Source organism: Variovorax sp. Soil_C_33, from assembly GCF_057656935.1.
Genome location: NZ_JBDGJK010000011.1, coordinates 1 through 54,148 on the forward strand (window position 1 = coordinate 1; position 54,148 = coordinate 54,148).

General features: G+C 68.2%; 55 protein-coding genes and 1 pseudogene (1 of these 56 cut by a window edge). 15 read left to right on the forward strand and 41 right to left on the reverse strand.

The genetic code is table 11. The features are described 5' to 3' along the window. The 9 genes and pseudogenes from AC3A6B_RS17575 to AC3A6B_RS17615 form a co-directional block, all read right to left on the reverse strand. A pseudogene (locus AC3A6B_RS17575) lies at positions 1-72 on the reverse strand (GTP-binding protein); the annotation flags it as partial. A 107-nt stretch (positions 73-179) separates the two neighbouring features. Further along, positions 180-2,279, reverse strand: coding sequence for an elongation factor G (gene fusA, locus AC3A6B_RS17580; RefSeq protein WP_487837960.1), 2,100 nt, complete (start codon positions 2,277-2,279; stop codon positions 180-182). 84 nt (positions 2,280-2,363) lie between these two features. Then, positions 2,364-2,837 carry a 30S ribosomal protein S7 gene (rpsG, locus tag AC3A6B_RS17585; protein WP_093104188.1) on the reverse strand — a complete coding sequence of 158 codons (474 nt, stop codon included), beginning with the start codon at positions 2,835-2,837 and terminating at the stop codon, positions 2,364-2,366. Positions 2,838-2,981: 144 nt separating this feature from the next. Then, positions 2,982-3,359: a 30S ribosomal protein S12 gene (gene rpsL / locus AC3A6B_RS17590; RefSeq protein ID WP_028249584.1), complete on the reverse strand. Its 378-nt coding sequence runs from the start codon at positions 3,357-3,359 to the stop codon at positions 2,982-2,984. Between the two features lie 175 nt (positions 3,360-3,534). Beyond that, a complete protein-coding gene (locus tag AC3A6B_RS17595; RefSeq protein WP_487837961.1) occupies positions 3,535-4,704 on the reverse strand; it encodes a D-alanyl-D-alanine carboxypeptidase family protein in 1,170 nt (389 codons plus the stop codon). Between the two features lie 22 nt (positions 4,705-4,726). Next, on the reverse strand, positions 4,727-5,359 hold the full coding sequence (locus AC3A6B_RS17600) for an alpha/beta hydrolase (protein WP_487837962.1): 633 nt from the start codon (positions 5,357-5,359) through the stop codon (positions 4,727-4,729). Next, positions 5,360-5,713 (reverse strand): (2Fe-2S) ferredoxin domain-containing protein, encoded by a 354-nt coding sequence (locus AC3A6B_RS17605; RefSeq protein ID WP_487837963.1) that lies wholly within the window; start codon positions 5,711-5,713, stop codon positions 5,360-5,362. Between the two features lie 51 nt (positions 5,714-5,764). Beyond that, positions 5,765-6,877, reverse strand: coding sequence for a VanZ family protein (locus tag AC3A6B_RS17610; protein ID WP_487837964.1), 1,113 nt, complete (start codon positions 6,875-6,877; stop codon positions 5,765-5,767). Between the two features lie 5 nt (positions 6,878-6,882). Beyond that, a complete protein-coding gene (locus AC3A6B_RS17615) occupies positions 6,883-7,311 on the reverse strand; it encodes a CopD family protein (RefSeq protein ID WP_126839505.1) in 429 nt (142 codons plus the stop codon). A 309-nt stretch (positions 7,312-7,620) separates the two neighbouring features. Between AC3A6B_RS17615 and hemB the strand changes: the two genes are divergently transcribed. Further along, entirely contained in the window at positions 7,621-8,625 is a 1,005-nt protein-coding gene (gene hemB / locus AC3A6B_RS17620) for a porphobilinogen synthase (protein WP_487837965.1), read from the forward strand. A 17-nt stretch (positions 8,626-8,642) separates the two neighbouring features. Then, the gene (locus AC3A6B_RS17625; protein WP_487837966.1) at positions 8,643-9,776 is read left to right on the forward strand and encodes a magnesium transporter CorA family protein; all 1,134 of its coding nucleotides are present in this window, start codon (positions 8,643-8,645) and stop codon (positions 9,774-9,776) included. A gap of 56 nt (positions 9,777-9,832) precedes the next feature. Here the strand turns inward: AC3A6B_RS17625 and AC3A6B_RS17630 are convergent, their stop codons facing one another. Next, positions 9,833-10,201, reverse strand: a complete 369-nt coding sequence (locus tag AC3A6B_RS17630; protein WP_487837967.1) for a DUF4148 domain-containing protein — start codon at positions 10,199-10,201, stop codon at positions 9,833-9,835. Between the two features lie 195 nt (positions 10,202-10,396). After that, positions 10,397-10,750, reverse strand: coding sequence for an alpha/beta hydrolase (locus AC3A6B_RS17635; RefSeq protein ID WP_487837968.1), 354 nt, complete (start codon positions 10,748-10,750; stop codon positions 10,397-10,399). Between the two features lie 106 nt (positions 10,751-10,856). Between AC3A6B_RS17635 and AC3A6B_RS17640 the strand changes: the two genes are divergently transcribed. Further along, a complete protein-coding gene (locus AC3A6B_RS17640; protein WP_487837969.1) occupies positions 10,857-11,816 on the forward strand; it encodes a LysR family transcriptional regulator in 960 nt (319 codons plus the stop codon). Between the two features lie 9 nt (positions 11,817-11,825). Here the strand turns inward: AC3A6B_RS17640 and AC3A6B_RS17645 are convergent, their stop codons facing one another. The 3 genes from AC3A6B_RS17645 to AC3A6B_RS17655 are packed head-to-tail and all read right to left on the reverse strand — an operon-like array spanning position 11,826 to position 14,029. Then, a complete protein-coding gene (locus AC3A6B_RS17645; RefSeq protein ID WP_487838171.1) occupies positions 11,826-12,695 on the reverse strand; it encodes an amidohydrolase family protein in 870 nt (289 codons plus the stop codon). 27 nt (positions 12,696-12,722) lie between these two features. Then, positions 12,723-13,406 carry a dienelactone hydrolase family protein gene (locus AC3A6B_RS17650; RefSeq protein WP_487837970.1) on the reverse strand — a complete coding sequence of 228 codons (684 nt, stop codon included), beginning with the start codon at positions 13,404-13,406 and terminating at the stop codon, positions 12,723-12,725. A 2-nt stretch (positions 13,407-13,408) separates the two neighbouring features. After that, positions 13,409-14,029 carry a DsbA family protein gene (locus AC3A6B_RS17655; protein WP_487837971.1) on the reverse strand — a complete coding sequence of 207 codons (621 nt, stop codon included), beginning with the start codon at positions 14,027-14,029 and terminating at the stop codon, positions 13,409-13,411. A 71-nt stretch (positions 14,030-14,100) separates the two neighbouring features. On the opposite strand from AC3A6B_RS17655, the gene AC3A6B_RS17660 reads away from it, so the two are divergent. Together AC3A6B_RS17660 and AC3A6B_RS17665 are read left to right on the forward strand one after the other, a co-directional pair. Further along, positions 14,101-14,847 carry an SDR family oxidoreductase gene (locus tag AC3A6B_RS17660; RefSeq protein ID WP_487837972.1) on the forward strand — a complete coding sequence of 249 codons (747 nt, stop codon included), beginning with the start codon at positions 14,101-14,103 and terminating at the stop codon, positions 14,845-14,847. After that, positions 14,847-15,503: a MarC family protein gene (locus AC3A6B_RS17665; protein WP_126839514.1), complete on the forward strand. Its 657-nt coding sequence runs from the start codon at positions 14,847-14,849 to the stop codon at positions 15,501-15,503. The genes AC3A6B_RS17660 and AC3A6B_RS17665 overlap by 1 nt, the downstream gene beginning before the upstream one ends. On the opposite strand, the gene AC3A6B_RS17670 is transcribed toward AC3A6B_RS17665, so the two are convergent. The 5 genes from AC3A6B_RS17670 to AC3A6B_RS17690 are packed head-to-tail and all read right to left on the reverse strand — an operon-like array spanning position 15,500 to position 19,733. After that, positions 15,500-15,964, reverse strand: a complete 465-nt coding sequence (locus AC3A6B_RS17670; protein WP_487837973.1) for a metallophosphoesterase family protein — start codon at positions 15,962-15,964, stop codon at positions 15,500-15,502. The two genes, AC3A6B_RS17665 and AC3A6B_RS17670, sit on opposite strands and share 4 nt — an antisense overlap. Before the next feature lie 15 nt (positions 15,965-15,979). Then, entirely contained in the window at positions 15,980-16,660 is a 681-nt protein-coding gene (locus AC3A6B_RS17675) for an ABC-type transport auxiliary lipoprotein family protein (RefSeq protein ID WP_487837974.1), read from the reverse strand. Positions 16,661-16,670: 10 nt separating this feature from the next. Then, on the reverse strand, positions 16,671-17,657 hold the full coding sequence (locus AC3A6B_RS17680; protein WP_487837975.1) for an MlaD family protein: 987 nt from the start codon (positions 17,655-17,657) through the stop codon (positions 16,671-16,673). Between the two features lie 5 nt (positions 17,658-17,662). Next, a complete protein-coding gene (locus AC3A6B_RS17685; protein ID WP_487837976.1) occupies positions 17,663-18,508 on the reverse strand; it encodes an ABC transporter ATP-binding protein in 846 nt (281 codons plus the stop codon). 55 nt (positions 18,509-18,563) lie between these two features. After that, on the reverse strand, positions 18,564-19,733 hold the full coding sequence (locus tag AC3A6B_RS17690) for an MlaE family ABC transporter permease (protein ID WP_487837977.1): 1,170 nt from the start codon (positions 19,731-19,733) through the stop codon (positions 18,564-18,566). A 195-nt stretch (positions 19,734-19,928) separates the two neighbouring features. Between AC3A6B_RS17690 and AC3A6B_RS17695 the strand changes: the two genes are divergently transcribed. Beyond that, a complete protein-coding gene (locus AC3A6B_RS17695; protein WP_487837978.1) occupies positions 19,929-21,557 on the forward strand; it encodes a GMC family oxidoreductase in 1,629 nt (542 codons plus the stop codon). Between the two features lie 2 nt (positions 21,558-21,559). Here the strand turns inward: AC3A6B_RS17695 and AC3A6B_RS17700 are convergent, their stop codons facing one another. The 7 genes from AC3A6B_RS17700 to AC3A6B_RS17730 are packed head-to-tail and all read right to left on the reverse strand — an operon-like array spanning position 21,560 to position 28,220. Beyond that, complete coding sequence (locus tag AC3A6B_RS17700) at positions 21,560-22,627, reverse strand: ABC transporter substrate-binding protein (protein ID WP_487837979.1); 1,068 nt, start codon at positions 22,625-22,627, stop codon at positions 21,560-21,562. Positions 22,628-22,661: 34 nt separating this feature from the next. Further along, entirely contained in the window at positions 22,662-23,804 is a 1,143-nt protein-coding gene (locus tag AC3A6B_RS17705; protein ID WP_487837980.1) for an NAD(P)/FAD-dependent oxidoreductase, read from the reverse strand. Continuing rightward, complete coding sequence (locus AC3A6B_RS17710) at positions 23,801-25,198, reverse strand: FAD/NAD(P)-dependent oxidoreductase (protein WP_487837981.1); 1,398 nt, start codon at positions 25,196-25,198, stop codon at positions 23,801-23,803. Before AC3A6B_RS17710 ends, AC3A6B_RS17705 begins: the two co-directional genes overlap by 4 nt. Continuing rightward, the gene (locus AC3A6B_RS17715; protein WP_487837982.1) at positions 25,195-25,497 is read right to left on the reverse strand and encodes a (2Fe-2S)-binding protein; all 303 of its coding nucleotides are present in this window, start codon (positions 25,495-25,497) and stop codon (positions 25,195-25,197) included. Before AC3A6B_RS17715 ends, AC3A6B_RS17710 begins: the two co-directional genes overlap by 4 nt. Continuing rightward, a complete protein-coding gene (locus AC3A6B_RS17720) occupies positions 25,494-26,288 on the reverse strand; it encodes an ABC transporter permease (RefSeq protein ID WP_487837983.1) in 795 nt (264 codons plus the stop codon). The genes AC3A6B_RS17715 and AC3A6B_RS17720 overlap by 4 nt, the downstream gene beginning before the upstream one ends. Before the next feature lie 4 nt (positions 26,289-26,292). Beyond that, entirely contained in the window at positions 26,293-27,141 is an 849-nt protein-coding gene (locus tag AC3A6B_RS17725; protein ID WP_093104227.1) for an ABC transporter permease, read from the reverse strand. Then, positions 27,138-28,220: an ABC transporter ATP-binding protein gene (locus AC3A6B_RS17730; RefSeq protein WP_487837984.1), complete on the reverse strand. Its 1,083-nt coding sequence runs from the start codon at positions 28,218-28,220 to the stop codon at positions 27,138-27,140. Before AC3A6B_RS17730 ends, AC3A6B_RS17725 begins: the two co-directional genes overlap by 4 nt. Positions 28,221-28,412: 192 nt before the next feature. Between AC3A6B_RS17730 and AC3A6B_RS17735 the strand changes: the two genes are divergently transcribed. Beyond that, the gene (locus AC3A6B_RS17735) at positions 28,413-29,270 is read left to right on the forward strand and encodes an IclR family transcriptional regulator (protein ID WP_487837985.1); all 858 of its coding nucleotides are present in this window, start codon (positions 28,413-28,415) and stop codon (positions 29,268-29,270) included. Here AC3A6B_RS17735 and AC3A6B_RS17740 read toward each other — a convergent pair. Beyond that, a complete protein-coding gene (locus AC3A6B_RS17740; RefSeq protein ID WP_487837986.1) occupies positions 29,170-30,174 on the reverse strand; it encodes a LysR family transcriptional regulator in 1,005 nt (334 codons plus the stop codon). The genes AC3A6B_RS17735 and AC3A6B_RS17740 overlap by 101 nt on opposite strands. Before the next feature lie 150 nt (positions 30,175-30,324). On the opposite strand from AC3A6B_RS17740, the gene amaB reads away from it, so the two are divergent. Together amaB and AC3A6B_RS17750 are read left to right on the forward strand one after the other, a co-directional pair. Further along, on the forward strand, positions 30,325-31,860 hold the full coding sequence (gene amaB, locus AC3A6B_RS17745; protein WP_487837987.1) for an L-piperidine-6-carboxylate dehydrogenase: 1,536 nt from the start codon (positions 30,325-30,327) through the stop codon (positions 31,858-31,860). Positions 31,861-31,864: 4 nt separating this feature from the next. Further along, positions 31,865-33,538: a thiamine pyrophosphate-binding protein gene (locus AC3A6B_RS17750; RefSeq protein ID WP_487837988.1), complete on the forward strand. Its 1,674-nt coding sequence runs from the start codon at positions 31,865-31,867 to the stop codon at positions 33,536-33,538. Between the two features lie 223 nt (positions 33,539-33,761). On the opposite strand, the gene AC3A6B_RS17755 is transcribed toward AC3A6B_RS17750, so the two are convergent. From AC3A6B_RS17755 to AC3A6B_RS17775, 5 genes are all read right to left on the reverse strand, one after another. After that, the gene (locus tag AC3A6B_RS17755) at positions 33,762-34,913 is read right to left on the reverse strand and encodes an ABC transporter substrate-binding protein (protein ID WP_487837989.1); all 1,152 of its coding nucleotides are present in this window, start codon (positions 34,911-34,913) and stop codon (positions 33,762-33,764) included. A 122-nt stretch (positions 34,914-35,035) separates the two neighbouring features. Beyond that, positions 35,036-37,003, reverse strand: coding sequence for a penicillin-binding protein 2 (mrdA, locus tag AC3A6B_RS17760; protein WP_487837990.1), 1,968 nt, complete (start codon positions 37,001-37,003; stop codon positions 35,036-35,038). Positions 37,004-37,055: 52 nt separating this feature from the next. Next, positions 37,056-37,577 (reverse strand): rod shape-determining protein MreD, encoded by a 522-nt coding sequence (gene mreD / locus AC3A6B_RS17765; RefSeq protein ID WP_487837991.1) that lies wholly within the window; start codon positions 37,575-37,577, stop codon positions 37,056-37,058. Further along, positions 37,574-38,542, reverse strand: coding sequence for a rod shape-determining protein MreC (gene mreC, locus AC3A6B_RS17770; protein WP_487837992.1), 969 nt, complete (start codon positions 38,540-38,542; stop codon positions 37,574-37,576). Before mreC ends, mreD begins: the two co-directional genes overlap by 4 nt. 85 nt (positions 38,543-38,627) lie before the next feature. Further along, the gene (locus AC3A6B_RS17775) at positions 38,628-39,671 is read right to left on the reverse strand and encodes a rod shape-determining protein (RefSeq protein ID WP_028249609.1); all 1,044 of its coding nucleotides are present in this window, start codon (positions 39,669-39,671) and stop codon (positions 38,628-38,630) included. A gap of 203 nt (positions 39,672-39,874) precedes the next feature. Here AC3A6B_RS17775 and gatC point away from each other — a divergent pair, with 203 nt between their 5' ends. The 3 genes from gatC to gatB are packed head-to-tail and all read left to right on the forward strand — an operon-like array spanning position 39,875 to position 43,138. Further along, positions 39,875-40,174, forward strand: a complete 300-nt coding sequence (gene gatC, locus AC3A6B_RS17780; protein WP_487837993.1) for an Asp-tRNA(Asn)/Glu-tRNA(Gln) amidotransferase subunit GatC — start codon at positions 39,875-39,877, stop codon at positions 40,172-40,174. After that, on the forward strand, positions 40,171-41,658 hold the full coding sequence (gene gatA, locus AC3A6B_RS17785; protein WP_487837994.1) for an Asp-tRNA(Asn)/Glu-tRNA(Gln) amidotransferase subunit GatA: 1,488 nt from the start codon (positions 40,171-40,173) through the stop codon (positions 41,656-41,658). The genes gatC and gatA overlap by 4 nt, the downstream gene beginning before the upstream one ends. A 1-nt stretch (position 41,659) precedes the next feature. After that, on the forward strand, positions 41,660-43,138 hold the full coding sequence (gene gatB / locus AC3A6B_RS17790) for an Asp-tRNA(Asn)/Glu-tRNA(Gln) amidotransferase subunit GatB (protein ID WP_487837995.1): 1,479 nt from the start codon (positions 41,660-41,662) through the stop codon (positions 43,136-43,138). Positions 43,139-43,153: 15 nt separating this feature from the next. On the opposite strand, the gene AC3A6B_RS17795 is transcribed toward gatB, so the two are convergent. After that, positions 43,154-43,810, reverse strand: coding sequence for a DUF4124 domain-containing protein (locus AC3A6B_RS17795; protein WP_487837996.1), 657 nt, complete (start codon positions 43,808-43,810; stop codon positions 43,154-43,156). 23 nt (positions 43,811-43,833) lie between these two features. Beyond that, the gene (gene pyrE, locus AC3A6B_RS17800) at positions 43,834-44,529 is read right to left on the reverse strand and encodes an orotate phosphoribosyltransferase (protein ID WP_487837997.1); all 696 of its coding nucleotides are present in this window, start codon (positions 44,527-44,529) and stop codon (positions 43,834-43,836) included. Between the two features lie 13 nt (positions 44,530-44,542). On the opposite strand from pyrE, the gene AC3A6B_RS17805 reads away from it, so the two are divergent. Further along, positions 44,543-45,346 carry an exodeoxyribonuclease III gene (locus tag AC3A6B_RS17805; protein ID WP_487837998.1) on the forward strand — a complete coding sequence of 268 codons (804 nt, stop codon included), beginning with the start codon at positions 44,543-44,545 and terminating at the stop codon, positions 45,344-45,346. Here AC3A6B_RS17805 and AC3A6B_RS17810 read toward each other — a convergent pair. Then, on the reverse strand, positions 45,336-46,235 hold the full coding sequence (locus tag AC3A6B_RS17810; protein WP_487837999.1) for a LysR family transcriptional regulator: 900 nt from the start codon (positions 46,233-46,235) through the stop codon (positions 45,336-45,338). The genes AC3A6B_RS17805 and AC3A6B_RS17810 overlap by 11 nt on opposite strands. Positions 46,236-46,304: 69 nt before the next feature. Here AC3A6B_RS17810 and AC3A6B_RS17815 point away from each other — a divergent pair, with 69 nt between their 5' ends. Beyond that, complete coding sequence (locus AC3A6B_RS17815) at positions 46,305-47,570, forward strand: flavin-dependent oxidoreductase (RefSeq protein WP_487838000.1); 1,266 nt, start codon at positions 46,305-46,307, stop codon at positions 47,568-47,570. A 32-nt stretch (positions 47,571-47,602) separates the two neighbouring features. Then, positions 47,603-48,565: a tripartite tricarboxylate transporter substrate binding protein gene (locus tag AC3A6B_RS17820; RefSeq protein ID WP_487838001.1), complete on the forward strand. Its 963-nt coding sequence runs from the start codon at positions 47,603-47,605 to the stop codon at positions 48,563-48,565. A gap of 33 nt (positions 48,566-48,598) precedes the next feature. Here AC3A6B_RS17820 and AC3A6B_RS17825 read toward each other — a convergent pair whose 3' ends face one another. The 6 genes in view from AC3A6B_RS17825 to AC3A6B_RS17850 are tightly spaced (at most 15 nt apart) and all read right to left on the reverse strand, a layout consistent with a single transcriptional unit that may run on beyond the window. After that, positions 48,599-49,330 carry a GntR family transcriptional regulator gene (locus tag AC3A6B_RS17825; RefSeq protein WP_487838002.1) on the reverse strand — a complete coding sequence of 244 codons (732 nt, stop codon included), beginning with the start codon at positions 49,328-49,330 and terminating at the stop codon, positions 48,599-48,601. A 10-nt stretch (positions 49,331-49,340) separates the two neighbouring features. Continuing rightward, a complete protein-coding gene (locus AC3A6B_RS17830; protein WP_487838003.1) occupies positions 49,341-50,009 on the reverse strand; it encodes a cysteine hydrolase family protein in 669 nt (222 codons plus the stop codon). Continuing rightward, the gene (locus AC3A6B_RS17835; protein ID WP_487838004.1) at positions 50,006-51,604 is read right to left on the reverse strand and encodes an ABC transporter ATP-binding protein; all 1,599 of its coding nucleotides are present in this window, start codon (positions 51,602-51,604) and stop codon (positions 50,006-50,008) included. The genes AC3A6B_RS17830 and AC3A6B_RS17835 overlap by 4 nt, the downstream gene beginning before the upstream one ends. Before the next feature lie 7 nt (positions 51,605-51,611). Then, the gene (biuH, locus tag AC3A6B_RS17840; RefSeq protein ID WP_487838005.1) at positions 51,612-52,310 is read right to left on the reverse strand and encodes a biuret amidohydrolase; all 699 of its coding nucleotides are present in this window, start codon (positions 52,308-52,310) and stop codon (positions 51,612-51,614) included. Further along, the gene (locus AC3A6B_RS17845) at positions 52,307-53,311 is read right to left on the reverse strand and encodes a formamidase (RefSeq protein WP_487838006.1); all 1,005 of its coding nucleotides are present in this window, start codon (positions 53,309-53,311) and stop codon (positions 52,307-52,309) included. The genes biuH and AC3A6B_RS17845 overlap by 4 nt, the downstream gene beginning before the upstream one ends. 15 nt (positions 53,312-53,326) lie before the next feature. After that, positions 53,327-54,148: the 3' portion of an ABC transporter permease gene (locus AC3A6B_RS17850; protein ID WP_487838007.1), read on the reverse strand. It continues 99 nt past the right edge of the window; the window shows 822 of its 921 coding nt (coding positions 100-921); its start codon lies beyond the right edge, outside the window; it ends in the stop codon at positions 53,327-53,329.

Genomic DNA, 54,148 nt, shown 5'->3' on the forward strand with positions numbered 1-54,148 from the left:
GCCATGGTCCACGTGACCGATCGTGCCCACGTTCACGTGCGGCTTCGTGCGGGTGAATTTTCCTTTTGCCATTTTCTATCCTTGAAAGAGCAGTGCCCGTGTATGGTTTAACGTCTGCACCATGTTGCTGGTTCTCTCGCCACGGGCAACGAGAGGCACACGGTCGCAGACAGAACTTCTTACTTGGCGCGGGAAGCGACGATGGCTTCGGCCACGTTGCGCGGAGCTTCGGCGTAGTGCTTGAACTCCATCGTGTAGGTGGCGCGGCCTTGAGACATCGAGCGCAGCGTGGTCGAGTAGCCGAACATTTCCGACAGCGGGACCTCGGCCTTGATGGCCTTGCCGCCGCCGACCATGTCGTCCATGCCTTGGACCATGCCGCGGCGTGAGGACAGGTCGCCCATCACGTTGCCGGCGTAGTCCTCGGGCGTTTCGACTTCCACGGCCATCATCGGCTCGAGGATCACGGGGTTGGCCTTGCGGGCACCTTCCTTGAAACCGAAGATCGCGGCCATCTTGAAGGCCATTTCGTTCGAGTCCACGTCGTGGTACGAACCGAAGTGCAGCGTGACCTTGACGTCGACCACCGGGTAGCCGGCCAGAACGCCTTGGCCCAGCGCCTCGACGATGCCCTTTTCGACCGCGGGGATGTACTCGCGCGGCACCACGCCGCCCTTGATCGCGTCGACGAATTCGAAGCCCTTGCCGGCTTCCTGCGGCTCCAGCTTGAGCACGACGTGGCCGTATTGGCCCTTGCCGCCCGACTGGCGCACGAACTTGCCTTCGGCTTCCTCGACGGTCTTGCGGATGGTTTCGCGGTAGGCGACCTGCGGCTTGCCGACATTGGCCTCGACGCCGAACTCGCGCTTCATGCGGTCCACGATGATTTCGAGGTGCAGCTCGCCCATGCCGGCGATGATGGTCTGGCCCGATTCTTCGTCGGTCTTGACGCGGAAAGACGGGTCTTCCTGTGCCAGGCGCTGCAGCGCGATGCCCATCTTTTCCTGGTCGGCCTTGGTCTTCGGCTCCACGGCCTGCGAGATCACGGTTTCCGGGAACACCATGCGCTCGAGCGTGACGATCGCGGCCGGGTCGCACAGCGTTTCGCCGGTGGTGACTTCCTTCAGGCCCACGCAGGCGGCGATGTCGCCGGCGCGGATTTCGCTGACTTCCTCACGGTTGTTGGCGTGCATCTGCACGATACGGCCGATGCGCTCCTTCTTGCCGCGCACCGGGTTGTAAACGCTGTCGCCCTTGGTCAGCACGCCCGAGTAGACGCGCACGAAGGTGAGCTGGCCCACGAACGGGTCGGTCATCAGCTTGAACGCGAGCGCCGAGAACTTCTCGTTGTCGTCGGCCTTGCGCGTGACGGGCTGTTCGTCATCGTCCGTGCCGGCCACCGGCGGGATGTCCAGCGGCGACGGCATGTACTCGACGACGGCGTCGAGCATGGCCTGCACGCCCTTGTTCTTGAACGCCGAGCCGCACAGCATCGGCTGGATCTCGCCGGCGATGGTGCGCTGGCGGATGCCGGCCTTGATTTCCGCCTCGGTCAGCGCGTTGCCTTCGAGGTACTTGTTCATGAGCTCTTCGCTCGATTCGGCGGCAGCCTCGACCAGCTTCTCGTGGTACTCGGCACAGACGTCGGCCAGGTCGGCCGGGATCTCGCCGTACTTGAAGGTGACGCCCTTGTCCTCGTCCCAGATGATCGACTTCATCTTCACGAGGTCGACGACGCCCTGGAAGCGGTCTTCGGCGCCGATCGGGATCTGGATCACGACGGGGTTGGCCTTCAGGCGGTCCACCATCATCTGGCGCACGCGCAGGAAGTCGGCACCCGTGCGGTCCATCTTGTTGACGAACGCGAGGCGCGGCACCTTGTACTTGTTGGCCTGGCGCCAGACGGTTTCGGATTGGGGCTGCACGCCGCCGACGGCGTCGTACACCATCACGGCGCCGTCGAGCACGCGCATCGAGCGCTCGACTTCGATCGTGAAGTCCACGTGGCCGGGCGTGTCGATGATGTTGATGCGGTGCTCGTCGAAGTTGGCGCCCATGCCCTTCCAGAAGCAGGTGGTGGCAGCGGACGTGATCGTGATGCCGCGCTCCTGCTCCTGCTCCATCCAGTCCATCGTGGCGGCGCCGTCGTGCACTTCGCCGATCTTGTGATTCACACCGGTGTAGAACAGGATGCGCTCGGTGGTGGTGGTCTTGCCGGCGTCGATGTGCGCAGAAATACCGATGTTGCGGTAGCGCTCGATGGGGGTCTTGCGGGACATGAAAATTACTCCGTTAACGGATGAAAGCCCGCCCACCGCATTCGGTGGGTCGGGCTTCCAGCCTGTCTGACTAGTGGGCTGTTGTTAGAAGCGGAAGTGGCTGAAGGCCTTGTTGGCTTCGGCCATGCGGTGCACTTCATCGCGCTTCTTCATGGCACCGCCACGGCCTTCCGTGGCTTCCATGAGTTCGTTGGCCAGACGCAGGGCCATCGACTTCTCGCCGCGCTTGCGGGCGGCTTCCTTGATCCAGCGCATCGACAGCGCCAGGCGGCGCACCGGGCGCACCTCGACCGGAACCTGATAGTTCGCACCGCCGACGCGGCGCGACTTCACTTCGACCATCGGCTTGACGTTGTTGATGGCCATGGTGAAGGCTTCGACCGGGTCCTTGCCCGGGTTCTTCTTCTCGATCTGGTCGAGCGCGCCATAGATGATGCGCTCGGCGATCGCCTTCTTGCCGCCTTCCATGATCACGTTCATGAATTTGGACAGCTCGACATTGCCGTACTTGGGATCCGGCAGGATTTCACGTTTGGGGACTTCGCGACGACGTGGCATTTTTCTAACCTCTTTGCTTCAGTTGGCGCCGTTTCCGGCACCGCGAGAGCCAACAAGAACTCTCACTTACTCGACCCAACAGCGGGTCACTTCGTCCGATGCGCCTGCCAGGGCACGCCGAACACCGTTGAACGACAGAAAGCCTTAAGCCTTCTTGGGGCGCTTCGCGCCGTACTTGGAACGCGACTGCTTGCGGTCTTTCACGCCTTGCAGGTCCAGCGAACCGCGCACGATGTGGTAGCGCACACCGGGCAAGTCCTTGACACGACCGCCGCGGACCAGCACGACGCTGTGTTCCTGGAGATTGTGGCCTTCGCCGCCGATGTAGGAAATGACTTCGAAGCCGTTGGTCAGGCGCACCTTGGCGACTTTCCGCAGCGCCGAATTCGGCTTTTTCGGGGTCGTGGTGTAGACCCGGGTGCAGACGCCGCGGCGTTGCGGCGAGTTCTGCATGGCAGGGCTCTTCGACTTGATCTTTTCGACCTCGCGACCCTGACGCACCAGTTGATTGATGGTTGGCATGAATGAATAAGTCCCAAAACACCCCGGCAAGAATCCTTGTCGTGACACAAGGGGCCGGGAGATGACGAAAACGTGAATCCCTTCGGATTTTTCCGAAAAGCCCACGAGTATAGCAGTGCGGTCATGACGCCGCAATTTCAGCTGCGCGGGGGCGCCCGCCGGGCGGGCGCCGGCCTCACTTGATCCAGAGACGGACGGCGTCCCAGGCGCGGCCCAGCACGCCGGCCTGTTCGACCGGCTCCAGCGCGACCAGCGGCACCTCGGCGACCGGCTGGTCGGCCAGCGTGATCTTGAGCGAGCCGATCGGCTGGAAGCGGGAGAACGGCGCGACCAGCGGGTCCGGCCGCGCCACTTGCGTCTTGATCTTGCTGGCCGAGCCGGCCGGTACCGCCACCACGATCGCCTCGGGACGGCCCAGCTTGACGGTGTTTTCCTTGCCCTTCCAGACTGCGGGCGTCGCCACCGGCTGGTTGGCGTCGAACAGGCGCACCGCATCGTAGGCGGTGTAGCCCCAGTTCAGGAGCTTCTGCGACTCGTTGGCGCGCGCGTTCTCGCTGGCTGCGCCCAGCACGATCGACAGCAGGCGCCGCCCGCCGCCGAGGTTCGGGAAATCGCGTTTGGAGGTCACGATCATGCAGTAGCCGGCTGCATCGGTGTGCCCGGTCTTGAGGCCGTCGACGGTCGGATCGCGGAACAGCAGCAGATTGCGGTTGGTGTCGTTGGTCGAAGGCGTGCCCGGATAGCGGTACTTCTTGATGGCGTAGTAGTGCACGTACTCCGGGAAGTCGCGCATCAGGCGTGTCGCCAGGATGCTGAGGTCGCGCGCCGTGGTGGTGTGGCCCGGCGCGGTGAGGCCCTCGGGATTCTTGTAGCCGGTGTTCTTCATGCCGAGCGCCTTGGCCTGCTCGTTCATGAGCTCGACGAAGTGCTCGACCGTGCCGCCCACGCCCTCGGCGAGCGCGACGGTGGCGTCGTTGCCCGAATTGACGATCAGGCCCTTGATCAGGTCTTCGACCGGCACCTGCATCTTGGGGTCGATGAACATGCGCGAGCCGGGCATCTTCCAGGCGCGCGGGCTGACCGGCAGGGTCTGCTGCAGGCCGATCTTCTTGGCCTTGAGCGCGTCGAACACGAGGTAGGCCGACATCAGCTTGGTGAGCGAGGCCGGCTCGACCGGGCTGTCGATGTCCTTTTGCGCGAGCAACTGGTTGGCCGTGACGTCGAGCAGCAGGTAGCTGCGCGCCGCGACTTCGGGCGGCGCCGGCACCTGGGCGTGAACGACCATGCAGAAAGATGCGGCAGCGGCCACCGCGAGCGCGCGCAGCGCGTCGAGAAAACGATTCATGGGGATGCGAAGAGACGAAAAACTAGCCCGCGCGCAGGTGGCGGACGACCAGACTTTTGAGCAGCGGCAATTGTCCGTGAAAGAAATGACCGCCTCCGGGAACGACTGTGACAGGAAGTGACTGCGGCCGCGCCCAGTCCATCACGGCGGCGAGCGGCACGGTGTCGTCGTGCTCGCCATGCACGACCAGCGTGCGTTCGTGCGCTTCGGCCGGCAGCGCCGCGACGGAAAAACGCGAGGCGGCGGTGCCGACCAGCACCAGGTGCCGGATGTCCCGCGTGGCCCAGAGCTTCTCTGCCGTGCAGCTCGCCACGAAGGCGCCGAACGAGAAGCCGGCGATGGCCAGCGGCCCCTCGGGCGCCAGCTGCTCGACGACGGCCAGCATGTCGTCGCGCTCGCCGCGTCCTTCGTCATGCGCGCCTTCGCTGGCGCCGACGCCGCGGAAGTTGAAGCGCACGGCGGTCCACCCGCACGAAACGAAGGCGCGCGCCAGCGTCTGCACGACCTTGTTGTCCATGGTGCCGCCGAAGAGCGGGTGGGGATGGGCGATCACCGCAACGCCGAGCGCCGGCGAGCCTGCAGCCGCCGCGTCGCGCAGCACCTCGATGGCGCCCGCGGTGCCCTTCAGCTGGATTTTTTCGGTTCTGGAATTCATTCAGCGCCCCACCTCGGGCGGCAACAGCAGCCGCTCGACCACCTTGCCATTCTTCAGATGCGATTCGACGATCTCGTCGATGTCGCTCTCGTCGACGAAGGTGTACCAGACGGCTTCCGGATAGACCACCGCCACCGGCCCGCCCGCGCAGCGGTCGAGACAGCCGGCCTTGTTGACGCGCACTTTGCCGGGCCCGGCCAGTCCGGCCTCCCTGATGCGGGCCTTGCAACGATCGAAGCCTGCCTGGGCGTTGTGCTTCGAGCAGGAGTCCTCTTCGTTCTTGCGTTCGTTCAGGCAGAAGAAGATGTGCCGGGCGTAGTAGCCGCGCGGCGGCGAGGTGCTGGAATTGGACATCGAACCATTCTATTGAGCGTGCGACGCGAGCACCCGGGACCGGGGTATGGACTACGCAGGCCGCGTCCGGCGCGACAGCGCGGCCAGCACGTAGGCCAGCGTGGCGAAGGGCCAAAGCCAGCCCAGCCACTGCGCGAGCCCGTGGAAGCGGATGAAACGCCCCTGCTCCCAGGTCGCCAAGGTCTGTGCGAAGTAAGCACTCTCGGGTGCCTGGTTGAGCAGACTCAGATGGACCACGAGCGCGATCAGCAGCAAGCCCGCACAGAACCGGCGTGGCGCGGGCAGCAACAGCACGCCCAGAACCAGCGCCGCCACGATGCCGACCTGCACTGGCAGGCTCAGCCAAGCCCAGGCGTGCTCGGGGCCGTAGCTCAGCGCGGCCGACAAGGCGGTGGCAGCCATCCCGGCCGCAAGCACCGCCGGCAGCAGGACGGCCCGGCGAGAGATCGAGCGCGTGACCAGGAAAGCCAGCAGGCAGGGCACCAGCGCGCCCAGCATGACGCACAGCAGTTCGACGCCTGGCACCAGCGGCTCGAGCTCGAACTGACGCACCGGCATCCAGTCGATGAAAGGGGTGTCGAGGAGCCATTCCGAGATCGCTGCCTCGAGCCGTTCGAACACCTGGCCCAGCCCGAAAGTAACCGCTGCCGGAAACAGCAAGGCCAGTGGCCACAGCGCCAGCAGCACCAGCGCGCCGCGCGACTCCTCGACGAACCAGTTGGAGCGGGCCCGGTGCCAGTGCGCCACGGCACCGAAGCGCTCGAGCGCCGCCGCGAGCACGGCGCCCGCCAGGGCGCCGGCGCTGTTCAGCCCGAGGTCGACATTGGAGGGAATGCGCGAGGGCAAGTAACTCTGCAAGGTCTCCATGGCGAAAGCGATCGTGGCGCCTGCCGCCGTCGCGCGCAGCACCGCGCCCGCTACGCCGACGCCCGGCCGGGTCCGCAGTACCGCGATCCCCGCCAGGAAACCGAAGGGCATATAACCCGCGACGTTGACCCCGAAGTCGAAGCCGGTCCAGTACTTGGGCCACGGCGCCGCCAGATAGGCCCAAGGCGCGATGCCCTGGTCGCGCCAGTCGGTGAACGGATAAAGACTCGCGTAGACGATCAGCGCGGCGTAGGCGAGCGCAAGGGGCAGTGCCGCGGACTTGTGCGGGGTTCCCACCTTGCTCAGAAGGGCTTGACCACGACCAGCACCACGATCCCGAGCAGCAGCAGCACCGGCACTTCGTTGAACCAGCGGTACCAGCGCTCGCCGCGCCGGTCTGCGCCCGAGACGAACTTGCGCAGCAGCACCCCGCAGGCATGGTGATAGCCGATCGCCAGGAGCACCAGGGCCAGCTTGGCGTGCATCCAGCCGTTGCCCGGTCCGCGTCCGATACCGTAGCCGAGCCAGAGCCAGAGCCCGAAGCCCAGCGCCGGCACGGCCAGGAAAGTGGTGAACCGGAACAGCTTGCGCGCCATGAGCACCAGCCGCGCACGTTCGGCCACGGATTCGGGCGCCACCATCGCCAGGTTCACGAAGAGGCGCGGCAGATAGAACAGTCCCGCGAACCAGCTCGCAATGAACACGATGTGCAGTGATTTGACCCAGAGCATGGCGGCAGTTTAGTGGCGCGCCCCATTGGCACGGGGCGATTGAAAGGGGCAAAAAAAAGCCCGGCGTCAAAACGCCGGGCTGGGAAGCCCTTTTGCTGTCACACATCAAGGCACCCGCTCAGGGAGGAAAAGCGGGGAGCGGCAAGCCGCCCACTGCGGAATTTAGCAAAGGCATTACAACCTATCAAGCGAGTTCTAATCTTTCTCCCCGAATTGGCAAAACACATTAGTTCCAACGTATTACTCAGAAAAGCCGCGCGAAGGGCTGCATCAGAGGGCAGTCCCAGCACTTCAGGCACAATTTTCCGCATGACCCTCCACGCCCCCTTTCCTGCGGGTCGGCCGCGCCGGCTGCGCCACGATGCCTTCACGCGCAATCTTGTCCGTGAGCACACGCTCACCGTTCATGACTTGATTTATCCGGTGTTCGTCCAGGAGGGCCAGAAGCGACGTGATGCCGTGCCCTCGATGCCCGGCGTTGACCGACTGAGCCTGGATCTGTTGCTGCCGGTCGCCGAACAATGCGTGGCGGCTGGCATCCCGGTGATGGCGCTGTTCCCGGTGATCGATGCCGGCCTCAAGACGCCGGCCGGGGACGAGGCCTTCAATCCCGAGGGCCTGATCCCGCGCGTGGTGGCCGCCCTCAAGTCGCGCTTTCCGGAACTGGGCGTGATGACCGACGTGGCGCTCGATCCGTACACCAGCCACGGCCAGGACGGCCTGCTCGACGACACCGGCTACATCCTGAACGACCCGACCGTCGAGGTACTGGTCAAGCAGGCGCTCGTGCAGTCGCAAACCGGCGTGGACATCGTGGCGCCGAGCGACATGATGGACGGGCGCATCGGCGCGATCCGCAACGCCCTGGAGTCGGCCGGCCAGATCCACACGCGGATCATGGCCTACAGCGCCAAGTACGCGAGCGCCTTCTACGGCCCCTTCCGCGACGCCGTCGGCTCGGCCGCCAACCTCGGCAAGAGCAACAAGAAGGTCTACCAGATGGACCCTGGCAACAGCGACGAGGCGTTGCGCGAGGTGGCGATCGACATCGCCGAGGGTGCCGACATGGTGATGGTGAAGCCGGGCATGCCCTACCTCGACATCGTGCGCCGGGTGAAGGATGCGTTCCAGGTGCCGACCTTCGCCTACCAGGTCAGCGGCGAGTACGCCATGCTCAAGGCGGCGTCGCAGAACGGCTGGCTCGATCACGATGCCGTGATGCTCGAAAGCCTGCTGGCCTTCAAGCGCGCCGGCGCCGACGGCGTGCTCACCTACTTTGCGCTCGATGCCGCACGGCTGCTGCAGAAACAGTAGCGCACGGATCGGGCCCCATGCGCGTCTTTGAGATCAGCGGCTCGCGGATCACGGAACATGAGGCGCTCGCGCCGATGGCCGTGCCCGGCGCCTGCGCCAACGGCTATCTGTGGATCTCGCTGACGCGAGACGAATTCCGCAGTTCGCTCGCAGAGGTGCAGGGGATCCTGCAGTCGCTCTGCGGCACCCAGCTGGTCGACCTCCATGTGGCCGACTTGGTCAACGACCAATTGCCCTCGCACTACGACTACACCTCCCAGTACGACGTGCTGGTCTTCCGCCGGCTCGCGGCCGCCAACGGCGCGGCGCAGAAGAGCGTCGAGCCTGCGCTGGCGCGCGGCGGCCCGCCGGTGCTGCGGCGCGTCGACACGCGGCCGGTCGGCTTTGCGGTCTTCGACCGCGTGCTGCTGTCCGTGCATCCAGAAGACGGCGCGGTGCGCGATGCCTTTGCCGCCCGGCTACTCGCGGCGGCGGCACCGGACGCGCGCGGCGCCACCGCCCCGGCGCTGGACGTCCGCGCCGTTTCCACGCGCGTGCCGCCGAATCCTCCCGACCTGATGCTGCGCGTGGTGAACCTGATCGTCGATGCCTACCTCGACCTGCGGCGCGACCTGACGCGGCAGCTGGACCACTGGCAGACCGAGCTGATCGACCCCCGCAGCCGCTTCACGAACTGGAGCGCGCTGATGGATGCGCGCCAGTCGCTGCACCACCTGGACGAGATCTGCGAAGACCAGCGCGCAGCCATTCAGGACTGGATCGATGCGCTCGAGACCCTTCCGCCGCCGGAAGGCGCTGCCGCGCTGCGCGAACGCGAACTGATCATGGTGCGCAGCCGCGACGTGCTCGAACACATCCAGCGCGTGGTCCACCACGTGCGGCGCCTCGAACAGAACGCCGAGACGGCTGTGCAGATGCATTTCAGCGTGCAGAGCCACCGGGCCAACGACATCATGCGGGTGCTGACGGCGCTCACCGCGATCTTTCTTCCGCTCAACCTGATTGCCGGCATCTTCGGAATGAACTTCGAGTTCATCCCGCTCGTGCACAAAGCCGACGGCTTCTGGATCGCCATGGCCTCAATGGCCGTGATCGCGTTGCTGCTGGTGGTCGTGTTCTGGCGCAAGCGCTACTTGGCCCGAACCAGATAAACAAAAAACCGGGCAGCGCTGATGCGCTGCCCGGTCCTTCTGTGGAACTCGGCGAATTACTTGGCCGCGGGGGTGCCTTGCTGCTGCGCTTGCTGTAGCGTGGCGGCGCGGTTGGGCATGGTCGAGATCACACGGCTGTTGACGCGCGAGCCGCTGGTCACGTTCTGGTCGGGGGCGTTCGCCGTGGCGACGGCCTGGGCACGCACCGCCGCCGGATCAGCCACCGAGGTGAAGGGATCGGCGCCACGCGAGCCGCGCGTCACGTTCTGGTTGGGCGCAGCGGCCGCACGAACGGCTTCGGCTTCGACGTCGGCGCGGCTCAGGCCGGACACCGACTTTTGCACGCCTTCGTAGCTTTCGGCCTGGGCGCCGGCGGCGGCCAGGAGGGAAAGAGCGGCGGCGGCAATGATTTGCGAGGTCTTCATTTCAGGTCCTTTGGAATTCGTCTGTGGTTGCTGACCAGGCTCGCGGGATGGCTGGCCTGTGCGACGAAGTTTCCGGTGGAAACACCTCGGGAAATTACCTAGAAAAGAGACACCGCGTTTCCGGGATCGAAACAATGTAAAGCCGGGCCCATGCTTTCGCATGGCCCGGCGTTGTCGCTCTCGCGAACTTGAGGATTACAGCCCGGCCTGGCGCGTCGTCACGAAGCGCGGGTTCGAGAACTGCGCCGGAATCACGCTGCCGGCGAAAGACTCGCGGCGCACGTTCTGGTTCGGCCTGTGCGCATGGGCCACGGCTTCGGCGCGCACGTCGGCACGGTCGCGGGCGCTCGCCAGAACCGTCGCGGGCCCGGCGGCGTAGCCTTCCGCATAGGGGTTGGCACCGTGGGCGGCCGCGACCGCTTGGGCATTCACTTCGGCGCGGCTGTTGGCCGACACCAGCGAGTGCACGCCGTCATAGGTTTCGGCCTGTGCGCCGGCAGCGGCGAGAATCGAGAGCGCAGCGGCGGCGATGATCTTCGAGGTCTTCATGTCAAATCTCCTGGTTGGTGTGGGATGAAGTTTGCGCCCGAATCTAGGTAAAAACCCTTGGCTTTAGGAACCACCGCATTCACGAAATTGAAACAATGGAAGCCCGATGGACGGCCTGGACCTGCTGAAAGCCTTTCGTGAAGTTGCCGAACGCGGCAGCTTCTCCCGCGCCGCAAAGGCGCTCGGCACCTCGAAAGCGACCGTCAGCAAGTACGTCGCACAGCTCGAAGAACGCTTCGGCGTGCGCCTGCTCAACCGCTCCACGCGCTCCGTCAGCCTGACCGATGCCGGCCAGCTGCTGCTCGAGCGCAGCAAGCCGCTGATGGAGATGGTCGAGCTCACGCAGAGCGAGTTGCAGGAGCATGCCGGCCATCCGCGCGGGCGGCTTCGCATCACGGCGCCGCACGGGTTCGCGCAGAGCGCCTTTCCCGACATCCTGAGCGAGTTCATCAAGACGTACCCCGATGTCCATGTGAGCCTGCATCTGAGCAATCGCGTGATCGATCTGGTGGAGGAAGGCGTGGACATCGCGCTGCGCCTCGGGCGCATCCGCGACGAGAACCTGATCGTGCGGCGCCTGCGCCAGATGGACCTGGTGCTGTGCGCCGCGCCTTCCTACTGGGCCCGGCGCGGCCTGCCCAAGAAACCCGACGACATGCGCCGCCACGACGTGCTGACCTACTCGCTCGCCGAAGGCGCGCCGCACCTGCCTTTCGAGGTCGACGGCAAGCCCTATATCGTGCCGGTGGCGAGCCGCATGGACGCCAACGATGCCGCCCCGCTGATCGGCGCCGCGCTCGCCGGACTCGGCGCCGTGTGCGTGCCGGCGATGATGGCGCAGTCGCATGTCGAGCGCGGCGCGCTGGTGCCGGTGCTGAAGGAATACATGCCGCGCGACCTGTGGCTCTACGCGGCCTATTCGCAACGCCGCCACAACAGTGCGGCGCTGCGCGCGTTGCTGGATTTCCTCGAGGACCGCGTGCGGAATCCGGCAGCCGCGCTGGCCCCTCCCGAGGCGGTCGCCGTCAAGCCCGCCCGGCGGGTACGGCAGCCTGCGACTGCCTGACCACGCGGTTCAGCGCAGGCCGAACAGCGCCGCCGCATTGCCCCACGCGATGCGCTGCGCCACCTCGGGCGGCACGTCGCCGAGCCATCGGCGGTAGCCGCCCATGATCTCGTCGTAGGCGCTCCAGCGCTGGTTGACCCAGGTGTCCGAGCCGACCAGAAAACGCTCCGGGTACTTGAGGATCAGCGCGCGCCACTCGGGGCACAGCATGCCGCCCTCGCAGGTAAGCCCCGGCCGGTAGGAGAGCTCGCCCATCAGCAACGGATAGCGCTCCAGCAGCGCCTGCACCCGCGCCACCGGCGCGCCGCCGATGCCGGTGTGGGCCCAGATGAGCCGCAGCGACTTTCCCCCGGACGGCGCATGCGCCATCAACAGGTCGATCGCCACGTCGTCGACATGCGCCAGCACCGCGAGCTTCCTCTCTTCCGCCAACGCGATCAGCTTCTTCGCGACCGGCCCATTGGCGTTGGCGCTGTCGTAGAGATGAAATTCCCCGAGCCCCCGGTAAGGCCCGCTCGCCGTGCCGCGCGCCAGTTCGGCTTGCACCATCTCGTGGATGCTCTCGTCGCGGAACCAGTTGCCGTAGTCGTCGCGGTTGCGGTAGAGCCGCACGAAGGGCACCACGGTCACGCCGGCCTCGCGCGTCTCGCGCGCCGCGGCGAGCGTCTGCGTCCCGGCGTTGGGACGCGAGTTGGCGATGACGGCCTTCACGCCGTTGCGCTGCATGCGCGCCAGCGCCTCGGCGGGCGGGTACGGGCCGGTGTCGCCGTCCCAGGCTTCCTGGTTGTAGTGCAGGTGGGCGTCGAACAGCGGGCCGCCGTAGTCGGCCGCCTGCGCGCCGAGCGCGGCAGCCGCCAGCAGGGCCGGCACCCAATGCATCAGACGCCGCGTCACGCCTTTCCCCGGTCAGCCGACGTGCTTCGCAAGGAAGGCGAGCGTGCGCTCGCGCGCCAGCTTGGCGGCCTCGGCGTTGTACGAGCCGCGCTGGTCGCAATTGAAGCCGTGGCCGGATTCGTAGACGTGCACCTCGACCTCGGGGTGAGCCTTCTTGAAGGCCTCGATGGTGTCGAGCGGAATCCAGTGGTCCTTGTTGCCGAAATGGGCGAGCACCGGCACCTTGGGCTGGATCGCGCTCTCCTCCGGCGTCGTCATGCCGCCGCCGTAGTAGGGCACGGCCGCCGCGAGGCCGGACACCTTCGCCGATGCGCGCCACGTGAGCAGGCCGCCCCAGCAGTAGCCGACGATGCCGACCTTGCCGCCCCGCGCCGCGTATTCGACCGCCGCCTCGATGTCCTGCAGCACGCCCGGCGCCGGCAGCGCCTCCACAGCGGTCTTGAGCTCGAAACCGGCCTTCATGTCCTCCTCGCTGTAGCCCAGCTCAACGCCCGGCTTGATGCGATGGAAGGTCGAGGGGGAGACCGCGAGATAGCCGTCGGCCGCGTAGCCGTCGGCCACCGAGCGGATGTGCGAGTTGACGCCGAAGATTTCCGGCACCACGACGATCGCGCCCTTCGGCTTGCCCGCGGGTTCCGCCACGTAGGCCGGAAAGCTGAAGCCGTCCTTGGCGGTGAGATCGATGAACTGGCCCATGGTCATGCTCCTGAGATGGATGGTTGTTGAATCAATGCACGTTCGACGAAATCCAGCCGGTCCTGGCCCCAGAAGATCTCGCCGTCGATCACGTAGCTCGGCGCGCCGAACACCTTGGCGTCGATGGCCTGCTGCGTGTAGTCCTCGTAGCGCTCCTGCACCGTCTGGCTTTGCGACTGCTCGCAGCGTTTGGCCGGCAAGGCGCACTCGCCGACCAGCGCTTCGAGCACCTTGGGATCGGCGATGTTGCGCTCCTGCACCCAGACCGCGGCGAACACCGCGCCGCAGAGCTTCATTGCGGCCTCGGTGCCGTCGTGCAGGTCGACCGCGATGATGAGCTTCGCCGCGTCGTCGGCAGCGACCGGAAAGAACTTGGGCTTGGGGTTCAATGGAATGTCGAGGTGGCGCGAGAAGCGCGCCAGTTCCACCAGCCGGTAGGCCTGGCGCTGCGGCGCGCGCTTGCCCAGCGGCAGGCCGCCCGAGACCGGATACACGGCGCCGAGATCGACCGGCCGCACCCGCACCGTGGCGCCGGTGGACCTGGCGAGCGCGGCGAAGCGCGCATGCCCCAGGTAGGTCCATGGGCTCTGGGGCGTGAAGTAGTAGTCGATGGTGTGGGTCACGAGCCGCTCCCGATGATGTAATCGTGCGCACGGTTTTAACTGAGGCACGGCTTTCGTGCAGGAGGTGGGATTTGGACCAGGTGCTCTTGATCACCGGCGGCAGCCGCGGCATCGGTGCCGCGACGGCACTGCTGGCCGCTCAGCGCGGTTTCGCAGTGGCCGTCAACTATGCCAGCAATTCGCTGGCCGCCGACGAGGTGGTGCGCACGATCCGCGACGGTGGCGGCCGCGCGATCAGCGTGCAGGCCGACGTCGGCGACGAGGCGCAGGTGCTCGCGATGTTCGAGAAGGTCGACGCCAAGTTCGGCCGCCTCACGGCGCTGGTCAACAACGCCGGCGTGGTCGACGTGCAGGCGCGCGTCGACCAGATGAGCGTGGCGCGGCTCGAGCGCATGCTGCGCATCAACGTGATCGGCAGCTTCCTCTGCGCGCGCGAGGCGGTGCGGCGCATGAGCACGAAGCATGGCGGCAGCGGCGGCGCCATCGTCAATCTCTCCAGCGCCGCTGCGCGCCTGGGCTCGCCGGGCCAGTACGTCGACTACGCGGCCAGCAAGGGCGCCATCGACAGCTTCACGATCGGGCTGGCCAAGGAGGTCGCCGACGAAGGCATCCGCGTCAACGCGGTGCGGCCCGGCCTGATCGACACCGAGATCCACGCCTCCGGCGGCATGCCCGACCGCGCCTTCCAGCTCGCATCCACCGTGCCGATGAAGCGCACCGGCAGCGCTCAGGAGGTGGCCAACGGCATCGTGTGGCTGCTGTCGGAAGAAGCGAGCTACGTGACGGGCACCTTTCTCGACGTGACGGGCGGAAGGTGATGGCGACTCCCACGATGGACCTGGTCAAGCCGATGATCACCTTGCTGGCGATCGTGAATCCGCTCGCGATCGTGCCTTTCTTCATCCACTACACGCAGGGCTACACCGAGGCCCAGCGCAAACGCACCGCGTGGGTGTCGGCCTTCAGCGCCTTCGTGGTCATCGCGGTCTGCGCGCTGCTCGGGCTTCAGTTGCTGTCCTTCTTCGGCATCTCGATCGCGAGCTTCCAGGTCGGCGGCGGCATGCTGCTCCTGATCAGCTCGCTCAGCATGCTCAACGCACAGCCGGCCGAATCCAAGACCAGCCAGGAGGAGCTCCGGGCCACGGAAGTGAAGGCTTCGCTGGGCGCCTCGATCGCGGTGGTGCCGCTCGCCATTCCGCTCCTGACCGGGCCGGCCACCATGTCGACCGTGGTCATCTATGCCGAGAAGACGCAGCACCTCTGGGAGCTCGCGGTGCTGGTCGGCTACGGCATGGTGATCGGGCTGGCGACCGGTCTCACCTTCCAGCTGGCCGAACCGATCGCGCGCGTGCTCGGCAAGACCGGCATCAACGTGATGACGCGCTTGATGGGCCTGATCCTCGCGGCGCTGGCGGTCGAGGTGATGGCCGACGGGCTCGGCACGCTGTTTCCCGCGCTCGCGCGCGCGCCCTAGCCCTTCACCAGTTCGACGATGCGCGGCGTGACCACGCCGTCATCGATCTTTAGCTCCGCCGCCGAAATCGGCAGCCTGAAGCGGCGCGGGCCGGCGCTGCCGGGATTGACATAGAGCACGCCATCGCGCTCCTCGACCCGCGGCCGGTGCGAGTGCCCGGCCACCACCACCCGAATGCCCGCGGCAACCGGGTCGATGTCGAGCTGCGCGAGATCGTGGATCGCATAGAGACGCACGCCGCCCAACTCGATGAGTGCCATTTCCGGCACTACCTCGGCCCACGCGTCCCGATCGTTGTTGCCGCGCACCGCGGTCAGCGGCGCGATGGCAGCCAGCGCTTCCAGGATGCGTGCATCGCCGATATCGCCGCCGTGCACGATGTGCTCGCAGCCGCGCAGGAAGGCGAGCGCCTCGGGCCGCAGCAGGCCGTGCGTGTCGGAGATGAGACCGATGCGGTGCATGCGGCCGGCCTCTGCTCAGCGCGGCTGGTCCACCCACGCCACCAGTTCCGCCACCGCCGCGTCGCTGGCCGCTGCCAGCCCCTTCACCCCGCCGGGCGCATCGCCGCTCGGCGCGGGCCGCTGCACCATGAAGCTCTGCTGCGCGAGCACGCGGTCGCCGCCGGCGCTGCTGCGGATCAGGGTCGCGCGCAGGCGCACCAGGCCGACGCTCTTGTTTGGCGATTCGAAGTAGTGGCTGAATTCCTCGAGCGAGACCCTGAGCGTGTCGGGCACCTTGCCCTCGCTGCGCGCGATGGTGGCACTCTCTTCCGGGCCGAGCACGGTGCGGCGCGCGGCCAGCGCGTCGCGCAGGCGCTGGTGCAGCAGCTGCGCCGGCGCCAGGCTCCAGCGCGATTGACCATAGGGTCGCAGCTGATTGGCATCGGCATAGCCCAGGCGATAGAGCAGCTGCGTGCCCTCCAGCCGCGTTCCGGCCTCGATCTCGGCCAGCGCGATGGTCGGCAGCGCGTGCGGATTGGAAGGCGCCGGCGCCGTGGATGCGGCGAGGTTGGGGCCGAAGTCGTAGAGCGTGGCGCGAGCAGGCTTGTCGGGCAAGGCGCCGCAGCCTGCCGCCAGCAGCACGGCGGCGATGCCGGCGACGGCCGCGAAGCGTGCCCGCGCTGCGCGAGCGGCCATGTTCTGGAGTACGTCGTTCATGTCGTCACTTTCAAGGCCGCGCCGGCGCGCCGGCCGGGGCGGAAAATCCGGGCTCGCCCGGCCCGGCGACCACGCCGCCGCTGCCGAACAGCAGCGATTGCGGGTTGTCGTTGATGCCGTCGGCCGCGCGGCCGAGGCGGCGCACCGCGCGCGAAGTGTCGTCGGCGACGCGGTTCACGCGCGGCAGCGTGGCGCTGTTGAAGGAGTCGACCGCCTGCGCCAGAGACTTGGTGCCGTCGCCCAGCCGGTCGAGCGGACCGTCCTTGGCATTGAGGCGGCCCACGGTGGTGTTCAGGTTGTTCGCAACGCGTGAAACGTCGCCGGCGGCGGTCTTCACGGTGCCCATGGTGTCCTTTGTGCGATCGATCAGCGGCGGGAGAGCGGCGAGCGTCGGGTTGAGCCCGTTCTTCACCGTGTTGTCAAGCGAGCGCGTGAGCTGGTTGGCGCTGGCCGAAGCCTGCGCGATGTTTTCCAGCGCGTCGGCGATGCGTTTCTGGTTGTCGTCGCCCAGCAGCGTGTTGGCCTTCTTCGTCACTTCGTCGATCTGGTTGATGATGGCTTCGCCGCGGTCTTGCAATTGCGCGAGCATCGAAGGCTTGAGCGGAATACGCGGCGGATCGTCGTTGTTCGGCGCGAGCGCCACCTGCGATTCGCCCTTGTCGTCGATCGCAATGAAGGCCAGGCCGGTCACGCCCTGGTAACTCAGCGTGGCGTAGCTCGAGGTCGTGAGCGGCACGCGCTCGTCGACCGTGATGCGCACGCGCACATTGCCTTTCACCTTGGGATCGAAATCGATCGAGGCGACCTTGCCGACGGCGATGCCGCGGTAGCGCACCGTCGCCTGCGGCTGCAGGCCGCTGACCGGGTCGCGGGTCGAGAGTTCGTAGATGTTGCGCACCGTGTTGTCGCGCGTGAACCAGACCACCAGCGCGATGATCGCGGCGATCAGGCCGAGCACGAAGGCGCCGGCGGCGATGGCATGGGCCTTGTTTTCCATGGCAGCTACCTTTCAGTGATTGGGGTCCGGCTGGCGCCGGCAAGCCCCGAGACGGTCGGGGGCGGCACGCCTTCGTGGAGCGCCTCCATGGCGCGCTGGCCGCGGCCGCCGAGAAAGTACTCGTGGATGAAGGGATGCGGGTAGGCGATGACGTCGCGCGCCGTGCCGGCGACGATCACGCGCTGGTCGGCCAGCACCGCGATGCGGGTGCTGAGGTCGAACAGCGTGTCCAGGTCGTGCGTGACCATCACCACCGTGAGCCCCAGCTCGCGATGCAGCCCGCGCAACAGGTCGCAGAAGCCGTCGGCGCTTTCGGGGTCCAGTCCGGCGGTGGGCTCGTCGAGCAGGAGCAGCGGCGGATCCATGATCAACGCGCGCGCCAGCGCCACCCGCTTGATCATGCCGCCCGACAGATCGGCCGGACTCTTGGTGGCCTGCTGCGGCTCGAGCCCGACCATCTGCAGCTTGACCAGTGCGGCGTCGCGGATCAGGTCGTCGGGCAGGAGCTTGAGTTCGCGCAGCGGGAACGCGACGTTGTCGAGCACGCTGAAGGCCGAGAACAGCGCGCCGTGCTGGAACAGCATGCCGACGTTGGCGGCGCCCGTGGCGCTGAGCCGGCCCGGCGGATGACCGAGCACCGAGACCTCGCCCTTCGAAGGCCGCTCGAGTCCCAGGATCTGGCGCAGCAGCACGGTCTTGCCGGTGCCCGAGCCGCCCACCAGCGACAGCACCTCGCCCTTGCGGATCGTGAGGTCGAGGTCGCGGTGCACCACCTGGTCGCCCTCGGGCGACTCGAAGACCGTCCACAGCTTGCGGATTTCGACCACGTTGGGTTTCTGGTCTTCGCTCATTGGACAACCTCCGCGCTGCGCGCTGCGGTATTCGCCTTGGGAGCGGCCCGGCGGCTCATGCCCGGAACCCCACGCCCTTGAAGAGCACTGCGAAGAGCGCGTCGACCAGGATCACGACCGTGATCGAGGCCACCACCGAAGAGGTGGTGCCGCGGCCGAGGCTTTCGGTGTTGGGCTTCACCTTCATGCCGTAATAGCAGCCGATCAGCGCGATCAGGACGCCGAACACGGCCGACTTGGACATCGCGAGCCAGATGTTGGTCATCGGCACCGCGCGCGGCAGCGCCGACAGGAAATAGGCCGGCGAGATGTCCAGCGTGAGATCGGCCGCGACCATGCCGCCGAACAGGGCGGCCGCCGAAGTCCACATGCTGATCAGCGGCATCGCGATGGCCAGCGCCAGCACCCGCGGCATCACGAGCCGGAAGCCATGCGGAATGCCCATCACGCGCATGGCGTCGAGCTCCTCGGTCACGCGCATGACGCCGATCTGCGCGGTGATGGCCGAGCCCGAACGGCCCGCGATCAGCACCGCCGCGAGCACCGGGCCGAGTTCGCGGATCAGCGACAGGCCGAGGATGTTGACGATGAAGGCTTCGCCGCCGTACTGGCGCAACTGCTGCGAGGTCAGGTAGGCCAGCACCACGCCGATCAGGAGGCCCACCAGCGCGGTAATGGGCAGCGCGGTGGCGCCGAAATGGTAGAGATGGCCGGAGAAGTCGCGCCAGGGCGCACGGTGCGGCGCGCGCAGCAGCGTTCCGAGGTCGAGCGTGAGCTGGCCGACGAGCGCCAGGAAATCGCGCGCCACCATCATGACGCGCACGCCGTTGTGGGCGAAATCGTGCAAATGCTCGGTCAGCGTCTTGCCGGGCTCCGCCGGCGCGCTGCAGGTGTACTGCGCCACCTGGTCCAGCACGGCCTTGTGCTGCGAGTCCATTTCGAGCCGCGCCGGCCAGGCTTGGCGCCAGTGGTTCCAGAGCAGCTGGGCGCCGATGTGGTCGAGCTGCTCGACGGGGCGCAGGTCCCAGGCCCGGTCGTCCTGCGGCGGCAGGGCTTCGAGATTCTTCTCCAGCGCCTCCCAGGTGCGCCGCGACGACATCGACAGCGCGGTCCAGCAGCCGCTGGCAACGGCCCAGGTGCCGCCCTCCCCGTCGCGTTGCTCGACGCGCGGACGCAAGCGGTCTGCGTTTTGCGCGTCGGCGGTCGGCAACGAAGCGATCGACATGGATGGAGCGGGCGGGGCGGTCTGCGCGATGGAGGACGCAACATCGTAACCGCGTGCGTCTGCAGCAGAACCGCCCGATCGGCGCCCGTTCGCGTAGGCCATCGGCGCAAGGCACGGGCGTTTGCCACAATCGACGGTTCGGTGCCGCATTGCAGCACCTCGTCACAAGAACGACCCGAGACAGACAAGGCGCGAATGAGCGACACCACCTTCGACTACATCGTCATCGGCGCCGGCACCGCCGGCGCGCTGATGGCCAATCGCCTCAGCGCCGACAAGCAATGCCGCGTGCTCCTGATCGAGGCCGGCCGCAAGGACGACTACCACTGGATCCACATTCCGGTCGGCTACCTCTACTGCATCGGCAATCCGCGCACCGACTGGCTCTACAGCACCGAGCCCGACGCCGGCCTCAACGGCCGCACGCTGCGCTATCCGCGCGGCAAGACGCTGGGCGGATCGTCTTCCATCAACGGCATGATCTACATGCGCGGCCAGTCGCGCGACTACGAGCAGTGGGCCGCGCTCACCGGCGACGACAGCTGGCGCTGGAACAACGTCCTGCCCGCCTTCAAGAAGCACGAGGACTACTACCTCGGCGCCGACGAGATGCACGGCGCCGGCGGCGAATGGCGCGTGGAGAAGCAGCGCTTGCGCTGGGACATCCTCGATGCCTTCGCGGAGGCCGCGGTGCAGGCCGGCGTGCCGCACAGCACCGATTTCAACCGCGGCAGCAACGAGGGCGTGGGCTATTTCCAGGTCAACCAGAAGAACGGCTGGCGCTGGAACACGGCCAAGGCCTTCCTGCGTCCCACTTGCTACGGCCGCCCCAACTTCGAGCTGTGGACCGGCGCGCAGGTCTCGCGCCTCGTGATCGAGACTGCGTCCGACGGCAGCCGGCGCTGCACCGGCGCCCAGGTGTGGGACGGCCACGAGATGGTGCTGGCGCATGCGACGCGCGAAGTGATCCTGTGCGCCGGCAGCATCGGCTCGCCGCAGATCCTGCAGCTCTCGGGCATCGGGCCGGCCGAGCTGCTGCGCCGGCATGGCATCGACATCGTGCTCGATGCGCCGGGCGTTGGCGCCAACCTGCAGGACCATCTGCAGATCCGCGCGGTCTACAAGATCAAGGACGCGCCCACGCTCAACGTGCTGGCCTCCACCTCCTGGGGCAAGGCGAAGATCGGCCTCGAATACGTATGGAAGCGCAGCGGCCCGATGAGCATGGCGCCCTCGCAGCTCGGCGCCTTCACGCGCAGCTCGCCCGAGCACGAATGGCCGAACCTCGAATACCACGTGCAGCCGCTCTCGCTCGATGCCTTCGGCGAGCCGCTGCACGCCTTTCCGGCCTTCACCGCCAGCGTCTGCAACCTGAACCCGACCAGCCGCGGCACGGTGCATATCAAGAGCCACCGATTCCAGGACGCGCCCGCGATCGCGCCGCACTACCTGAGCACCGACGAAGACCGCAAGGTGGCGGCCGATTCGCTGCGCGTGACCCGCCGCATCGCGGCCCAGCCGGCGCTCGCCAAGTACGCGCCCGAAGAATGGAGGCCGGGCCTTCAGTACCAGAGCGACGAGGAACTCGCGCGCCTGGCCGGCGACATCGCGACCACCATCTTCCATCCGGTCGGCACCACCAAGATGGGCGCCGACGGCGATCCGATGGCGGTGCTCGACTCGCGCCTGCGCGTGCGCGGCATCGACGGCCTGCGCGTGGTCGATGCCGGCGCGATGCCCACCATCACCAGCGGCAACACCAACAGCCCGACCTTGATGATGGCGGAGAAGGCGGCCGGCTGGATCCGCGAGTCGGCGCGCTGAGTTCAGCGTTCAATGGTCTTGTTCCAGCGCGCATTCCACGCGGGGCGGTTGGCATTGATGCTGTCCCAGTCGATGGTGACGGCGTTCTTCATCCACTTGTTGATCTCGGCCACCTGCGCTGCGCCCTCGCCCACCGCGGGCGCCTTGGGGTTGGTCGGGATCTGGCTGCCGAACTGAAGCACGTTGGCCTGCGCCAGCGGGCTCAACAGGAACTCGGCCAGCTTCTGCGCCAACTCGGGTTCGCTGTTGTTGGCGATCACGCACTGCCCCACCATCAGCACCACCGAGCCTTCCTTGGGCTGCGCGTACTCCACCGGGATGCCCTTGGTCTTCAAGGCGGCCACCGCGGTGGGCGTGAGCGGAAACAGCGCCGCCTCGCCGGTCTGCACCATCTCGGAAATCTTGGCCGAGCTCGGGATGTACTCGAGCACATTGGGGCCGATGGTCGTGGGCCAGGCCTTGAAGCCGGGCTCGACGTTCTTGTCGTTGCCGCCCTGGATGCGGTTGAACATCAGGAAGCCGTGCAGGCCGAAGGACGAGGAGGACATCGACTGGAACACCACCTTGCCCTTGAACTTCGGATCGGCCAGGTCCATCCACGAGGTGGGCGCGGCCCAGCCCTTCTCCGCGAACATCTTCTTGTTGTAGGCCAGCCCGGTCATGCCGAGGCTGACGCCGCTGGCCATGTCGTCCTTGAAACGGGCCGCCGGGTAGATGTCGTGCAGCGCTGCGCTCGGGCGCTGCTTCTGGCACAAGCCCATGCCGATCGCGCGCACCATGATGCCGTCGTCCAGGAACATCACGTGCATCTGCGGCCGGTCCTTGTTGGCTTGCGCCTTGGCCAGGATGTCCGACGAGGTCCCCGGCACCACCACCACCTTTACGTTGTTCGCCTTCTCGAAGGCCGGGAACACGTACTGCGTGTAGGCCTTCTCCATGGTGCCGCCGTTCATGCCGATGTACAGCGTCTTGGTCTGGGCGCCGGCCGTGCCGCTCGCGGCCAGCGCCGCGGCGGCGGCCACGGCGAGAAGGGCGCGGCGGATCGATGGGGTTTGGCAAGAACGGGACATGGTGGGGTTCCTTTGAGAGTGGGTGGAGGAAACTTCAATCAGCCGTTGCGGGCACGGCGGCTTCGACGGAAAGCAAGCGCTCGATGGCAAAGGGTTCGATGGGCGTGCTGCTGTGCCCGTCGCGCGCGAGCTCGGCCAGCACCTCGCCCACGGCCGGGCCGATCTGGAAGCCGGCGCCGGAAAAGCCGAAGCCGTGGATCAGGCCCGGCGTGGTCGCGCTCAAGCCCAGCACCGGCTGGCGGTCAGGCAGATAGCCCTCGGTGCCGCTCCAGGTGCGGATGAAGCTGGCGTGGCGCAGCGCAGGTAGCAGCTCGATCGCCTGCACCGCCAGCGCGGCGATGGCATCGCGGCCGGCACGCGCGCGGTCCGCATCCAGGGCCAAGCCGGCACCGCCGCCCAGCACCAGGTTGCCGCGCTTCACCTGGCGGCAATAGACGCCGCCGCCTTCGACGCCGAGGCTCCAGTCCATGAAGTAAGGCAGCGGCTCGGTCACCACCATCGTCGGATGGCCGGACCGCAGCGGCACGGTCTCGCCGAAGCGGGCGGCAACGGCACCGGCCCAGGCGCCGGCGCAGTTGAGCATCACCGGTGCGCGCACTTCCAGCGCGTTGCCCGAACGCAGCGTGAAGAGCTCGCCGTCGTGCGCCACCTCGTCGAGCGGGGTGCGCTCGAAAATTTGCGCGCCCGCGCGCTGCGCCGCACGTGCGAAGGCCGGCGACACCAGCCGGGGATTGGCTTGCCCGTCTTCCAGGCACAGCGAGCCGCCGAGCGCTCTCTCGCCCAGCCACGGGCAGCGCTCGCGCAGGCGCGCACCCGACAGCAGCTCGATGCCGAGGTCGAAATCGCGGCTCTGGTCGCGATAGCGCTCGAGCGCGGCGAGGTCGGCCTCGCTGCGCGCGATCTTGAAATGGCCGCTGCGACGGTACTCGCCGTCGGTGCCGATCAGTTCCGGCAGCCGGCCCCAGATGCGATGGGCGCGCTGCGCCAGCGGCAACTGGGAAAGCGGCCGGCCCTGGCGCCGCACGCCGCCGTAGTTCACGCCGCTGGAACGCGAGCCGCACAGGTCGCGCTCCAGCATCACCACCTGCAGCCCCATGCGCCGCAGCGCCAGCGCTGCGGAAGCGCCGACGATGCCGCCGCCGACGATGGCCACATCGGTCTTCAACATTTGCTTCATGCGGCCGCTCCTTCGGCCGGCGCGCTCGCCAGCTGGATCGGGATCGGCTTGATCGGCGCCTGCCCGCGCAGGCGGCCCACCTGCGCGAGCGGCTGGCCGCTCGCATGCGCGAGGATTTCGGCCGCCGCGGCGCCGCACATGCGGCCCTGGCAGCGGCCCATGCCGACGCGGGACAAGGCCTTCAGGCGGTTCATCTCGTCGGCGCCGCAGGTCCGCACGGTCTCGCGCAGCTCGCCGGCCGTGATGTTCTCGCAGCGGCACACCACCAGGTCGTCGGGCGCATGGGAGGCCCAGTCCTGCGGGAAGGGAAAGGCGCGCTCCAGGCCGCGGCGAAAACCGACGAGCTTGTCGAGCTTGCGCTCCAGTGCCTGTGCGCGGGCGGCGTCCACCTGCACCCCATGGTCAGCCAGGAGGGCCAGCGCGGCGCGCTCGCCGGCCCATTCGGCCGCATCGGCGCCCATGATGCCGGCGCCGTCGCCGGCCAGGTAGACGCCGGCCACGCTGGAGCGGCCGGCCGCATCGCGCTCGGGCAGATGCGCGCGCTGCATCGGCGCAAAGGCGAAGCGGCAGCCCAGCAGGTCGGCCAGCTGCGTCTCGGAGCGCAAGGCATAGCCGAAGCCGACGGCGTCGCATTCGAGGGTTTGGTCGCGCGTGCCGTCGTGCCAGGAGACGCCGCCGACGCGCGCATCGCCCAGCACCCGCAGCGGCCGGACGCCGCCCTGCAGCAGCACGCCGCGGGCGCGCAGCCAGGCCACGTAGTAGAGCCCCTTGAGGAACACGGCCGGCTGCGAAAGCATCGCGGGCACGGCCGCGAGCTGGTCGGCGAAGCGGGCCGTGTCGAGCACGGCCGCCACCTCGACGCCGGCCTTTGCGTACTGATAGGCCACCAGGTACAGCAGCGGGCCGGTGCCCATGAAGACCACGCGCTGTCCGATCGCGCAGCCCTGGAACTTCAGCGCCACCTGTGCGCCGCCGAGCGTGTAGACGCCGGGCAGCGTCCAGCCGGGCACAGGCAGCACGCGGTCGGTCGCGCCGGTTGCCACGATCAGCTGGCGGTAGGGCACGCTGCGCGTCGTGCGGCTGGGGCCGTGCAACACGTCGAGCAGGCCGCCCTGGGCGTTCCACACCAGGCTCTCGGGCCGGTAGTCGATGCGGTCCTGCAGCCCGTCCAGCGCGGCGTGCACGGCGGTGGCGCGCCCGGCTTCGAAGCCGTACAAGGTCGCGGCGGAGCGCTGAAAGTTCGCCGGCGGCCGACGGTAGATCTGGCCGCCGGCCCGGCCGGCTTCGTCGATCAGCACCGGCCGCTGGCCGTGCGCGACCAGCGCCTGGGCCGCGCGCACGCCGGCCGGGCCGGCGCCCACGACCACGGGTTGCAGCAAGGCCTCTGCCGTCATGCAGGCTCCCCGCCGGTGAGCAAGTCCATGCCGGGCTCGATGAAGGTGGAGCAGGCGCGCAGCCGGGCGCCATCGGCCGTCAGGATCCAGCAGTCCTGGCAGGCGCCCATCATGCAGAAGCCGGCGCGCGGCGCGCCGCTGAATTCGTTGCGGCGCAACTGCCCGCACTGGGTCAGCACGGCGGTCAGCACCGTGTCGCCGGCCAGGGCGCGAGCGGGCCGGCCGTCGAGCGTGAAGGCCACAAGGGCGCGACCGGACTCGGCCACGCGGTGCAGCAGAGGCTTGGCGAAACCGCTCATCGGCGCCCCACCAGCACGCGGTCCAGCCCGTAGACGCGGTCGAGCACCACCATGGCGCAGGCCGTCACGGCCACCATCAGCGCCGACACTGCGGCCATCAGCGGATCGATGGATTCGGTGGCGTACATGTACATGCGCACCGGCAGCGTCACCGTGCTGGGCGCGGTCACGAAGATCGACATGGTCACCTCGTCGAAGCTGTTGATGAAGGCCAGCAACCAGCCGCCCGTCACGCCCGGCAGGATCATCGGCAAGGTGATGCGCCTGAACATGGTGGCCTGGCTCGCGCCGAGCGAGAGCGCGGCCTGCTCGGCGCTGCGGTCGAAGCCGACCAGCGCGGCGATCACCAGGCGCAGCGTGTAGGGCGTGACGATCAGCGCATGCGCCAGCACCAGCCAGCCGAAGCTGCCGGTGCCGCCGACCAGCGCGAACAGGCGCAGCAGCGCCACCCCGAGCACCAGGTGCGGAATGATCAGCGGCGAGAGGAACAGGCCGTTGAGAAAGTCGCGCCCCGGGAAGTCGTATCGCGTGATCGCCATGCCGGCCGGCACCGCCAGCAAGGTCGCGAGCGTCGCCGAGGCGAGCGCTAGCCACAGGCTGTTCCAGAACGACTGCATGAAGTCGGGGTGCGCGAACACCGCTTCGAACCAGCGCAGCGAGAAGCGCGTGGTCGGAATGGTGAGCGTGTTCTCGGGCGTGAAGGCGACGATGCACACCACCAGCAGCGGCGCCAGCATGAAGGCGATGACCAGCGCGTTGAACGCGAGGGCGAGGGGGCCGTTCTTGCTCATCGCCCTACCCCAGCGCCTTCTTGTAGCGGCCTTCGACCAGCCGGTTGTAGCTCAGCATGACGACCAGGTTGGCCGCCAGCAGCGTCAGCGCGATGGCCGCGCCGAGCGGCCAGTTGAGCTCGTGCAGGTACTCGTCGTAGACCACGGTCGCCACCATCTTGAGGCGCCGCCCGCCGAGCAGGCCCGGAATGGCGAAGGAACTGGCCGACAGGCCGAACACGATCAGGCTGCCCGACAGCACGCCCGGCATGACCTGCGGCAGCACGACGCGGCGCAGCGTGGTGAAGTGCGAGGCCTTGAGCGACAGCGCGGCGTTCTCGACGCCCGGGTCCAGCTTCTGCAGCGAGGTCCAGACCGGGATCACCATGAAAGGCAGCATCACGTGCACCAGCGCGATCACGACCGCGGTCTCGGTGTAGAGCATCTTCACCGGGCCGAGGCCGATCATTCGCAGCGTGCCGTTGACCAGGCCCTCGGGCCCGAGCAGCATGCTCCAGCCGAAGGCCCGCACCACCACCGACACCAGCAGCGGCGCCAGCACCACCAGCAGCAGCACCGAGCGCCACGGGTTGCGCATGCGGCTCAGCACATAGGCCTCGGGCGTGCCGACGAGCACGCAGATCAGCGCCACCAGCCCGGAGATCCAGAAGGTGCGCCAGAAGATGCCGTGGTAGTAGGCGTCGGTGAAGACGTGGGTGTAATGCTCCAGCGTGAACTCGCCGGCCCGGGGCCCCGTGGCCGGGTCGTAGACGTTGAAGGACAGCACCGCGGTCAGCACCAGCGGCACCAGCAGCAGCGCGGCGAACAGCAGCAGCGCCGGCCCGGACAGCCACCAGGGCGATGCCTTCTTCATGCGGCCACCCGTTCGGCAGCCGCGCTCTCTTCGGCGGGCAGCAGGCGCGTGCAGTGGTCGGGCCAGGCGATGCCGGCCGCGTGGCCTTCGTCCAGCGCCGGCCGGCCGTCGTTGGGCGACAGCACCATCAGCTCGCCGACCGGCGTCGTCACCGCGTAGAGCCACTGGCTGCCGAGGAAGAAGCGCTCGCGCACCATGCCGTCGAAGCGGCCGCGGCCCGCGTCCACCAGCTGCAGTTTTTCCGGCCGCACGCTGAGCAGCACCTGTGCGCCGGCCTGGAAGCCGGCGTCGTCCACGTCGACAGCGAGCGGCCCCAGGTCGACGCGGCTGCGAGTCCCGTTTGCCACCACGCAGCCGGCCAGCAGGTTGGCCTTGCCCACGAAGGTGGAGATGAAGCGCGTGCGCGGATGTTCGTAGACCCGGTGCGGATGGTCGATCTGCGTCGCGCAGCCGCCTTCCATCACGACCACGCGGTCGCTGATCGACATCGCCTCGCTCTGATCGTGCGTGACCATCACCGTGGTGGTGCCCACCTTGCGCTGGATCTGGCGCAGCTCGAACTGCATCTCCTCGCGCAGCTTGGCGTCGAGGTTGGACAGCGGCTCGTCCAGCAGCAGCACCGGCGGCTCGATCACCAGGGCGCGGGCCAGGGCCACGCGCTGGCGCTGGCCGCCCGAGAGCTCGCGCGGATAGCGGGTGGCATGCGCCTCCAGGTGCACCAGGGCCAGCGCCTGCGCCACGCGCTCGCGCCGCTCGGCCTTCGGCATCTTGCGCATCTCGAGGCCGAAGCTCACGTTGTCGGCCACCGTCATGTGGGGAAACAGCGCATAGGTCTGAAACACGATGCCCAGGCCGCGCGTGTTGGCCTTGACGTGCGTGATGTCGCGCCCGGCCAGTTCGATGCGGCCGCTGCTCACGGCCTCGAAGCCCGCCACCATCTGCAGCGTGGTGGTCTTGCCGCAGCCCGAGGGTCCCAGCAGCGAAACGAATTCGCCTTTCTCCACCGACAAGCTCATGGCCGACACCGCGCAGGTGCTGCCGTAGAACTTGGTCAGCTCGGTGAGCTTGAGAAATGACATGAAGAGGCCTTTCGTGGGGCGCACCCCGATGGGGCGGCAACTGAAGTCTTTCGTCGGAGTCGATTCACTCTATTGCAACGAACGCGCCAAGCCACACAGGGTATTTCACTAATCAGAATCTTTTTTTTATTTATTCCGATCAATGGAATTTATGGCGTAGACTGGCCCGACCACATTCCACCCTACGCAGGCATGAGCACCCATCCCCCTTCCACCAGCGGAGTGCCGCGCGTCTTCGCCGTGATCCGGGCCCTCGCCGCGGTGCAGGCGGAGGGCGGCCGCGTGACCCAGATCGCACGTGCCGTGGGCCTGACTCAGGCCACCACGCACCGATTGCTGCAATCGCTGGTGGCCGAGGGCATGGTCGAGCAGGACGCGCGCAGCAAGCTGTACCGCCTCGGCATCGACTTCTTCGCGCTGGCCGCCAATGCGGGCAACCCCGGGGACCTGCGCACGCTGTGCCGCCCCGTACTGCTGCGCCTGTGCGCCAGCCTGGGCGACAGCATCTTTCTGCTGGCGCGCAGCGGCTTCGATGCGGTGTGCCTGGACCGCAGCGAGGGGCCGTTCCCGATCCGCTCCTTCACCGGCGACGTCGGCGGGCGCATCGCGCTGGGCGTGGGCCAGGGCGCGCTCGCGATCCTGGCATTCCTGCCCGAGGCCGAGCGCGAGGAGGTGATCCGATTCAACCTGTCGCGCGTGCGCGAGTACGGCGTGTACGACGAGGTTTATCTGCGAACCGAGATCGAGCGCGTGCGCCAGGCCGGCTACGCGGGCCGCAGCACCGGCCTGCTCGAAGGCATGGCCGGCGTGGCCGTGCCCATCTGCGACCGTGAGGGCCGCGCCGTGGCCGCATTGAGCGTGGGCACCATCGCCGACCGGCTCAACGCCGACCGCATGCCGACCGTGGTGGAGCTGCTCAGGCGCGAGGCCGCAGCCATCGGCCCGAAGATCAATCCCTTCGACGCGACGCTGCGCCGGCCTTCGCAGAGCCTGGCGAGCTCGCCGGCCGCGCAGCGGATCGAGCTGCCCGCGGGGCCGGGGCCGGCGTGAGGGCCGCGGCCCGGCTCTGGGCCACGATCCAGTCGCGGAAGGCCAGCAGCAGGGGCGCCTGGGCGCGCGACTCGGGGTAGACGAGGTAGTAGGCGTCCGAGCTGGTCAGCGCCTGCGGGAACAGCACCACCAGCGCGCCGGAGGCGATCTCGGCCTCGACCAGAAAGCTCGGCAGCAGCGCCGCGCCCAGCCCTGACACTGCTGCCTGGGCGATCATCGCGAACTGCTCGAAGCGCGGCCCGCGCAGCGCCTGCGCCGCGCTGCCGCCGGTTTGCTCGAACCACTCGGCCCACTGGGTCGGCCGCGTGCTCTGCTGCAGCAGCACGACCGAGGCCAGGTCCTGCATCCGGTGAATGCCGTGCTGCTGCTGATAAGCCGGACTGCAGACGGGCACCACCTCTTCCTGCATCAGGTACTCGCAGGCGGCACCCGCCCAGTGCGGGGCGCCGAAATGAATGGCCGCGTCGAAAGGCTCCTGCGCGAAATCGAAGGGCTCCGAGCGGGCCGCGAAGTTCACCGTGACCTCCGGATGGCGCGCCGCGAAATCGGGCAGGCGCGGAATCAGCCAGCGCGTACCCAGCGTGGGCAGCACCGCCAGGTTGAGCAACCCGCCGCCGCCGGAGAGCGCCATGACCTTCTGCGTGGCGCCGGAGAACTGCTGCAGCGCGCTGCGCACGTCCGCGGCGTAGACCCGGCCCGCGTCGGTCAGCACCACGCGCTGGCGCACGCGATGGAACAGGGCCACGCCCAGCTGGGCTTCGAGCTGGCGGATCTGGCGCGACACCGCGCTCTGCGTCAGGTGCAGCTCGCCGGCCGCGCGCGAGACGCTGGCATGGCGCGCCGCCGCCTCGAAGGCCAGCAGGTCCGCGATCGGCGGCAGGAAGGTCTTGCGAAGCGTGGTCATGCGGCGAAGGAATGATCTGGCGGAAGGCTAGCGTAATCGCGCTGGGCGGAGTTCATTCCTTCCGAGCATCAAGTCTTTCCGATTTTTTGCTATGCAATCTGCCCGGCGTGGCGGATATTGATGCCCTCCTTGTCCTCGAACGCGAATCCCATGCCGCAAGCCTTCACCTCCTCCGTGGCCATCGAAGTCGACCAGCTGCTGCAGCGCCTGGGCGTACCGCGGACCGCCTACACCGGCGGCGACCTGCCCGTGCGCTCCCCGATCACCGGCGAATCGATCGCCGCCGTGCCGCAGACCACGCCGGCCGAAGCCACCGAGGCCATCGGCCGGGCGCACGCGGCCTACCAGGGCTGGCGCAGCGTGCCGGCACCTCGCCGCGGCGAACTGGTGCGCCTGCTGGGCGAGGAGCTGCGCGCGGCCAAGGCCGACCTGGGCCGGCTGGTGACACTGGAGGCCGGCAAGATCCCGTCCGAAGGCGCTGGCGAAGTGCAGGAAATGATCGACATCTGCGACTTCGCGGTCGGCCTGTCGCGCCAGCTCTACGGCCTGACGCTGGCCACCGAGCGCGCCGAGCACCGCATGATGGAAAGCTGGCATCCGCTGGGGGTCTGCGGGGTGATCTCGGCCTTCAATTTCCCGGTGGCCGTGTGGTCCTGGAACGCCGCGCTGGCGCTGGTCTGCGGCGACGCGGTGGTGTGGAAGCCGTCCGAGAAGACGCCGCTCACCGCGCTGGCCACGCACGCCATCGCGCAGCGCGCGCTGGCGCGCTTCGGCGATGCGCCGGAGGGCCTGCTGGAACTGCTCGTCGGCCAGCGCGCCGTCGGCGAGGTGCTGGTGGACGACCATCGCGTGGCGGTGCTCTCGGCCACCGGCTCCACCGCCATGGGGCGCCAGGTCGCACCGCGCCTGGCGGCGCGTTTCGCCCGCGCGATCCTGGAGCTGGGCGGCAACAACGCGGCGATCGTCGCGCCGTCGGCCGACCTCGATCTCACGCTGCGCGCCATCGCCTTTTCCGCGATGGGCACGGCCGGGCAGCGCTGCACCACGCTGCGCCGCCTGTTCGTGCACGACAGCGTGTACGACACGCTGGTGCCGCGGCTGGCCAAGGTCTACGGCAGCGTGCAGGTGGGCGATCCGCGCGCGCCGGGCACGCTGGTGGGGCCGCTGATCGACCGTGCCGCCTTCGAGGGCATGCAGAAGGCGCTGCAGGAAAGCCGCGAAGCCGGGGCCACGGTGCATGGCGGCGGCCGCATGGACGGCATCGCGGGCGACGACGCCTTCTACGTGCGGCCGGCCCTGGTGGAACTGGCCGCCCATGCCGGCCCGGTGCTGCGCGAGACCTTCGCGCCGATCCTGTACGTGCTGCGCTACCAGTCGCTCGACGACGCGATTCACTGGCACAACGAAGTCGGCGCCGGCCTGTCGTCCTCCATCTTCACCTTGAACGTGCGCGAGGCCGAGCGCTTCATCTCGAGCGCGGGCTCGGACTGCGGCATCGCCAACGTCAACATCGGTCCGAGCGGCGCCGAGATCGGCGGCGCCTTCGGCGGCGAGAAGGAGACCGGCGGCGGGCGCGAGGCCGGCTCCGACAGCTGGAAGGCCTACATGCGCCGCGCCACCAACACCATCAACTACTCCACCGCCCTGCCGCTGGCCCAGGGCGTGACCTTCGACATCGAGGGCTGAGCGCATGGCTTCTTCGCGCACCGGCGGCCAGATCCTGGTCGACCAGCTCATCATCCATGGTGTGGATCAACTGTTCTGCGTGCCCGGCGAGAGCTTCCTGGCCGTGCTCGACGCGTTGCACGACGCCAAGATCGAGGTCACCGTCTGCCGCCAGGAAGGCGGCGCGGCCATGATGGCCGAGGCCCAGGGCAAGCTCACCGGGCGCCCCGGCATCTGCTTCGTGACGCGCGGGCCGGGCGCGACCAACGCGGCGGCCGGCGTGCACATCGCGCACCAGGACTCGACACCGCTGCTGCTCTTCGTCGGCCAAGTGGCGCGGGGGGCGCTGGGGCGCGAAGCCTTCCAGGAGCTGGACTACGGCGCGGTGTTCGGCACCATGGCCAAGTGGGTGGTGCAGGTCGACGACCCGGCGCGGCTGCCGGAGCTGGTGTCGCGCGCCTTCCACGTGGCCACCTCGGGCCGGCCGGGCCCGGTGGTCATCGCGCTGCCCGAAGACATGCTGACCGAGGCGGCGGAGGTGGCCGATGCGCTTCCCTATGGCGTGGCCGAAACCCATCCAGGCGCGGCGCAGCTGGCCGAACTGCAGCAGCGCCTGGCAGCGGCGCAGCGGCCGGTGGTCATCGTCGGCGGCAGCCGCTGGTCCGAGGCGGCGGTGCAGCAATTCAGCGCTTTCGCCGAGGCCTTCGCCCTGCCCGTCTACTGCTCATTCCGGCGCCAGATGCTGTTCAGCGCCGACCATCCCTGCTACGCCGGCGACCTCGGCCTCGGCGCCAATCCACGCCTGCTGGAACGCATCCGCCATTCGGACCTGGTTCTGCTGGTGGGTGGTCGCCTGTCCGAGGTGCCGTCGCAAGGCTACGAGCTGCTCGACATCCCGTCGCCGAAGCACCCTCTGGTGCATGTGCACGCCGATGCGGACGAGCTGGGCCGCCTGTACCGCGCGACCCAGGCCATCCACGCGACGCCGCAAGCCTTCGCCCACGCGGTGGCCGCGCTGCGCCCGGCGGCGCCGCCGTCCTGGCGGGCCGCGACGGCGGCGGCGCGCGAAGAATTCCTGCGCTGGAGCGACCCGGCGCCGATCCGCATTCCGGGCCCACTGCAGATGGGCGAAGTGATGCAGCACCTGCGCGAGGTGTTGCCCGCCGACACCATCTTCTGCAATGGCGCGGGCAACTTCGCCACCTGGGTGCACCGCTTCTGGCCCTTTCGCGCCTTTGCCAGCCAGTTGGCCCCGACCAGCGGCTCGATGGGCTACGGCCTGCCCGCCGGCGTGGGCGCCAAGCGCCTGTGGCCGCAGCGCGAGGTGGTGGTGTTCGCCGGCGACGGCGATTTCCTCATGCATGGCCAGGAATTCGCCACGGCCGTGCAGTACGGCCTGCCCATCCTGGTGGTGCTGCTCGACAACGCCATGTACGGCACCATTCGGATGCATCAGGAACGGCACTACCCGGGCCGGGTCAGCGCCACGCAATTGAAGAACCCCGATTTCCGCCGCTACGCCGAGGTGTTCGGCGGCCACGGCGAGCGCGTCGAGCGCACCGAGGAGTTCGCCCCCGCCCTGGCGCGCGCCCGCGCCAGCGGCCGGCCTGCCCTCCTGCACTGCCTGCTGGACCCGGAAGCCATCACCCCCGGCAGCACGCTGCAGGGCATCCGCGCCGCAGCGCTTTCTGCCGACTGATGCCCGGGCGGGTTTCCTTTTGTTTCAGAGTGACGGGTAATCCCCGATGCACTGGCACGGTGCGCACCCTAAAGTCTCGCCACTCGCAAACGGGCCTGCCCGCAGCGCGGGGGACCGAGGAGACATTCGCCGAAGAATCAAAAGATCGATACAAAAGGCATCCGAACGAGATGCCGCTTGCTTGAACAAGGCGCCGCTGGTCGGCGCCTTTTCTTTGGCTTCGCTACTGGACCAGTTTGCCGCCGGCGCCGAACATCGCGAAGTCCACGAAGCGCGACGCCGTCTGGCCCCTGGCGCTGAAGTCGAGCGTGTAGCCGCCGACATCCACCGCCTTCGCCGAGGCCAGCGCGGCGCTCACGCCGGCCGCATTGAGCGTGGCGGCGCCCTCCATCACCTTGACCAGCGCCTTGGCGGCGATGAAGCCTTCCATCGAGCGCCCCGAGAGATCCGGATCCTTCGACGCCTGGCGCAGCTGCAGGTACTCGCGCACCACGGCGCGGTCGCCCTGCTGCGGCAGCACCACCGAGAAGGCGTAGCCGCGCGCACGCTGCGGCCCGAGCGCCTTGAGCAGCGCATCGGTGTCGATGATCGACATGCCGTAGAGCATGCTGCCGGCCCCGCCGGCGGCCGCGTACTGCTTGACGAATTCGATGCCTGCGGCCGTGGTCGCGCCGAGAAAGACGACTTGCACCTTGGCCTTGGCGATCTCGGCCACGGCCTTCTCGACGGCCACCGTGTTGCGCGGGTAGCCGGCGCGCACCACGAGCTGGATCCCATGCGCCTTGGCGGCCGCTTCGGCCCCGGCCAGCACGTCCTGGCCCAGGCCGTCGTCCTGGTAGACCAGGCCCACCCGCTGCACGCCGACGGTGGCCAGTTGGCTGAACAGCCGCGCGACCTCGTCGTGGTAACTCGCCTTCACCACGTAGATGCCCGGCGCCTGCGCCACGGTGCTTGCGCCCGAGACGGCTCCGATCATCGCCACGCCCTTTTGTGCCAGCACCCCGTCCTTGGCGATGGCCTCGAGATTGGTCGTGCCCACCGTTCCCAGCAAGGCCACCGGCGATTCGGCCGCGATGATCTCCCGCAGAAGGCGCACGCTTTCATCCGCCTTCTGCGCGTCGTCGCGCGTCACCAGCCTGATCGGCCGGCCACGCACGCCGCCCTTGGCGTTGACGGCGTCGAAATACAACTTGGCGCCGGCATGGATGGCCCGGCCGGTGACCGCCTGCGGCCCCGTGAATGGCGCGACCTGGCCGACGACGATCGGCTCGCCTGGGGCAGCAGCACTCCAGTGAGCGCTCGCCAACAAAAAGACGGCCATACAGGCACTGCGCCAGCGCGCGAAACGGCGCCCGCCCTGATTCCCGATGCTCATGAGACCTTTCCGGCGTTGCCGCCGATATCGTTTTGGTAACGATTGTTTACAAGGGCCGAGAGCGTACAGGAGGGCGCAATCACCCTCGCCGACCTAGGGTTAACCCGTGAATCGATGGGTCGTCAGGGCGCCGTTGCCGCGGCCGGCACGATGGGCCAGGCCATCTCGCTCGCGACCCGCGGCTTGCCGATCGGAGCCCCGGCCTTGCCGGCCTGCACCGCGGCCAGGTCCTGCTCGTTGGGGTACTGGTCGGCCAGCCAGTAGTCGAACACGCGGCGCACGATCGGGGCGGCGGCCGCCGCGCCGAAGCCGGCGTTCTCGACGATGATCGCGACCGCGATCTTGGGCGCCTCCGCCGGCGCGTAGGCCGCGAACAGCGAGTGGTCGCGCTGGTGCTCCTCCAAGGCCTTGGCGTTGTACTTGACGTTCTGCCCCATCGTCACGGCCTGCGCGGTGCCGGTCTTGCCCGCCGAGCTGTAGGGGGCGCCCGCGAAGACGCGCGTTCCGGTGCCGCCCTTGTTCACCGCGACGAGCGCATTGCGCACGATGTCGACGTTCTTCGGCAGGAAGCCCAGGTCCACGGCCGGCGGCTGCGGCAGTTGGGCCACCTCGCCCGTGACCGTGTCCTTGATTGCCTTCACCAGATGCGGGCGGTGGTTGATGCCGCCGTTGGCGAGCGTGGCCTGGGCCACTGCGAGCTGCAGCATCGTGAAGTTGTTGTAGCCCTGCCCGATGCCGAGCGAGACGGTTTCGCCCGGGTACCACTTCTTCATCTCCGGGCGCTTGTAGGCCTCGCGCTTCCAGGTCGTGCTGGGCAAGAGGCCGCGCACCTCGCCGTGCACGTCGATGCCGGTGATCTGGCCGAAGCCCAGCGGCTTCATGAAGTCGTGGATGGTGTCCACGCCCATGTCGACCGCGAGCGAATAGAAATAGGTATTGCTCGAATGCTGGATCGCGCGGTGCATGTCCACGCCGCCCAGGCCGCCCTCGTGGCTGCGGAAGGTGTGGCCGCCGAAGGTGTAGAAGCCCGGGTCGTTGACCACCACGTTCGGCGCGCGCTTGCCGAGCTGCAGCGCGGCCATGGCCATGAAGGGCTTGTAGGTCGAGCCCGGCGGGTAGGTGCCGCGCAGCGCGCGGTTCAGAAGCGGCTTGTCGAGCGACTCGTTGAGCGCCTGCCAGCTTTCATTGTCGATGCCTTCGACGAACAGGTTCGGGTCGAAGGTGGGCTTGCTCACGAAGGCCAGCACCTCGCCGCTGGTGGGGTCGATCGCCACCAGCGCGCCGCGGCGCTCGCCGAACATGTCTTCCACCAGCTTCTGCAGCTTGATGTCCAGCGAGAGCATCACGGTGTTGCCGGGCGTCGCCGGGTGGCTGGCGAGCCGGCGCACCGCGCGGCCGCCGGCCGAGGTTTCCATCTGCTCGACGCCGGTGTGGCCATGCAGCGTCTTCTCGTAGCTCTGCTCGATGCCCAGCTTGCCGATGTAGTCGGTGCCCTTGTAGTTGGCCTGGTCTTCCTCGCTCCAGTCTTCCATCGCGGTCTTCTCGCGCTGGTTGATGCGGCCGATGTAGCCGAGCGCGTGAGAGGCGAGCTCGCCGTTGGGATAGCTGCGGAACAGCCGGGCCTTGATCTCCACGCCGGGGAAGCGGTAGCGCTGCGCCGCGAAGCGCGCGACCTCCTCGTCGCTCAGGCGCGTGCGGATCGGAATCGAATCGAAGCTGCGCGAGTCCTCGCGCAGGCGCTTGAAGCGGCGGCGGTCGCGCTGCGACACCTCCACCACCTGGCCGAGGCTGTCGATGGTCTCTTCCAGGCTGCCGACCTTCGAGGGTGTGATCTCGAGCGTGTAGGCCGAATAGTTGGAAGCCAGCACGATGCCGTTGCGGTCGAGGATCAGGCCGCGGTTGGGCACCACCGGCACGACTGCCGTGCGGTTGCTCTCGGCCTGCTCCGCGAGGTCGTCGTGGCGCACCACCTGCAGGAAGAACAGGCGCGCGCTCAAGAGACCGAAAGCGGTGAGCACGACGAGCCCGATCACGATCACACGGCGCTTGAAGCGCGCGAGGTCAGCGGCGACGTTGCGGAGTTCGGTCATGGCGCGCGGAGCCTACGCTGCGGGAGCGCGAAGAACAAGCCGGATCAGCATGTCACAGCGGGCGGTTGGCATCGGGCTCGGGGGTGCGGCGCTGCGGCGCGAGCAGCGCCAGGCTCACCAACGGCCACAGGGCGGTCTCGATGGCCGGCGAGATCAGGATCGTCCAACCCGGAAAGATGCCGCCGCCGACCATCCGGATCGCGACTTCGATCAGGTGCGAGAGCGCGAACAGCGGCAGCACCTGCAAGGCCTGCGAGACCACCGGGTACCAGAGCAGGCGCCGGTGGATCATGATCGCGAAGAAGCCCAGCGTGGTGTAGGACAGCGCATGCTGGCCCAGCATCGCCGTCTGGTGCACGTCCATCAGCAGGCCGAACATGAAAGCCGCGCCGATACCGATGCGCGCGGGCTGGTGCACGCTCCAGAACACGATCACCAGCGCCAGCAGGTCGGGCGTCCAGGCGGCGCGACCCACCGGAATCATGTTGACGAGCAGGGCCGCGATGAGGCTGGCCCACATGAAGAGGGGACTGACGGGCAGCAGAAGCTGCTGCTGGCCGGGACGCATGATCATCGGGTTCGGCCCTCCTTCTTGTCCGGCTTGGCGGCGGACTTGTCCGCCTTCTTCTTGGCCGCTGCCGCATCCGGCGCCGGCGCCGGCGCCGGTGCCGGCTTCGGCGCCTGCACGCCGGTGGGCGCCAGCACCAGCACGTAGCGCGCGGCCGTCACATGGGCCAGCGGCACGCAGTGGATGCGCGCGAAGGCGGTGTCGGCACGGCGCTCGATGCGGTCGATCTTGGCGACCGGCAGGCCCGGCGGATAGACGCCGTCGACGCCGCTGGTGGTGAGCAGGTCGCCTTCCTGGACGTCGGCGTTGGCCGCCATGAAGCGCAGCTCGAGACCGCCGCCATGGGCGCTCGCATCGCCGAAGGCCACGCTGCGGGCGCCGGTGCGCACGTTCTGCACGGGGATGGACAGGTCGCGGTCGATCACCAGCGTGATCTCGCTGGTGAAGGGCTGGACCTGCGTGACCTGCCCGACCACGCCGTGCTCGTCGATCACCGGCGAGCCGGCCGCGATGCCGTTGCTGAGGCCCTGGTCGATGACCAGCTTGCGGGTGTAGGGATCGGCGGCGTCATAGAGCACCTCGGCTGCGCGACCCGGCGCCTGCGTGCTCTGGCGCAGTTCCAGCAGCGAGCGCAGGCGCGCGTTCTCCTGCGCCAGGGTATCGGCCTGGCTCGCGCGTTCGGACTGCAGCGCGAGCGCCTTGCGGGCCTCGGCCTCCTTGCTCTGGGCAGTCTGCAGGTCTTCGAGGTAGCGGCCGCCGCCCATCGCAAGCTGCACCGGCTTGAGCGCCAGCCACTGGATGGGATAGAGCACCGCGCCGATGCCCGCGCGCAGCGGCTGCACGATGTTGAATCGTGCGTCGGCCACCATCAGGAACAGCGCCAGCGCGCTGAAAAAGATCAGCTTGCTGAGCGCCGAGGGGCCCTGGTTGAACAGGGGTGGCGCGGTGCGATCCAGCGTGCCCAGGGGCATGGTGTGAGCTGCGCGTTAGCTTAGATATAGATACGAAAAAGCCGGCCGATGCTGACACGGGCCGGCCGGATGTGCAAAGTGTGCATCACTCGCTGGTGAAAATGCTTCCCAACCTGTCCATGCGTTCCAGGGCGATGCCGCAGCCGCGCACCACGCAGGTCAAGGGGTCTTCGGCCACCAGCACCGGCAGGCCGGTCTCTTCGGCCAGCAACCGGTCGAGGTCGCGCAGCAGCGCGCCGCCACCGGTCAGCATCATGCCGCGCTCGGCGATGTCGGCGCCCAGTTCGGGCGGGGTCTGCTCCAGCGCGTTCTTGACCGCCGAGACGATGTTGTTGAGCGGATCGGTCAGCGCTTCCAGCACTTCGTTGCTGCTGATGGTGAAGCTGCGCGGCACGCCTTCGCTCAAGTTGCGGCCCTTGACTTCCATTTCCTTGACTTCGGAACCGGGGAAGGCCGAGCCGATGCTCTTCTTGATGACCTCGGCCGTCGGCTCGCCGATCAGCATGCCGTAGTTGCGGCGGATGTAGTTGATGATGGCCTCGTCGAAACGGTCGCCGCCGACGCGCACGCTGCCCTTGTAGACCATGCCGCCGAGCGAGATCACGCCCACCTCGGTGGTGCCGCCGCCGATGTCGACCACCATCGAGCCGCTGGCTTCGGACACCGGCAGCCCGGCGCCGATCGCGGCGGCCATGGGTTCCTCGATCAGGTAGACCGAAGTGGCGCCGGCCGCCTCGGCCGCGTCCTTGATGGCGCGGCGCTCGACCTGGGTCGAGCCGCAGGGCACGCAGATGATGATGCGCGGGCTGGGCGTGAGCAGCGAGCGCGGGTGCACCATCTTGATGAACTGCTTGATCATCTGCTCGGTGATCACGAAGTCGGCGATCACGCCGTCCTTCATCGGGCGGATGGCCTCGATGTTGCCGGGCACCTTGCCGAGCATGGCCTTGGCTTCGCGGCCCACGGCCTGGATCACCTTCTTGCCGTGCGGTCCGCCTTCGTGGCGGATGGCCACGACCGAGGGCTCGTCGAGAACGATGCCCTTGTTGCGCGCAAAGATCAGGGTGTTCGCGGTGCCGAGGTCGATCGCGAGGTCGGTAGAAAAGTACCGACGGAAAGCTCCAAACATTCTGGAATCCTCTGGAGCACGGCATGCGCGTCGGCATGTCGTCGCCCTCTTGCTGGGTCTTTTTTGACGGGGTGGTTGGATCGTTTTTGCAGCAAATGCCGTCGCGTTCGCGGGGGTTGCGGCAAAGGCGGGATAATACCTGAATCCCCTCTGTATCCCAGCGCTGGCGCACCCTTCCGACGTGTGGCGGCCTTCTTTTTTCGATGTCACTCACTTCCTCCGATATTGCGCGCATCGCATCGCTCGCCAGGCTGGAGCTTGCTCCCGATGAGAGCGAACGCATGCTGGGCCAGATCAACGGCTTTTTCGAACTGGTGGAGCGGATGCGCGCGGTCGACACCGCCGGCCTGGAACCGCTCGCCCACCCCGTCGCCGCCTTCGAGGATGTGACGCTCCGGCTGGCCGAGGATGTGGCGAGCGAACCGAACCGGCGCGAGGCCAACCAGCGCAGCGCGCCGGCGGTCGAGAACGGCCTGTTCCTGGTGCCGAGGGTGATCGAATGAGCGGCGACTTGCATCAATTGGGCGTGGCCGAATTGGCCGCGGCCCTGCGCGAACGCAAGTTGTCGGCGGTCGAGGCCTCCCAGCACCACCTGGCGCGCATCAAGCGGCACCAGGATCTCGGCAGCTTCGTCGCCCTCGACGAAGAGGCGACGCTGGCCCAGGCTCGCGCCGCCGATGCCCAGCTTGCCGCCGGCGGCGCCCCGGCGCTGGCCGGCGTGCCGATCGCGCACAAGGACATCTTCGTCACCACCGATTTCCCGACCACCGCGGGCTCGCGCATCCTGGCCGGCTACCGCTCGCCGTTCGATGCCACCGTGGTGCGCAAGCTGGCCGAGGCCGGCGCCGTCACGCTCGGCAAGCTGAGCTGCGACGAGTTCGCGATGGGCTCGGCCAACGAGAACGTGGCCGTGCCCGCGGTCGGCTTCGACCAGGCCGTGCCGGTGCGCAACCCCTGGGACGCGACGCGCATCCCCGGCGGCTCCTCGGGCGGCAGCGCCGCTGCGGTGGCCGCGCGCCTGGTGCCGGCTGCGACCGGCACCGACACCGGCGGCTCGATCCGCCAGCCGGCCTCCTTCTGCGGCGTGACTGGCATCAAGCCGACCTATGGCCGCGCCTCGCGCTACGGCATGGTGGCCTTCGCTTCCAGCCTCGACCAGGCAGGGCCGCTGGCCCGCTCGGCGCAAGACTGTGCGCTGCTGCTGTCGGCCCTGTGCGGGCCGGACCCCGAGCGCGACTCGACCTCGCTCGACAAGCCGGCCGAAGACTTCTCGCGCACCCTCACCGATTCGCTCGAAGGCCTGCGCATCGGCGTGCCGAAGGAGTTCCTGGGCGAAGGCGTTGCTCCCGGCGTGCGCGCGGCCATCGACGCCGCGCTGGCCGAGTACGAGAAGCTCGGCGCCCGCCGCGTCGAGGTCACGCTGCCGCGCACCGAACTGTCGATCCCGGTCTACTACATCATTGCGGCGGCCGAGGCCTCGAGCAACCTGAGCCGCTTCGACGGCGTCAAGTTCGGCCATCGCGCCAAGAACTACCGCGATCTGGCCGACATGTACGCCAAGACGCGCGAGGAAGGCTTCGGCGACGAGGTCAAGCGCCGGATCATGATCGGGACCTACGTGCTGTCGCATGGCTACTACGACGCCTACTACCTGCAGGCGCAGAAGGTGCGCCGCATGATCGCCGACGACTTCCAGCAGGCCTTTGCCCAGTGCGATGTGATTGCCGGCCCGGCCGCGCCCACGGTCGCCTGGAAGCTGGGCGAGCACGGCGGCGACCCGGTGGCCGACTACCTGGCCGACATCTTCACGCTGCCGGCCTCGCTGGCCGGCCTGCCCGGCATGAGCGTGCCGGCGGGTTTCGACGGCGGCATGCCGGTCGGCCTGCAATTGATCGGCAACTATTTCGGCGAGGCGAAACTCCTGAATGCCGCCCACCGCTTCCAGCAGGCAACGGACTGGCATCAGCGCACGCCGGAGGGCTTTTGACATGAACTCCTTCGAACAGATGCAGAAAGGCCGCCCGACCGGCCCGCTGGTGCAGGGCTACGAGGTCATCATCGGCTTCGAGACCCATGCCCAGCTCTCGACCGCGAGCAAGATCTTCAGCCGCGCCTCCACTGCCTTCGGCGCCGAGCCGAACACGCAGGCCTCGGCGGTCGACCTGGCGCTGCCCGGCACGCTGCCGGTGATGAACAAGGGCGCGGTCGAGCGCGCCATCAAGCTCGGGCTCGCGCTCGGTTCGCACATCGCGCCGCGCAGCGTCTTTGCACGCAAGAACTACTTCTATCCGGACCTGCCCAAGGGCTACCAGATCAGCCAGTACGAGATCCCGGTCGTGCAGGGCGGCTCGGTGAGCTTCTTTTTGGGGGATGAGAAGAAGACCGTGCGCCTGGTGCGCGCGCATCTCGAAGAAGACGCCGGCAAGTCGCTGCACGAGGACTTCGTCGGCCAGTCGGGCATCGACCTCAACCGCGCCGGCACGCCGCTGCTGGAGATCGTGACCGAGCCCGACATGCGCTCCACCGCCGAGGCAGTGGCCTATGCGCGCGAGCTGCACAAGATCGTGACCTGGATCGGCATCTGCGACGGCAACATGCAGGAAGGCAGCTTCCGCTGCGATGCCAACGTCTCGGTGCGCCGGCCCGGCCAGCCGCTGGGCACGCGGCGCGAGATCAAGAACCTGAACAGCTTCAAGTTCATGCAGCAGGCGATCGACTACGAGATCCGCTGGCAGATCGGCGAGATCGAGGACGGCCGCGCGATCCAGCAGGCCACCGTGCTGTTCGATCCCGACACCGGCGAGACGCGCGCCATGCGCACCAAGGAAGACGCGGCCGACTATCGCTACTTCCCCGATCCGGACCTGCCGCCGCTCGCGATCGCGGCCGAGTGGATCGAGCGCGTGCGCACCGACATGCCGGAGCTGCCGCGCGCGATGGCCGAGCGCTACGTGCGCGAGCACGGCCTGTCGGACTACGACGCCACGCAGCTCACCCAGAGCCCCGCGCTCGCCAATTACTTTCAGAGCACGGTGGCCGCCGGCGCCAATGCCAAGCTGGCGAGCAACTGGATCACCGGCGAGATCGCGCGCCGCCTCAACCTGCAGGACATCGCGATCGGCGAAGCGCCGGTGACGGCCGCGCAGCTCGCGAAGCTGATCGCGCGCATCAGCGACGGCACGGTGTCGAACAACGCCGCGCGCCAGGTCTTCGATGCGCTCTGGACCGGCGAAGGCCAGGACGCCGACCAGCTCATCGAAGCCAAGGGCCTGAAGCAGATGAGCGACACCGGTGCGCTCGAGAAGATCGTCGACGGCGTGCTGGCCACCAACCAGAAGAACATCGACGAATACCGCGCCGGCAAGGACAAGGCCTTCAATGCGCTGGTCGGCCAGGTCATGAAGGCCAGCCAGGGCAAGGCCAATCCGGCGCAGGTCAATGCGCTCCTGAAGGCGAAGCTGGGTTAGGCGAGGGGGGCCGGCTCAGCGCGCCGTGGTCGTGGGCGCATTGCCGGCCCACAGCGGCTTGAGGCGGCCACGCTCCTCGTCGAAGCGTGCGTTGACGCGCTTCTTCTCGTCTTCCTGGTCGCCGATGAAGCGGTTCTGCACCGCGACGCTCTTGCCGTTGTCGTCCAGCTTGCGGCGCAGCGAGTCAGGCGCCTTGCTGACGTCCTTCTTGTAGAACTCGAGCTCGTCGTCGATCTTCTTGCGCTCCTCGGCCAACTCGCCCAGGCGCTTCTTGGCGGCGGTGATCACCGCATCGATCTGGACCAGCGCTTCGGCGCGTTCGCGGTCGTGCGCGGTGGCGTTGGGATAGCGGATCAGGAGCGCGCGTTCGCGGCGGCGCTCTTCGATCAGGCGCGCCGCCTGCAGCTGCGCCTGGCGCTCGCGCTCCTCGCGCTCGGCCAGCTCGCGCGCCGTATAGGTGGGTTCGATCTTGCGCCGCACGCCGCCGGTCGGACTGAGCTCGCGCTGCTCGCGATCGCTGCAGTCGGCGATCGGGCGGTCGGAAGTGAGGGTGCGGCCGCGGGCGTCGACGCAGCTGTAGATGCCCGAGCTCGCGGGCGGCGCCGTTTGCGCAGAAACCGCACCAGCCGCCGCCAGCAGGAGGGCCAGAGAAGCGATGGATATGCGCGCCAACGTCGGTCCTTCAGACAGTGGAATCAACCCGCGCCGTAGCGCACCCTGTATGCCAGCACTCCCTCCCGGTGGGCGCTCAGCTCGTCGTCCGCGCGGCCCGAGAGGTAATGTAACAAGTCGTCGAGCGTCGCGATCGCCACCACCTGCAGACCGAGCTGATTGCGGACATATTGCACGGCGCTGTGGTCCACGTCGACGCCGTTCTCGGTCGCCTTCTCCTGCCGATCCAGCGCGATGGCCACCGCGTGCGGGGTGGCGCCGGCGCTCTGGATGGCGGCGATCGACTCGCGCACCGCGGTGCCGGCCGACATCACGTCGTCGACGATCAGCACCCGGCCCTTGAGCGGCGCGCCGACCAGCGTGCCGCCCTCGCCGTGGTCCTTGGCTTCCTTGCGGTTGTAGGCGAAGGGCACGTTGCGGCCGCGCCGGGCGAGCTCGGCGGCCACCGTGGCGCCGAGCGGGATGCCCTTGTAGGCCGGGCCGAAGATCATGTCGAAGTCCAGCCCGCTGGCGATCAGCCGGTCTGCATAGAATTCGGCGAGCCGCGCGAGCTTGGCGCCGTCGTCGAACAGGCCCGCGTTGAAGAAATAGGGGCTCATGCGGCCGGCCTTGGTCTTGAACTGGCCAAAGCGCAGCACCCCCGATTCGAGCGCGAACTGCACGAAGGCCTGCGCCAGCGCACCGCCCTCGCCTGCCCTTGTCACCACCTCTTCAGCCATCGGGAACGTCCTTGTGTTCAAACTGACCAGCCTCAACCTCAATGGCCTGCGCTCGGCCGCGACCAAAGGCGTCGCCGACTGGGTGGCCGAACTGGCGCCGGATTGTATTTGCATGCAGGAGATTCGCGTCCAGGCCAGCGACATCGAAGGCCGTTTCGAGGCCATGGCCGGTCTCAAGGGCCACTTCCATTTTGCGGAGAAGAAGGGCTACGCCGGCACTGCGGTTTACACCAAGCACGAGCCCAGCGAGGTCGTGGTGGGCTGGGGCGACACCGAGTTCGATGCCGAAGGCCGCTACCTCGAGCTGCGCTTCGATACGCCTGCGCGCAAGTTCTCGGTCATCAGCTGCTACTTCCCGAGCGGCTCCTCGGGCGAGGAACGCCAGGCCGCGAAATACCGCTTTCTCAAGGGCTTCTTCCCGCACCTGATTGCGCTCAAGGCCGAGCGCGAGTTCGTCCTCTGCGGCGACATCAACATCGCGCACAAGGAGATCGACCTCAAGAACTGGCGCGGCAACCAGAAGAACAGCGGCTTCCTGCCCGATGAGCGCGCCTGGATGACGAAGCTGCTCGACGCCGGCGCGGAAGGCGCGGGGCTGGTCGACGTCTACCGCATGCTCAAGCCCGACACCACCGACGAGGCCTACACCTGGTGGAGCAACCGCGGCCAGGCCTATGCCAAGAACGTGGGCTGGCGGCTGGACTACCACCTGGCGACGCCGAAGACCGCGCAGCTCGCGCGCAGCGAGCAGATCTTCAAGACCATCAAGTTCAGCGACCACGCGCCGATCACGGTGGACTACGAGTTCACGCTGTAGCCAGCGCCGCCTTCAACGCTTGCGTAAAGGCCTGCATGGCCTCGGTCTCGGCCGTGCCGCGCCGCGTGACGCGGTAAAAGTCGATGCCCACCTTGGGCTTGACCAGGATGTCCGTGCGCACCCGGTGCCGCCGGCAGGCCGCGAGCGCGAAGCTCGGCATCACGGCGGTGCCGAAGCCGGCCTCGACCATCGAGATCAGCGTGCCGAAGAAATTGAAGGCCGGCCGATGCGCATCCGCCCGCCCGATCGCGCCCAGGTGCACGTCGATGACCTTCTGGATCGGGTTGCTCTGCGGCAGCCCGAGCAGCGGCGCGGAACGAAGCGAGGACCAGGGCACGCTGCCGAGTGGCGGCGGCGTTTCGTCCGTGCCGGCAGGCGCCACGCGCATCAGCTGAAAACGCCCGACCGGCTTGCGATCCAGCCCCGGCGCCGCCTTGAAGAAGAAGCCCAGGCCCATGTCGGCCTCGCTGCCCGCCACCATCGCCTCCACGTCGCGCAGGTCGGCATCGAAGAGCTTGAGCTGGATCGCAGGATGGCTCGCGCGGAACCGGCCGAAGACCTGCGGCAGCAGGTTGGAAGACACCAGCGGCGTGGCCGCGATGCGCAGCGTCTGGCGCGCCTGGTCGCCTTCGGCGCCGAGATGGGCGGTCACGTCATCGAGCTCGGTCAGCACGCGCTCGACGACCGGGAGCAGCTGCCGGCCCGCGGCGGTGAGGACGACCATGCGCGTGGTGCGGTCGAACAGGCGGCAGCCCAGCTGGCGCTCCATCTCGCGTACCAGGGTGCTCAGGCCGGCCTGCGTCATGTGCGCCTGCTCGGCCGCGCGCGTGAAGTTGCCGATGCGCGCGACATGCAGGAAGGCGCGCATCTGGCGGACGGACAAATTCATATGAATTCATGATAAATCCATACGACATCTAAATTTCACAGATGATCATCTCGCCGATCTAATCCGGCCATGAGCAAAGAGAAATCAACCGAAGTGATCGTGCTGGGCGCCGGCATCGGCGGACTGACCCTGGCACTGAGCCTGCACCAGGCCGGCATCGCCTGCCGTGTCTACGAAGCGGTGCCCGAACTCAAGCCCCTGGGCGTGGGCATCAACCTGCTGCCGCATGCGACGCGCGAGTTGAGCGAGCTGGGCCTGCTGCCGGCACTGGACGCGGTGGGCGTTCGCACGCAGGAAGCGGTGTTCTTCAATTCGCACGGCCAGCTGGTGTTCCGCGAGGCGGCGGGCACCGCGGCCGGCTACGACTGGCCGCAGTATTCGATCCATCGGGGCGACCTGCACACCGTGCTGCTGGACGCCGTTCGCGAACGCCTCGGCGCCGGCAGCGTGGTCTGCGGCCACCGCTGCACCGGCGTCGACCAGGACGAGAGCGGCGTGACGGCGCGCTTCACCGCGCCGGACGGCACCGCCCTGCCCGAGGTGCGCGCATCGCTGGCCGTGGGCTGTGACGGCATCCATTCGGTGCTGCGCAAGCAGCTCTATCCGAACGAGGGCGCGCCGCGCTACTCGGGCGTCAACATGTGGCGCGGCACCGCGAAGCACAAGCCTTTTCTCTCCGGCGCGAGCATGGTGCGCGCGGGCTGGCTGGACCAGGGCAAGATGGTGATCTACCCGATCCGCAACGACATCGACGCCGAAGGCAACCAGCTCGTCAACTGGGTGGCCGAGATCCACGCGCCGCAGCCGGCGCTGCAGGACTGGAGCCGCGCCGGCCGGCTGGAAGACTTCCTGCCGGCCTTCGAGGACTGGCATTTCGACTGGCTCGACGTGCCGGCGCTGATCCGCTCGTCCGACGCGATCCTCGAATACCCCATGGTCGACCAGGATCCGCTGCCGAAATGGACGCACGGACGGCTCACGCTGCTCGGCGATGCGGCGCATCCGATGGTGCCGCGCGGCTCCAACGGCGCCGGCCAGGCCATCATCGATGCCCGCTTCCTCGCCGGCGCACTGCACAAGCTCGGCGTCGGCACCGAGGCGCTCGAGGCCTACGACCGCGTGCGCGTCAAGGCCACCACCGAGGTGGTGCTGACCAATCGCAGCAATCCGCCCGACACCATCCTGCGCGAGGTGTTCCAGCGCTCCGGCGGCAGGCGCTTCGAGCGGCTGGAGGAGATCGTGAGCACCGAGGAGCTGCAGGCGATTTCGGACAACTACAAGCGGATCGCGGGCTACGACCCGGCGGCGCTGAAGGCGCGCCCTTCCTACCTTTGAATGACGAACGAACGAACAACGCGGAGACACCCATGCGCCCCTTGACCAAGATCCTCGGCACCCTGCTGCTGGCCGCCAGCGCCGCGGCCGCCCATGCCTGGCCCGACCAGCCGATCACGCTGGTGGTGCCCTACACGCCCGGCACCGGCATCGACCTGATCGCGCGCCAGCTCTCGGCCCGGCTGCCGGCCATCCTCGGCCAGCCGGTGGTGGTGGACAACGTGGCGGGCGCCAGCGGCAACATCGGCAGCGAGAAGGTGGCGCGCGCCAAGCCCGACGGCTACACGCTGCTGGTGCAGGTCAACACGCTGGTGATGAACAAGAGCCTCTACAAGTCGCTGGCCTACGACCCCGTCAACGACTTCACGCCGGTGTCGCTCACCTCCTGGGGCACGCTGCTCTTGGTCACCAACCCGAACGTGCAGAAGACCACCTCGGTGGCGCAGGTGGTCGCCGCGGCCAAGGCCAATCCGGGCAAGTTCACCTATGCCACGCCCGGCGTCGGCACGCCGCACCATCTGTCGATGGCGCTGCTGCTGCAGAACACCGGCACCGAGATGCTGCACGTGCCCTACAAGGGCACGGCCGGCGCGGTGACCGACCTCCTGGGCGGGCGCATCGACTACATGTTCCTGCCGGTGCACGTGGCGCTGCAGCACATCCAGGCCGGCAAGCTCAAGGCCATCGCGACCGGCAGCGACAAGCGCCTGACGCAGCTGCCCGAGGTGCCCACGCTGGCGGAGGCCGGCATCCAGGGCGGCAACGTCGACATGTGGTACGGCGTGCTGGCGCCCAAGGGAACGCCGAGCGCGGTGGTCGCGCGGCTCAACAAGGAGATCGCGGCGGTGTTGAAGCAGCCCGAGGTGGCTGCCGCTTTCGAAGCGCAGGGCATGGTGCCGGCAGCATCGACGCCCGCCGACTTCGGCAAGTTGATCGACAAGGACGCCGCGCGCTGGGCGACCGTGGTGAGCCGCGGCGGCATCACCGCAGAATAGAAGTGCTCCCCCAGCCTTCTCGCACTTGCCGCGTCACCGGCGATTGGCGTGGCGAGCCATATGCACCTGATGCAGCGTGATCTTGCGCACCTCGGCCTGGCTGGTCTCGATGTGCGCGCGCAGCAGCATCGCCGCCTGGTCGCCGCGGTTGGCACGGATCGCCTTCAGGATTTTCCCGTGCTCGTCGTAGGTGGCGTCGATGCGCGGCTGCTTGGTGAAATCGAGCTGGCGAATGATGCGGATGCGGTCGGTCACGTCGCGGTGCACGCGCGCCATTTCCGCATTGCCGGCCGCCGCGACCAAGGAGCAATGAAAGGCTTCGTCCCATTGTGCAACCTGCGTCGCGTCCGAACTGCGCTGTGCCACCGGCACGAGCCAGATGCCGGCCAGGTCGTCGAGCAGGCTGCGATCCACGCGCCGGTCGGTTTCGCAGAGCCGGTGCACCGCGGTGGTCTCCAGCACCATGCGCAGGTCGTAGAGCTGCTCGAACTGATCGAAGTCGAAGGGCAGCACGCGCCAGCCGCTTCGGAACAGCACCTCGACGAAGCCCTCCTGCTGCAGCCTGAAAAGCGCCTGGCGCACCGGCGTGCGCGAGACGCCGAGGCGCTCGCTGATCTCGTTCTCGGTGAAGCGGTCGCCCGGCACCAGGCTGAACTCGGCCACGTCGCGCTTGAGCTGCGCGTAGACCTCGTCGGCGCGGGTGCGGAAGACAGTAGCGTCGGCCGCAGGCTGGGAAGGGACGGAACGGGATCGGACGGTGGACACGCAGGGAATGTTAGTCGTTGCCAAGCGCGCCCAGCAATGCGGCGCTCGGCGCGGTCCAGCCGACGATCGCGCCCTGGGCCCGGATCATCTCGATGGCCGCCGTCTTGAACGCGGGGAAGTAGCTCTCGGTGCAGTCTTCCAGCAGCAGGCTGTCGTAGCCCCGGTCGTTGGCCTCGCGCATGCTGGTCTGCACGCAGACCTCGGTGGTGACGCCCATGAAGACCAGCTTGCGGATGCTGCGCTGCTGCAGCATGGACTGCAGGCCGGTGGCATAGAAAGCGCCCTTGCCGGGCTTGTCGATCACGATCTCGCCGTCGATGGGCGCGAGCGCATCGATGATCTGGTTGCCGGGTTCGCCGGCGACCAGGATGCGGCCCATGGGGCCCGTGTCGCCGATGCGCAGCACGGGCGCGCCGCGGTTGCGCTTGGCGGGCGGACAGTCGGCGAGGTCGGGGCGATGGGCTTCGCGCGTGTGAATGACGAGGCCGCCTTTTCTTCTCCACGCATGGAGCACCGATTGCGTGGCAGGGACGATGGCCTGGAGCAGCGACACGTCGTTGCCCAGCGTCTCGCCGAAGCCACCGGGTTCGATGAAGTCGCGCTGCATGTCGATGATGACGAGGGCTGTCCTGTCCAGCTCGAACTCGTAGGCGAAGGGGTTGGCATCCATCTTTGTCATGCGTGATGCCCCCCGCCCATATGCGCCCCCAGCACATGCCGCTGCGCGGAAGCCGCGGAGGTCTCGAACACGATCCGTCCTTCGCTCATCACGACGATCCGGTCCGCCAGTTCCAGCAGTTCGTCGAGGTCTTCGCTGACGAGCAGCACGCCCCCGCCCTTCTGCCGCACCTGCACGATGCGGCCGTGGATCTCGCGCACGGCGGCGAAGTCCAGCCCGAACACGGGATTGGCGGCGATCAGCACGTTGATGTCGCCGGCCAGCTCGCGGGCCAGCACGGCGCGCTGCACATTGCCGCCGGAAAGGCTGCGGATCGGCGCGCCCTCCCCCTGCGTCTTCACGCCGTACTCGGCAATCCACTCGCGCGCGCGGCTGCGCCAGGCCGCGAAGTTCAGCACGCCGCCGCGCGCCAGCGGCGGCTGATCGAAGTCGCGCAGCGCCATGTTCTCCGCCACGCTGAGATCGCCGACGCAGGCGTTGCGCAGCGGCTCCTCGGGCAGGCTGCGCAGCTTCAGGCGCCGGTTCTCCTCGCGCCGTGCGGCGTAGGGCTCGCCCATCACGGTCATGCGCCCCGCGATCCGCGGCCGCTGGCCGACCAGCGCTTCGACCAGCTCGCGCTGGCCGTTGCCCGAGACGCCGGCGACGCCGAGGATCTCGCCCGCGCGCACGGCGAGGCTCAGGTCGTGCACGGCCAGCGTGCCGCGGTCGCCCCGCGCCTGCAGGCCCTCGACCTGCAGGGCGATGGGCGCATCCGCCGCCGTTTGCTTCATCGCATGCAGCGCCCGGCCGACCGGCGCTGCGGTGTCGCTCTCGGGTGGCGGCGCCTCGCCTTCGCCCATCATGGCCGTGGCCAAGCGCCGAGGGTCGGTGTCGGCCACGCGGCAGTGGTGCACGGCTTTTCCGCGCCGCAGCACCGTCACGCTGTCGGCATAGGCCATCACCTCGCGGAACTTGTGCGTGATGATCAGCACGGTGCACAGGCCGCTCTTCGCGAACGCGCGCACATGGCCCAGCACCTCGTCGGCCTCCTGCGGCGTCAGCACCGAGGTCGGCTCGTCGAGGATCAGGAGGCGCGGCTTCAGGTAAAGCTGCTTCAGGAGCTCGAGCTTCTGCTTCTCGCCGGCCGCCAGCTCCGAAGGCCGCCGGTCGAGGTCGAGGCGGAAGGGCGTTGAGGCCAGAAAGGCCTCGAGCTCGGCGCGCTTGCGTTTCCAGTCGATCAGGGCCGGCGTCTTGCCGCCGGCCAGCAGCAGGTTCTCGGCCACCGTCATGCCGGGCGCCAGCGTAAAGTGCTGATACACCATGCCGATGCCGAGCGCGCGCGCCACCACCGGGTTGGCGATGCCCTGCTCGCGACCATCGATCAGGATGCTGCCCTCCTCCGCGCGCTGGTAGCCCGCGACGCACTTGACCAGCGTGCTCTTGCCGGCGCCGTTCTCGCCCAGGAGCGCGTGCACCGTGCCGGGCTCGACCCGCATCGTCACGCTGTCCATCGCGGTGAACCTGCCGAAGCGCTTGGTCAGCCGGTAGGTGTCGAGCGCGAGCGCGCCGGTGGCGGCTGGCAGCGCGCCGATGGATTGGGGCGAGGCCTCCGACATGCCGGCCTCACATCGCCGCCAGCGCATCGAGCAGCGCGCTCGAATGCGCATGCGCGCCGAACACGCCGCCCTGCATCGTGATCATCTTCAGCGCCGCGAGGTGGTTGCCATGGTCGGTCGCGGCCGTGCAGTCCGCGAGCAGCAGGCATTCGAAGCCGCGGTCGTTGGCGTCGCGCATCGTGGTGTGCACGCACACGTCGGTGGTGATGCCGGCCAGGATCAGGTTCTCGATGCCGCGCGTGCGCAGCACCAGTTCGAGATCGGTGGCGTAGAAGGAGCCCTTGCCGGGCTTGTCGATCACCACCTCGCCCTCGATCGGCGCGAGCGCGGGAATGATCTCCCAGCCCGGCTCACCGCGCACCAGGATGCGGCCGCAGGGGCCGTCGTCGCCGATGCCCACGCCGCCGGTGCCGATCTGGCGCGAGCGCCAGCGCTTGTTGGCCGGCAGGTCGGCCAGGTCGGGCCGATGGCCTTCGCGCGTGTGGATGATGTGGAAGCCGAGTGGCCGCAGGCGCGCCAGCGTGCGCGCAATCGGCTCGATCGGCGCCTGCACCAGCGAGAGGTCGTAGCCCATCACGTCGACGTAGCCGCCCTTGCCGCAGAAATCGGTCTGCATGTCGATCACGACGAGCGCGGTGTTGTCGGGCCGCAGTGCGCCGTTGTAGGGCCAGCGGTAGGGCTCGGCCGCGACGTAGCGTTCGTTCATAAGGCCTCCGGTCCCTTGTAGTTGCGCTCCGGCCGCTCGAAGCCGAAGCCGCTGCCATCCCTGACCTTGACCTCATCGCTCCACGGCAGCCTGTAGCGGCCGGCCGCCATGTCGCGCATGTAGGTGTAGGGGCAATCCTGCGCACCACCCTTCACCGCCACGTAGCCGCGGTGGTAGAGCTGGTAGATGTTGTTCTCCACGCCCCAGCCGGTGCGGGCCTCGCGCACCAGGTCGGGCCGCAGCTCGGCGGTGACGATCTCGTCGGGCCGCCCGCCGCCCTCCACCAGCACTGTGCCGTCGAAGTTGCAGAACATGCCCTCGCCCATCGAGTCGAAAGTGCCGTCGCTGCCGCACATGCACACGCTTGCCGTGTAGGCGAGGTTGCAGAAGGCGTTGGCCTGGTTGGTGATGCGCCAGGCATGGCGGATCGGCGCCGTGTAGCCCGCTGTGCGGATGATGATCTCGGCGCCCTTGTACGCGGCCTCGCGCGCCATCTCGGGCAGCATGCCGTCGTGGCAGATGATCAGGGCCAGCTTGCTGCCCCTGGGCCCGTCGCACACCGGCACGCCGATGTTGCCGGGCTCCCACGGTTCGACAGGCACCCAGGGATGCATCTTGCGGTAGTAGAGCGCGACGGCGCCCTGGTCGTCGATGACCAGGCCGCTGTTGTAGGGATTGCCGCCGGGGTTGGCTTCCATGATCGAGAAGCAGCCCCAGATGCGGTTGTCGATGCAGGCCTTCTTGAAGGCCGCCACCTCGGGCCCGTCGAGCGAACACATGATCTCGGACGCAGTGTCCATCGAGAGGCCGTGCAGCGCGTACTCCGGGAACACCACCAGGTCCATCGTGCCCTGGTTGCGCCGCGCCTTTGCCACCAGCTCGCAGATGCGCTGCGTCTGCGCCGCGAGCTCGGCCTTGGTCCTGACGACCGGCAGCTGCAGCTGCACGAGCCCGACGACCACACCATGCTCCGATTTGTTGAGACCACCCAGACCGCTCATCGCTTGGTTCCTTTCTCAGCGGGTCGACGACAGCTCGCCGGGGCTGCCTGCCGCCACGCTGCCCGGCTTGCAGGTCAGCACCAGGATCACCAGCGTCAGCACATAGGGCACCGTGTTGAAGAGGTGGTAGCCCCAGCCCACGCCGATCGATTGCAGCGCCGGCCCGATGGCGCCGGCGCCGCCGAACAGCAGCGCCGCGCCGATGCAGCGCAGCGGACTCCAGCGCGCGAAGATGACCAGCGCCACCGCGATCAGCCCCTGCCCGCTCGAGATGCCCTCGTTCCAGCTGCCCGGATAGAAGAGCGTGAGCGAGGCGCCGCCGAGCCCGGCGATGAAGCCGCCCGCCGTGGTGGCCGCGACGCGCAGCCCCGCGACCGAATAGCCAAGCGCGCGCGTCGCGTTGGCCGAGTCGCCGGCCATGCGCACCAGCAAGCCGATGCGCGTGCGCGCAAAAGCCCACCAGAGCACGAAGGCCAACGCGATGCCGATCGGCACCAGTGCATTGACCTGCAGCGCCGAGCGCACCACCGGGTTGTCGCTCCAGTCGCCGAGCGGAATGGCCGGCAGCTGCGGCGCCTGCGGCTGGATCAGCGGCTTGCCGAGATAGAACGCGAGCCCGGTGCCGAGCAGCATCAGCGCGATGCCGGTCGCGACGTCGTTGACGCGGTCGAGCGAGCACAAGAGGCCATGCAGCAGCGCCAGCAGCGCACCGGCCGCGGCGCCGATCAGCACGCCGAGCCAGGCCGAGCCGGTGAGCCAGGCACCGCCGAAGGAAGCCATGGCCGAGAGCACGAGCACGCCTTCGAGCCCGAGGTTGATGCGGCCCGATTTCTCGGT

Excerpts from the sequence above, each read along its gene's own strand:
- fusA (WP_487837960.1), bottom strand. The coding sequence starts at position 2,279 with ATGTCCCGCAAGACCCCCATCGAGCGCTACCGCAACATCGGTATTTCT.
- rpsG (WP_093104188.1), bottom strand. The coding sequence starts at position 2,837 with ATGCCACGTCGTCGCGAAGTCCCCAAACGTGAAATCCTGCCGGATCCC.
- rpsL (WP_028249584.1), bottom strand. The coding sequence starts at position 3,359 with ATGCCAACCATCAATCAACTGGTGCGTCAGGGTCGCGAGGTCGAAAAG.
- AC3A6B_RS17595 (WP_487837961.1), bottom strand. The coding sequence starts at position 4,704 with ATGAATCGTTTTCTCGACGCGCTGCGCGCGCTCGCGGTGGCCGCTGCC.
- AC3A6B_RS17600 (WP_487837962.1), bottom strand. The coding sequence starts at position 5,359 with ATGAATTCCAGAACCGAAAAAATCCAGCTGAAGGGCACCGCGGGCGCC.
- AC3A6B_RS17605 (WP_487837963.1), bottom strand. The coding sequence starts at position 5,713 with ATGTCCAATTCCAGCACCTCGCCGCCGCGCGGCTACTACGCCCGGCAC.
- AC3A6B_RS17615 (WP_126839505.1), bottom strand. The coding sequence starts at position 7,311 with ATGCTCTGGGTCAAATCACTGCACATCGTGTTCATTGCGAGCTGGTTC.
- hemB (WP_487837965.1), top strand. The coding sequence starts at position 7,621 with ATGACCCTCCACGCCCCCTTTCCTGCGGGTCGGCCGCGCCGGCTGCGC.
- AC3A6B_RS17625 (WP_487837966.1), top strand. The coding sequence starts at position 8,643 with ATGCGCGTCTTTGAGATCAGCGGCTCGCGGATCACGGAACATGAGGCG.
- AC3A6B_RS17630 (WP_487837967.1), bottom strand. The coding sequence starts at position 10,201 with ATGAAGACCTCGCAAATCATTGCCGCCGCCGCTCTTTCCCTCCTGGCC.
- AC3A6B_RS17635 (WP_487837968.1), bottom strand. The coding sequence starts at position 10,750 with ATGAAGACCTCGAAGATCATCGCCGCCGCTGCGCTCTCGATTCTCGCC.
- AC3A6B_RS17640 (WP_487837969.1), top strand. The coding sequence starts at position 10,857 with ATGGACGGCCTGGACCTGCTGAAAGCCTTTCGTGAAGTTGCCGAACGC.
- AC3A6B_RS17645 (WP_487838171.1), bottom strand. The coding sequence starts at position 12,695 with ATGCATTGGGTGCCGGCCCTGCTGGCGGCTGCCGCGCTCGGCGCGCAG.
- AC3A6B_RS17650 (WP_487837970.1), bottom strand. The coding sequence starts at position 13,406 with ATGGGCCAGTTCATCGATCTCACCGCCAAGGACGGCTTCAGCTTTCCG.
- AC3A6B_RS17665 (WP_126839514.1), top strand. The coding sequence starts at position 14,847 with ATGGCGACTCCCACGATGGACCTGGTCAAGCCGATGATCACCTTGCTG.
- AC3A6B_RS17670 (WP_487837973.1), bottom strand. The coding sequence starts at position 15,964 with ATGCACCGCATCGGTCTCATCTCCGACACGCACGGCCTGCTGCGGCCC.
- AC3A6B_RS17675 (WP_487837974.1), bottom strand. The coding sequence starts at position 16,660 with ATGAACGACGTACTCCAGAACATGGCCGCTCGCGCAGCGCGGGCACGC.
- AC3A6B_RS17680 (WP_487837975.1), bottom strand. The coding sequence starts at position 17,657 with ATGGAAAACAAGGCCCATGCCATCGCCGCCGGCGCCTTCGTGCTCGGC.
- AC3A6B_RS17685 (WP_487837976.1), bottom strand. The coding sequence starts at position 18,508 with ATGAGCGAAGACCAGAAACCCAACGTGGTCGAAATCCGCAAGCTGTGG.
- AC3A6B_RS17690 (WP_487837977.1), bottom strand. The coding sequence starts at position 19,733 with ATGTCGATCGCTTCGTTGCCGACCGCCGACGCGCAAAACGCAGACCGC.
- AC3A6B_RS17695 (WP_487837978.1), top strand. The coding sequence starts at position 19,929 with ATGAGCGACACCACCTTCGACTACATCGTCATCGGCGCCGGCACCGCC.
- AC3A6B_RS17700 (WP_487837979.1), bottom strand. The coding sequence starts at position 22,627 with ATGTCCCGTTCTTGCCAAACCCCATCGATCCGCCGCGCCCTTCTCGCC.
- AC3A6B_RS17705 (WP_487837980.1), bottom strand. The coding sequence starts at position 23,804 with ATGAAGCAAATGTTGAAGACCGATGTGGCCATCGTCGGCGGCGGCATC.
- AC3A6B_RS17710 (WP_487837981.1), bottom strand. The coding sequence starts at position 25,198 with ATGACGGCAGAGGCCTTGCTGCAACCCGTGGTCGTGGGCGCCGGCCCG.
- AC3A6B_RS17715 (WP_487837982.1), bottom strand. The coding sequence starts at position 25,497 with ATGAGCGGTTTCGCCAAGCCTCTGCTGCACCGCGTGGCCGAGTCCGGT.
- AC3A6B_RS17720 (WP_487837983.1), bottom strand. The coding sequence starts at position 26,288 with ATGAGCAAGAACGGCCCCCTCGCCCTCGCGTTCAACGCGCTGGTCATC.
- AC3A6B_RS17725 (WP_093104227.1), bottom strand. The coding sequence starts at position 27,141 with ATGAAGAAGGCATCGCCCTGGTGGCTGTCCGGGCCGGCGCTGCTGCTG.
- AC3A6B_RS17730 (WP_487837984.1), bottom strand. The coding sequence starts at position 28,220 with ATGTCATTTCTCAAGCTCACCGAGCTGACCAAGTTCTACGGCAGCACC.
- AC3A6B_RS17735 (WP_487837985.1), top strand. The coding sequence starts at position 28,413 with ATGAGCACCCATCCCCCTTCCACCAGCGGAGTGCCGCGCGTCTTCGCC.
- AC3A6B_RS17740 (WP_487837986.1), bottom strand. The coding sequence starts at position 30,174 with ATGACCACGCTTCGCAAGACCTTCCTGCCGCCGATCGCGGACCTGCTG.
- amaB (WP_487837987.1), top strand. The coding sequence starts at position 30,325 with ATGCCGCAAGCCTTCACCTCCTCCGTGGCCATCGAAGTCGACCAGCTG.
- AC3A6B_RS17750 (WP_487837988.1), top strand. The coding sequence starts at position 31,865 with ATGGCTTCTTCGCGCACCGGCGGCCAGATCCTGGTCGACCAGCTCATC.
- AC3A6B_RS17755 (WP_487837989.1), bottom strand. The coding sequence starts at position 34,913 with ATGAGCATCGGGAATCAGGGCGGGCGCCGTTTCGCGCGCTGGCGCAGT.
- mrdA (WP_487837990.1), bottom strand. The coding sequence starts at position 37,003 with ATGACCGAACTCCGCAACGTCGCCGCTGACCTCGCGCGCTTCAAGCGC.
- mreD (WP_487837991.1), bottom strand. The coding sequence starts at position 37,577 with ATGATCATGCGTCCCGGCCAGCAGCAGCTTCTGCTGCCCGTCAGTCCC.
- mreC (WP_487837992.1), bottom strand. The coding sequence starts at position 38,542 with ATGCCCCTGGGCACGCTGGATCGCACCGCGCCACCCCTGTTCAACCAG.
- AC3A6B_RS17775 (WP_028249609.1), bottom strand. The coding sequence starts at position 39,671 with ATGTTTGGAGCTTTCCGTCGGTACTTTTCTACCGACCTCGCGATCGAC.
- gatC (WP_487837993.1), top strand. The coding sequence starts at position 39,875 with ATGTCACTCACTTCCTCCGATATTGCGCGCATCGCATCGCTCGCCAGG.
- gatA (WP_487837994.1), top strand. The coding sequence starts at position 40,171 with ATGAGCGGCGACTTGCATCAATTGGGCGTGGCCGAATTGGCCGCGGCC.
- gatB (WP_487837995.1), top strand. The coding sequence starts at position 41,660 with ATGAACTCCTTCGAACAGATGCAGAAAGGCCGCCCGACCGGCCCGCTG.
- pyrE (WP_487837997.1), bottom strand. The coding sequence starts at position 44,529 with ATGGCTGAAGAGGTGGTGACAAGGGCAGGCGAGGGCGGTGCGCTGGCG.
- AC3A6B_RS17810 (WP_487837999.1), bottom strand. The coding sequence starts at position 46,235 with ATGAATTTGTCCGTCCGCCAGATGCGCGCCTTCCTGCATGTCGCGCGC.
- AC3A6B_RS17815 (WP_487838000.1), top strand. The coding sequence starts at position 46,305 with ATGAGCAAAGAGAAATCAACCGAAGTGATCGTGCTGGGCGCCGGCATC.
- AC3A6B_RS17820 (WP_487838001.1), top strand. The coding sequence starts at position 47,603 with ATGCGCCCCTTGACCAAGATCCTCGGCACCCTGCTGCTGGCCGCCAGC.
- AC3A6B_RS17830 (WP_487838003.1), bottom strand. The coding sequence starts at position 50,009 with ATGACAAAGATGGATGCCAACCCCTTCGCCTACGAGTTCGAGCTGGAC.
- AC3A6B_RS17835 (WP_487838004.1), bottom strand. The coding sequence starts at position 51,604 with ATGTCGGAGGCCTCGCCCCAATCCATCGGCGCGCTGCCAGCCGCCACC.
- biuH (WP_487838005.1), bottom strand. The coding sequence starts at position 52,310 with ATGAACGAACGCTACGTCGCGGCCGAGCCCTACCGCTGGCCCTACAAC.
- AC3A6B_RS17845 (WP_487838006.1), bottom strand. The coding sequence starts at position 53,311 with ATGAGCGGTCTGGGTGGTCTCAACAAATCGGAGCATGGTGTGGTCGTC.